This is a genomic window from Lysobacter sp. A421 (genome assembly GCF_054052145.1).
The window spans coordinates 632186-689708 of the sequence record NZ_JBSVRL010000002.1 but is presented as its reverse complement, the minus strand read 5'-3'; the positions used below and the strand labels follow the sequence as shown (position 1 = coordinate 689708).

Here is a 57523-nt window from a genome sequence, read left to right as displayed (position 1 = left end):
ACAACGTCCGCCGGCAGATCGAGCGCAATACCGGGGTGTTGTTCCAGGACGGCGCGCTGTTCTCGTCGCTGACCGTCGGCGAGAACGTGCAGGTGCCGTTGAAGGAATACCACCGCGACCTGCCCGAATCGCTGCTGTACGAGCTCGCGCTGTTGAAGGTGAAGCTGTCCGGGCTGCCCGCCGATGCCATTGACAAGCTGCCGTCGCAATTGTCCGGCGGCATGCGAAAACGCGCCGGGGTCGCGCGTGCATTGGCGCTGGATCCGCCACTGTTGTTCCTGGACGAGCCGACCGCCGGCCTGGACCCGATTGGCGCGGCCGCGTTCGACCACCTGATCCGCACCTTGCAGCAGGCGCTCGGGCTGACCGTGTTCCTGATCACGCACGACCTCGATACCCTCTACGCTATCTGTGACCGGATCGCGGTGCTGGCGGACCGCAAGGTGATTGCCTGTGCGCCGCTGGCCGAGATCGAACGGCTCGACCACCCCTGGGTGCGCGAGTATTTCCATGGTCCACGCGCACGCGCCGCCCAGACAGCGCGCGGCAACCCGGACCGGCTCAAAGAGGCAACTGATTGATGGAAACCAAGGCCAACTACGTCCTGATTGGCGCCTTCACGATCATCGCCACCCTGTCGCTGCTGCTGTTCGCATTGTGGGCGGCGAAATACTCCTCCGAGAAAACCTGGCAGGAGTATCTGGTGATATTCAACGAGCCGGTGACCGGCCTGAGTGAAGGCAGCAGCGTGCAGTACAACGGCATCTCGGTAGGCACGGTGGAGAAGCTGAGCCTGGCACCCGACGACCCGCGCCGGGTCCGCGCGCTGCTGCGGGTGCAGGCCAATGCGCCGGTCAAGACCGACACCCGGGCCAAGATGTCGATGACCAGCCTCACCGGCAGCCCGATCATCCAGCTCACCGGCGGTGACCCGGCCAGCGCGCGGCTGGCGGACGTGGACAAGAGCGATTTCCCGGTCATCCAGACCGAAGCGTCCGCGCTGCAGAACATTGCCGACACCGCCAACCGGCTGGTCGCCCGGCTCGACCAGGTCCTGAGCGAAGAGAACGTGGCGCGGGTGTCCAACTCCCTGGAGAACATCGAGGCCATGACCGGCTCGATTGCCGCCCAGCGCGAGGACCTTGGCGCGCTGATCGTCAACGCACGCGAGGCCAGTGAACAGCTGCAGGCGACCCTGGCCAGCACCAACCAGGTGGTGTTGGACGTGGACCGCGAGCTGGTACAGAAACTCCCGCAGCTGGTCGACAAGCTGGACGGCACCCTGACCCGGCTGGACTCGGCCGCAACCAGCGCCGACGGCATCCTCGGCGAGAACCGCAACGCGATCAACAGTTTTGCCAACGACGGGCTGGCCCAACTGGGACCGACCCTGGGCGAACTGCGCTCACTGGTGGGCGACCTGCGCCGGATGAGTGACCGCCTGGACAACAATCCGACCCGCTACCTGCTCGGCCGCGATGGTCCGAAGGAGTTTGAGCCAGAATGAAACCGACCTGCCCACCGGCTACCGAAGCCCACCGTCCCGACAATCCCCGCCAGTGGCACGGCATCGCGCGCGTGCTCGCCGTTACCGCGCTGGCGATCGCGCTCGCGAGCTGCTCGATCCTCGGTGCCGGCACCCGCGAAGCCTCCACCATCTATACGCTTGACCCGCACGTGACGCCCCAGGCCGATTGGCCCAGCGCGGACTGGCAACTCTCGTTGACGCCTGCCAACGCCTCGCGCAGCACCGACAACCTGCGCATCACCGTGCGCCCGACGGCCAACGAACTGCAGATCTACAAGGGCGCACGCTGGGCCAAGGTTCCCACCGAGATGGTCGAGGACGCCCTGCTGCAGACGCTGGAGGATTCGGGCAAACTGCGCGCCATCGCCCGCCAGGGCGCCGGGGTCAATGCGGACTACAAGCTCGTGCTGGACCTGCGTCGGTTCGATTCGGACTATGCCGGCGGTGCCAATCCAGCCGCGACGATCGAGCTCAATGCCAAGCTGCTGCATGCCCCCGACCAGAAAATCGTCGCCGCCCGTACGTTCGCGCAAGCGCAACCAGCGGCCAGCGCGGACATCGGCGACGTAGTCAACGCATTCGAGCAATCCCTGCAGACCGTCACCGGCGAGCTCGCCGGCTGGATCCTGACCAGCGGCAACCAGCATGAGCGCGAAGGGCATTAGCGACGATTTGAACAATTGCCAATATCCCCGGACAATCGCCGTCATTCCCGCAGCAAACCGTCATTCCCCTAGCAAACCGTCATTCCCCCAGCAAACCGTCATCCCGCGGGCAGACCGTCATCCCACAGCAAACCGTCATCCCCGCCTTCGCGGGAGTGACGATTAAATAAATTGACCAGAGCTTGCCCCAGGGAACGTCTGAATAACTGTCGCCCTCCCCGCGCAGCCGATTAAATCGAGAGACCAATCTAATGACCCATAAAACCTGGCTCGTCACCGGCGGCGCCGGCTTCATCGGCGGCAACTTCGTGCTTGACGCGGTGGCCGCCGGCATCAAGATCGTCAATCTCGACCTGCTGACCTACGCCGGCAACCCGGACACGCTCAAGTCGCTGGACGGCAATGCCGGCCATGTCTTCGTGCAGGGCGACATCGGGGACCGGGCACTGGTCGCAACGCTACTGGCCGAGCACCAACCCGACGCGGTGATCAACTTCGCCGCCGAGAGCCACGTCGACCGTTCCATCGACGGTCCCGCCGAGTTCGTGCAGACCAACGTCGTCGGCACCCTCGGCCTGCTCGAGTGCGCCCGCGACTACTGGCGCGACCTCCCCGACGACCGCAAGTCCGCGTTCCGCTTCCTGCACGTGTCCACCGACGAGGTCTATGGCTCGCTCGGCGAGGAAGGCAAGTTCACCGAGACCACCGCATACGCGCCCAACTCCCCCTACTCTGCCTCCAAGGCCGCGTCCGACCATCTGGTCCGCGCCTTCCACCACACCTACGGGCTGCCGGTGGTGACCACCAACTGCTCCAACAATTACGGCCCCTACCAGTTCCCCGAGAAACTGATCCCGCTGGTCATCGCCAAGGCCGTCGCCGGCGAACCGTTGCCGATCTATGGCGACGGCAAGAACGTGCGTGACTGGCTGTACGTCAAGGACCACTGCAGCGCGATCGTGCGGGTGCTGGAGGCCGGTCGCGTGGGCGAGACCTACAACGTCGGCGGCAACGCCGAGTACCAGAACATCGACGTGGTCCAGACCATCTGCCGCCTGCTCGACGAGCGCCGTCCGCGCGCCGATGGCCAGCCGCGCGCCAGCCAGATCACCTACGTCCGCGACCGCCCCGGGCACGATCGGCGCTACGCCATCGATGCGACCAAGATCGAATCCGAGCTGGGCTGGCAGCCGGCGCTGAGCTTCGAGGAAGGCATCGCACACACCGTCGACTGGTACCTCGACAACACCGACTGGACGCAACGGATCCTCGATGGCGACTACCGCCTCCAACGCCTCGGACAGGAGGACTGACGATGACACGCAAGGGCATTATCCTGGCCGGCGGCTCCGGCACCCGGCTGTACCCGATCACCCAGTGCATCAGCAAGCAACTGCTGCCGGTGTACGACAAGCCGATGATCTACTACCCGCTGAGCGCGTTGATGCTGGCCGGGATCCGCGAGATATTGATCATCAACACCCCGCACGAGCAGGCATTGTTCCAGCGCCTGCTGGGCGACGGCTCGCAGTGGGGCCTGGACATCCAGTACGCCGTGCAGCCCAGCCCCGACGGCCTCGCCCAGGCGTTTACCATCGGCCGGGACTTCATCGACGGTCAACCCAGCTGTCTGGTATTGGGCGACAACATCTTCTACGGCCACGGCCTGACCGACACCCTGCGTCGCGCCAACGCCCGCACCGATGGCGCCACCGTCTTCGGCTATCACGTCAGTGATCCCGAGCGCTATGGCGTGGCGGAACTGGACGCCCAGGGCAAGGTCCTCAGCATCGAAGAAAAGCCCGCCAAGCCGCGTTCCAATTACGCGATCACCGGGCTGTACTTCTATGACGCCACGGTATGCGACCGCGCCGCGTCGCTGAAGCCGTCGCCGCGCGGCGAGCTGGAGATCACCGATCTCAACCGCCTCTATCTGGATGACGGTGCACTGCACATGGAAGCCCTGGGACGGGGCTCGGCCTGGCTTGATACCGGTACCCACCAGTCGCTGCTGCAGGCCTCGACCTTCATTGAGACCATCGAAGCCCGCCAGGGACTGCGGATCTGCTGCCCCGAGGAGATTTCTTGGCAGAACGGCTGGATCGATGACCAGCAACTGCTCAAGCTGGCCGAACCACTGCTAAAGAACGGCTATGGCCAGTACCTCGCCGCATTGATCGGACGCGAGACGCTGGCATGAACGTCATTGAGACCAACCTGCCCGGCTGCCTGATCATCGAGCCGAAGGTATTCGGTGATGCACGCGGGTTCTTCATGGAGACCTGGAGTCGCGAGCGCTATGCCTCCCACGGCATCGGGCCGGATTTCGTCCAGTCCAACCTGTCACGCTCCGCACGCGGCGTGCTGCGCGGGCTGCATTACCAGTTGCCCAACCCGCAGGGGAAGTTGCTGAGCGTGCAGGAAGGGGAAGTCTTCGACGTGGCGGTGGATATCCGCCGCGGCTCGCCGAACTTCGGCCAATGGACCTCGGTCATCCTGTCGGCCGAGAACAAACGCCAGTTCTGGGTCCCGGAAGGTTTCGCCCACGGCTTCGTCGCCACCAGCGACTTCGCCCTGTTCTCGTACCTGTGCACCGCGCCCTACGATGCCAGCGCTGATGCCAATGTTGCCTGGAACGATCCGGACATCGGCATCGACTGGCCCGTCGATGCGCCGTCGTTGTCCGCCAAGGACACCACCGCCTCCCGGCTCAAGGACGTGGCGGAATCCCGTCTCCCGGAGTATCCCGGCGCCACGGCCTGATTGCTTCAAGGGTCAACGTCCGAGGGAATCTTAACCAGTGCCGTCATTCCCGCGAAAGCGGGAATCCATGGACGTTACGCGCTTAACATCAAAGTCCATGGATCCCCGCTTTCGCGAGGATGACGAGCAAAAGCCGAGTCGTTCAGACCTCTCTTAAGCATCTGAACTTCCCATGGACTCCCGGCTTCGCGGGAATGACGGGTTGTTCAAACCGTTTCTGACAAGTCCAGTACTTCGGCTGCCGTCCCAACCCACACGGCGGAATCGCCATCGCCTTCGACCTCATCGTCACCACCGCGACCATCATTCGGGAGGCGCCCGAAGCGCGATGCGCGGGCGCGGGGCACATCGGCGGCGATGGTGCGAGCCCAGCTCCGCGCCGCTGACGAACCGTCGTCCAGCAACACCTCGGTCATCGCCCCGGTTTGCAGCAGCATCCAACGCGCCGTCGCCAGCCAGTCGGGTGTCCACACGCAGATACCGGCGGCGCGCAGCTCGGTTTGCTCGCTGGCCGGGATCGAATGCAGCAGGTGCAAGTCGATCGCGCAGTCCTGCCTCGCCAGCGAGGCGAGCAGCGCAAGGAATCCGGCTCGAACCTCCTCCGGCGAGGAGCCGCAAACGGCAACCAGTCGATAGCGCGCTCGTGCTCGCAAGGCCACGTCCGGGTCGGTACCGGGTGCCGGATGGGAACGACGCAATACCTCATCCCATCGTTGAAGAAATTTGTCCCGGTTCGCAACCTGGTAGGCCTTCATTCCCCGCGTTAGATCTGTACCCGCGCTGACGCCCTCCAAGTGGACCACCACGGCATCGGGCTCGTAGACGATCCGTAAACCCATGGCGCGCACCCGCATGGCGAGGTCGGTGTCCTCGTAGTACGCCGGCGCGTACCGGGCATCCAGACCTCCCAGCTCCTCGAAGAGCCCGCGCGACAGCGCCACCGCGGCACCGGAGCAGTAATCCGCCGATCGGCGATAGCGATAACGTGGGTCGGAAGGGTCCCCGCCGCGTCCGTAGTTCCAGCCACTGGCATCACAGAACACGATGCCGCCGGCCTCCTGCAACCTGCCATCGGGGTATTGCAGGCAGGCACCCACCATCCCGACATCCGGCAGTTCCAGGGTGTCGACCAGACGATCCAGCCACCCAGCGGTGACCAACGTGTCGTTGTTGAGCAACACGATCACGCGACCACGGGCCAGCGCCGCGCCGGCATTGCACGAGTGCACGAACCCGAGGTTGGTGTCGTTGCGCCGGTACACCACGCCCGGAAAATCCCTCACCTTGACCATCCCGCCATCGGTCGAGGCATCGTCTACCACGATGATTTCGAACGAGCACCCTGCACCCGCGCTCGCCAGCGAGGCCAGACAGGCAACCGTCATCCCGGGATGGTTGAACACCGGGATGACGATGGAGACTTCGGGTGCCGATGTCGGCACCAATGACCCACGCTCGCCATCACTGGCCACGGCGGGCGGCTCAAGCCGATGCCCACGTCGCTCGACAAGACTTCGTACAAGACGAATCAAGACGTGCAGCGGACGCCGCGGATGCAGCGCAAGCGTCGCTCGCAGATCAGCCGCCAGGAGGCGCAAGCGTTGCGATGCAGCCACGGACACCCCTTTCAGAAGCAATGGATCCGGTCATGCTACCGGCAGGCTTCGTTACAAGGATTCTACCGAACCGTCGTCGCGAAGGATCGAGCGCCCGCGGCCGATACCAAAGTAGGCAATGCCTGCCTTCTCGACGACCGCCGGGTCATACAGGTTGCGGCCGTCAAACAGCACCGCGTCCCGCAGCGAGGTCGCCAACGCCGGGAACTCGGGGCTGCGGAATTCCCGCCATTCGGTGACCACCACCAGCGCGTCGACGCCCTCGACGGCTTCGTCTGCCGATGCACAAAGCACCAGATCGCCACGGTCGCCAAAAATCCGCTGCGCTTCACTACTCGCTTCCGGATCGTAGGCGCGGACCTGCGCGCCGGCATCCCACAACAGCTCCAGCAATCGTCGGCTTGACGCTGCTCGCATGTCATCGGTATTGGGCTTGAAGGCCAGCCCCCAGACGGCGAACGTCTTGCCTGCGAGCTGTCCACCGCGGTAATGCCTCTGGATCAACTCGAAGAGATGTTCTTTCTGGCGTTCGTTGACGGACTCCACCGCGTCCAGCAGTTGTGGATGGTAGCCATGCTGGCCAGCCGTCCGCGCCAGCGCCTGCACGTCCTTGGGAAAACAGGAGCCGCCATAGCCGGCACCGGGATAGATGAAATGCCAACCGATCCGGGGATCGGAGCCGATTCCCTGGCGCACCATCTCGACGTCCGCGCCCACCTTCTCGGCGATGTTGGCGATCTCGTTCATGAAACTGATCTTGGTGGCCAACATCGCATTGGCGGCGTATTTGGTCAGCTCCGCCGACGCCACGTCCATCACCACGAACCGGTCGTGGTTGCGAACGAAAGGCGCATAAAGTTCGCGCAGCTTCTCCACCGCCCCGGCGTCATCCGCACCGATCACGATTCGATCGGGACGCATGCAATCGTTGACCGCATCGCCCTCCTTCAGGAACTCGGGGTTGGAAGCTACCTGGACCTCGATTTCGACGCTGCGAACTGCCAGCTCCGCAGTGATCGCCTCGCGGACCCTGCCCGCAGTGCCTACCGGGACCGTGGACTTGTTCACGATGACCGTCGGCAACACCAGATGCCGGCCGATGGTTCGCGCCACCTCCAGCACATGCTTCAGGTCGGCACTGCCGTCCTCGTCGGGTGGCGTGCCCACTGCGATGAAAATGATCTCGGCGGTAGCGATGGCACTGGTCGCATCAACCGTGAAATGAAGCCGTCTGGCCTCATGGTTGCTCGCTACCAGCGGTTCCAGACCGGGCTCGTAGATGGGGATACGGCCCTGGTTCAGCCCTTCGATTTTGCCCGTATCGATATCGACGCAGGTCACGTCATGGCCGACCTCGGCCAGACAGGTACCGGTGACCAACCCGACATAACCGGTGCCAAAAATCGCTACCTTCATCTTTTTCCTGCTTTGGGTGCTTGCGAGCGCGCAAGTTTACCCTCGTTCAGATGATCGGGCAGCCAGTCTTCACCTGCAGCTCTTCCCTGCTGACATCCGGCGCCAACTCCACCAGTTTCAGGCCGTCGTCAGTGACGTCCATCACCGCGAGATCGGTGATGATCCGGCTGACCACGCCGACGCCGGTCAGCGGCAGCGTGCATTCGGACAGGATCTTCGGCTCGCCGCGCTTGGTGGTGTGCTCCATCAGCACAACCACGCGCTTGACGCCAGCCACCAGGTCCATCGCGCCGCCCATGCCCTTGACCATCTTGCCAGGCACCATCCAGTTGGCCAGGTCGCCCTTGTCGGTGACCTCCATGCCGCCCAGGATCGCCAGGTCGATGTGGCCGCCGCGGATCATCGCAAAGCTGTCATGGCTGCCGAAATAGCTGGCGCCGGAACGCGCGGTGACGGTTTGCTTGCCGGCGTTGATCAGGTCGGCGTCGATCTCCTCGGCGGTCGGGAAGGGACCGATGCCGAGCAGGCCGTTTTCCGACTGCAGCCAGACATCGACGCCGTCGGGAATGTAGTTGGCGACCAGGGTCGGCAGCCCAATGCCGAGATTGACGTACGCGCCATCGGTGAGTTCCTGCGCGGCGCGCTGCGCCATCTGCTCGCGGGACCAGGCCATTACTTGTCTCCTTCGCGCACGGTGCGCTGCTCGATCCGCTTCTCGGGGGTCGGGTTGTGGACGATACGGTCGACGTAGATACCGGGCAGGTGCACGTGGTCGGGGTCGATCGCGCCGAGTTCGACGATCTCCTCGACTTCGACGATGCAGACTGCGCCGGCCATCGCCACCGCAGGGTTGAAGTTGCGCGCGGTCTTGCGGAACACCAGGTTGCCGGACGGGTCGGCTTTCCAGGCCTTGACCAGCGAGACATCGGCCTTGAGTGCGGTCTCCATCACGTAGTGCTTGCCGTCGAACTCGCGGGTCTCCTTGCCCTCGGCGACCACGGTGCCGTAGCCGGTCGCGGTGAAGAACGCCGGGATGCCGGCGCCACCTGCGCGCAGGCGCTCGGCCAGCGTGCCCTGGGGGTTGAATTCAAGTTCGAGTTCGCCTGCCAGAAACTGGCGTTCGAACTCCTTGTTCTCGCCGACGTAGGACGAAACCATCTTGCGGATCTGCCGGGTGCCCAGCAGCAGGCCGAGGCCGAAACCATCGACACCGGCGTTGTTGGAAATCGCGGTCAAGCCAGTGATACCGGAATCGCGCAGCGCCTCGATCAGCGCCTCGGGGATGCCACACAGGCCAAAGCCACCCACGGCGAGGGTCTGGCCATCGGCGACCACGCCGTCCAGCGCGGCCTTGGCATCGGGGAATATCTTGGTCGATACGGTACTGGCCTGGGCCATGGGACGACTCCTGGTACGGGATGACGCCAGTCTACCGCGAGCATTGCGCCTCGCCGAAGTGGCCGTTCGGACAGCCCGCTACGAGCCGCCCGCTATGAACGCCCGTACACATCCTCCAGCCGGACGATGTCGTCCTCACCCAGGTAGCCGCCCGATTGCACCTCGATCAGCTCGACCGGCTCGGTTCCGCGGTTGCGCAACCGGTGCACGCTGCCAAGCGGAATAAAGGTGCTCTCGTTCTCGCGCAGCTCGAACACCCGCTCGTCGCAGGTCACCTCGGCGACGCCGGACACGACCACCCAGTGCTCGGCACGGTGCTTGTGCTTCTGCAGGCTCAGCGCCGCACCGGGCTTGACCACGATGCGCTTGACCTGGAAGCGATCGCCCACCCCGATCGAGTCGTAACTGCCCCACGGCCGATACACCTTGCGATGGAACAGGTGCTCGCTGCGGCCGGCCGCCTTGAGTTGCTCGACCACGGTCTTGACGTCCTGCACCCGGTCCTTGCGCGCCACCAGGGTCGCATCGGGCGTGTCGATGATGATCAGGTCCTCGACCCCGATGGTGGCGATCAGACGCCGCTCCGCTGCCCGTATCAGACTGTTGCTGGTATCCACCGAGATCACGTCGCCCTCCGCGCGGTTGCCATTGGCATCGTGCTCGGCGACCGCCCACAAGGATGACCACGAGCCAATGTCGCTCCAGCCGCAACTTACCGGCACCACGGCGGCACGGTCGGTGTTTTCCATCACCGCGTAATCGATCGAATCGGCCGGACTGGCGGCGAACGGCGCTTCGTCGATGCGGATGAAGTCCAGGTCCGAGCTGGAGGTTGCCCAGGCCGCGCGCGTCGCCGCCAGGATGGCCGGTGCGTGCTGGCCCAGTTCGTCCAGGTAACGCTGCGCGCGGAACAGGAACATGCCCGAGTTCCATGCATAACTGCCCTCGGACACATAGCGCTCAGCCGTCTCCTGGTCGGGCTTCTCGACAAAACGCTCGATTCTGAAACCGCCCTCGCCCAATGCCTCGCCGCGCTTGATGTAGCCGTAGCCGGTTTCGGCGTAATCGGGGGTGATGCCGAAAGCCACCAGCCAGTCCTGTTTCGCCAGCTCAAGCGCGCCGGCGACGGCGACCCGGAACGCCGCCTCGTCCTCGATCAGGTGATCGGCCGGCATCACCAGCAAGGTCGCGTCGGGATCGGTCGCCAACACGTGCAGCGCCGCCAAGGCGATCGCCGGAGCGGTATTGCGCGCGACCGGCTCCAGCACGATGCCGCCGCTGGCGACCTCGATGGCCTGCAGCTGCTCGCCCACCATGAAGCGATGCAACTCACTGCACACCGTGACCGGTGGCTGCACCCCGGGCAGACCGTTCGCGCGCAGGATCGTCTCCTGGTACAGCGAGCGCTCACCGATCAGCGACAGGAACTGCTTGGGCTGGTTCTGCCGCGACAACGGCCATAGCCGGGTGCCGCTGCCACCACTGAGTACGACTGGATGCAGCATGCTGGTTTTCCCGAAAAAGTGTCGCCTGAAAGGATAGCCGAACTGGCCATCCCGGCTACTGCGAGCAGCGCCCCGCTCGGCTAGAATGGGCAGCTTCCGGGCCTGCATGCCGTTCCCAAGCGGCTGGCCCCGTATCAATCAAGGAACCCCCACAACGATGAAAATCCTTGTCGGCTACAAGCGAGTGGTGGACTTCAACGTCCGCATCCAGGTCAAACCGGACGGCTCCGGCGTGGTCACCGACGGCGTCAAGCTGTCGGCCAACCCGTTCGACGAGATCGCCCTGGAAGAAGCCTTGCGCCTGCGCGACAAGGGCATCGCGACCGAAGTCATCGTCGCCACCATCGCCCCGGCCGATGCCCAGGCGCACTTGCGCAACGGCCTGGCGATGGGCGCAAACCGCGCGATCCACGTGGTGGTCGACGCCGGCCAGAACATCCAGTCGCTGACCGCTGCGCGCGCCTTCGTCAAGTTGATCGAGAAAGAGCAGCCGGACCTGGTGATCTTGGGCAAGCAGGCGATCGACGACGACGCCAACCAGACCGGCCAGATGCTGGCCACGTTGTGGGGTCGCCCGCAGGCGACGTTTGCCTCCAAGCTGGAGGTGGCGGATGGCAAGGCCACTGTGACCCGTGAAGTGGATGCCGGCCTGGAGACCCTGGAAGTCGACCTGCCGGCCGTCATCACCACCGACCTGCGCCTGAATGAGCCGCGCTTCATCAAGCTGCCCGACATCATGAAGGCCAAGAGCAAGCCGATGGAGACGATCCCGTTCGCCGACCTCGGCGTCGACACTGGCGACACCCTCAAGACCACCCACTACGCCCCACCGCCGAAACGCAGCAAGGGCGTAATGGTCAAGGACGCCGCCGAACTGGTGGCCGCACTCAAATCCAAAGGGCTGCTGTAGGGCGGGTTTTAACCCGCCACACCGCAACGTCAAACGGCGGGTTACAACCCGCCCTACAGAGGAAATCTCGATGCCCAAAGTCCTGATCATCGCCGAACACCTGGACGGCAAGCTCAACGCCTCCACCGCCAAGTGCGTCACTGCCGCGCAAGCGCTGTCGCCGCAAAGTATCGACATCGTCGTGCTCGCCGCCGACCCGGCCGCAGTCGCTGCCGAAGCCGCGCAGATCGACGGCGTCGCCAAGGTCCTGACCGTCGCCAACGACGCCAACGCCCACGCGATCGCCCAGGTGTTGGCCCCCCAGATCGCCAAGCTGGCAGACGGCTACAGCCACGTGTTCGGCCCGAGCACCACCTTCGGCAAGGATCTGATGCCCTGCGTCGCCGCCCTGCTCGGCGTGGCCCAGGTGTCGGATATCATGGCGATCGAATCCAGCCACGTGTTCAAGCGCCCGATCTACGCCGGCAACGCCATCATCACCGTCGAAGCACCGGCCGAGCACCCCGTCGTCGCCACCGTGCGCACCGCCTCCTGGCAGGAAGCGGCAACCGGCGGCAATGCAAGCATCGAATCCGCATCGGCCGACGTCGAGCTGCCGACCCACACCCGCTATGTCGGCCTTGCCGCCGGCGAATCCGACCGCCCCGACCTGCAGAGCGCCAAGCGCGTGGTTTCCGGTGGTCGCGGCGTCGGCTCGGAGGAAAACTTCAAGATCATCTACGACTTCGCCGACAAGCTCGGCGCCGCAGTCGGTGCCTCGCGCGCGGCGGTTGATGCTGGCTATTGCCCCAACGAGATGCAGGTCGGCCAGACCGGCAAGATCATCGCACCGGAGCTTTATATCGCCATCGGTATCAGCGGCGCTATCCAGCACCTGACCGGCATCAAGGATGCGGGTACCATCGTGGCGATCAACAAGGACGGCGACGCGCCGATCTTCGAGATTGCGGATATCGGCCTGGTGGGGGATCTGTTCAAGATTCTGCCGGAATTGGAAACGGCGTTGAGCTGATGCCTCCACGAGAGTCGACGACTCTTCATAACTCTAGGCCATTGAATGCGCGTTCTTTTCTGGGGTACCTACGACACCGGCAAACCGCGTAATCGCATTCTGCGCAAGGGCATCCTGGCCGCCGGTCTGGATCTCCAGGAGATCCAGACCCCTGTCTGGGAAGGCATCGAGGACAAGTCGCAGGTTCGCGGCTTGGCTTCCCGGCTCACTTTGCTGGTCCGCTGGCTGAGCGCCTATCCGGGACTCGTCTGGCGTCTGTGGCGCGCTCCCAAGCCCGACTTGTACCTCATTGGCTACCCGGGCCTTCTCGATATTTTCGTTATCGCACCAATCGCGAGATTGCGGGGGATCCCGATCGCCTGGGATGTGTTCCTGTCGGCTTACGACACGATTTGCGAGGATCGCCGGCTGCTCCGGCCGAAAACACTCCCGGCCCGGTTTCTGCATTGGATCGAGGGGTTGGCATTGCGACGTGCCGATATCCTGTTCATGGATACCCGTGCCCATGCACGCCGCCTGGAACAATTGTTTGGACTCGTTGCGGGACAATGTGATTTTGTCTGGGTCGGCGCGGAACTGGAGCACTTTGACCATCCCAGCACCCCCAGCTTGCCGACATCAGAGACACCTGAATTTCGCGTTCTTTTCTATGGCCAGTTCATTCCGCTGCACGGCGTAGAGACAATTATCGAGGCAGCACGGTTGCTCCGCCACGAACCCATCGATTGGCAACTGATCGGGCGCGGTCAAGAGGCAGAGCACATCCGGCAGATGCTGGCAGATGATCCGCTACAAAGGGTCCAATGGGTCGACTGGGTGGCTTATGACCAACTGAAATGCTGGCTGGCCGGCGCTGACTTGTGCCTTGGCATATTCGGGACATCGGACAAGGCGGCCAGCGTGATTCCGAACAAGGTGTTCCAGATCATCGCGGCCGGGCGCCCGATCGTCACGCGCGATTCGCCCGCCATCCGCGAACTTCTCTCCCCGGCCCCCCCTTGCAGCTACCTTGTCCCGGGAGGGGATGCCGCCGCACTGGCAGCTGCGATACTCGCACACAGTCGCGACCATGGCGCCGGGCGCTTGGTTGCATGCCACGCTGGGCGTTCCGAAGAGATCGATGCTCCGGCCATCGGACGGCAATTTGTTGAAATGATACGACGCAGAAAGGTAGCCGGATAAACAATGAAGAACCTCTTGATACAAGACGCGTTTCTGGGCCCCGCAGTGCCGGCGCTGGGCTGGGTTCCGGCCCCTCGCTACCTGTTGCGTCGTTCGCGCATCAACCACGCCCTGCGAGGCATTCAGCCATGCCGGTTGCTGGAAATTGGATGCGGCCCGGGGATGCTGCTGCGGGAGTTGACCTCCCGCGGGTTCGAGTGTTCCGCCCTCGAAACCTCGGACCAGGCCCGCGCAGCGGCAATGCGGATCTCGGAGTCGCTCGGCGATGACGGGATCCGTTTCCATTCCACTCCGGATGACGCGTGGACCGGCCAGTTTCCGCTGATCATGGCGTTCGAGGTGCTCGAGCACATCGAAGACGATGCCGGTGCACTCGCCCAGTGGGCCTCCTGGCTGGCACCGGGCGGCCATCTGATCCTTTCGGTACCAGCCCACCAGAAGCGCTGGAATGCGCGGGACGTCTGGGCGGGTCACGTAAAGCGATACGAAAGGGCGCAGCTCCGGGCCGTGGTGGAAGGGGCCGGCCTTGAGGTGGAGTCCATCGAATGTTATGGATTTCCCCTGGCCAACGCGCTGGAGATCCTCGGGGAAGGCCGGTACCAAGTGGATCCACGTGTCGCCGAAGCGCCCGCCTCGGTCGAGTCCAGAGACGACAACACCGCCAACAGCGGGGTCGATCGCTCGTCCGACGCGAAATGGTTCCCGCTACTGAAAAGCTGGCCCGGAAAGGCGGCCCTGATGGCTGCACTCGTCGCGCAACGGCCATTCCTGGGGACCGAGATGGGCAACGGTTACCTGCTAAAGGCGTCCAAGTGCCGATGAAGCGCTGGTTACACCTGGTCGGCATGGCGGTTGCCGTCGCCGCCCTCGCCTACTTCGCGGTCCATGCCTACCGCGCGCTCGAAGGACAGGACCTGAGCGCCTTGTTGCAGCCGCGGGTGATGCTCGCAGGCGCCCTGCTGACTGCGTTCTATACCTTGCTGGTTCCGCTCACGGCGGTTGCCTGGTCATGGTTGCTCCATGGACTCGGTCAGCCAGCCCGTTTCGCGACGACCGGGCCGATACTGGCCACCACCCAGATAGGAAAGTATCTGCCGGGGAACGTCGCCCATCACCTCGGCCGGGTGGTCGTCGCCCGCAGCTACGGACTGGATACGGGCAAGACCCTCGTGTCCATGGCCTACGAAACCCTGTTGGTGGTGGTCGCCTGCGCCCATGTCGGCGCGCTGACGTTGCTGTGGAGTCCCCCGGCGGCGATCGCGGACTGGCCGCTGGCACAGTATCGGGGCCCACTGGTGATTGGCGTATCCGCTGGTGCCCTGGCCCTCATGCTGGCGGCGCCGCGGATTGCGGGCCTGATCACGCGGTTGCGCTCCGGAAGCGCCGAGCCAGCCGGCTTCCTCTCGCATGTGCATCCGGGTTGGCTCACCTCGTTTTGCTGCTATCTGGTGTATGCGCTGAACTTCGCATTGGTTGGGGTTGGGCTGTGGGTGGTTGCGAACACACTTTCCCCAGCTCCCGTCGGTGTAGCCAACCTTGTATTGCTCGTCGGGGCATTCGCCAGCAGCTGGATCCTGGGGTTCTTGGCGCCCGGTGCCCCCGCCGGGCTCGGCATCCGCGAAGCGGTCCTGCTGGTGTGGCTCGGCAACGCCTTTGGCCCCACCGTCTCGGTGGCATTGATCGTGATGCTGCGCATCGCTACCACGCTGGGCGACCTGTTGAACTTCGCCTGGGGCAGCGCGCAGCTCACCCGGGCCAAACAACGTGATGACCGCGCACGGTCAAACTAGACGGGGTAGGCTCCACCGCCTCAACGCGATACCGCACATCACCATCAACTCGGGGCAACCCCACCATATGAAACTCATCATCCAAATCCCCTGCCTGAACGAGTCCGGCACCCTCGCCATCGCCTTGGCTGCATTGCCACGGCAGGTGCCTGGCTTCGACACCGTCGAATGGCTGATCATCGATGACGGCTCCACTGACAACACCGGTGCACTTGCGAAGGAGCTCGGGGTCGACCATGTGATCAGGCATCCGGTCAATCGTGGCTTGGCGACAGCATTCATGACCGGCCTCGACGCATGCCTACGCCTGGGCGCCGATGTGATCGTCAATACCGATGCGGACAATCAGTATGAAGGCGCCGACATCCCTCTGTTGACCGCGCCCGTGGTCGCCGGCAGCGCAGATATGGTGATCGGCTCGCGGCCTATCGACGATACCGAGCACTTCTCATGGATCAAGAAGAAACTGCAGCGCATGGGGAGCTGGGCGGTTCGCGTGGCCAGCAAAACCGATGTCGCCGATGCGCCCAGCGGATTCCGTGCGTTCTCGCGCGAAACCGCGATGCGGCTCAACGTGTTCAATGCTTACACCTACACGCTGGAAACGATCATCCAGGCAGGCGTGAGCAACCTGCGCATCATGTCCGTACCGATCCGTACCAACGGCGACCTTCGCCCGTCGCGGTTGGTGAAAAGTATCCCCAGTTACGTCCAACGCTCACTGGTCACCATCCTACGAATCTTTGTAATCTATCGGCCGATGGCGTTCTTCTTCTGGCCTGGCTTGTTGCTTACGTCGCTGGGCGGACTCACCGCACTACGATTCCTATACTTCTATTTCGCCACCGGTGACGGTAGTGGCCATGTGCAATCGCTGGTCTTGGGCACTCTGTGTATTCTTCTGGGTGCGATGATGTTCATGGTCGCACTGCTCGCTGACATCATTACCGCCAATCGCAAGCTGCTGGAGCGCATATCGTTACGGGTGCAACGCATTGAGCACGACGGCCGCTGATCGAAGGCGTTCCGACTTTCACGGTTACGCACGCTTTTGAGCCCCACGGGACGCTTCTGTGGAGTCGATGACCGCGCCGCGCTGAGCCAATACCGATGTCGCCCATTGCGCCTCGATCTTGAAACCGCCATGGGTATCACGTCATTGGGGTTTCCGCCGACGCTGAAGGAACCACGCCAAAAGCAGCATAGCGATTGCTCCTCCGCTTATTCCCAAACCCAGTTTCCAGCGAGGCGGGGAATAGCTAAAACGGATTGTCGATTCGCCTTTATCGACCGCAACGGCGGGCATGACCCCGAACACGCGCTCAATTATCTGCGGCTCCCCATCAAGTGTTGCGGTCCATCCGGGCTGGTATTGCATAGGCACAACAACGTACCCGTCGTTCATCGCCGCGACGGTTAACGTGAAGTCATGGGGAACGTAGTTTTCCAACGATACGATGGCCGTGTCTGCCGTCGGTACGGGGTCAGCCAAATTGCCAGTCCAGTAAGGGCCCTCCAAACATCCTCGATTATGGGCGATAGTGATATGCCCATTGTCCGATACTATCTCCATCGCGTCCGTTGGCGGTCCATAAAGGACGTATTCCAACGTCCCGTCCAGTACAGCGTCACCCAACGAGAGTCCGGAGCCTCCTCTCATGATCCAGGCTGTAAGTCGTTTGTCTTTGGGCCCGGGTTTATAATCAAGTTGCAGAGAATAATGCCCTGCAGGGAGCACGATGTCCTGCTCAAACTCAAATTCTACAAATCTATTGTCCACAACTTCACTGGCTGGGCGACTCAGCTCCAATAGTGATTGGCCCTTTCCAACGGGGGCCACAATCAGAGTCACATCACCATCCAGCCCAACAGCTGCATATGTAGCCAAGCGTACCGCAACTGCGGAGAGGGTGACTTTCGAAGAAAAGGCGACGATCTGAGTCAATTGTTGACCATCGAACGCTGGCATGGCGTAGCGCTGATGTCCCGGCGCGCGCAGCACCTCGTGGCTCTCGGTGCTCGGATAGATTGCGTAGCAGTTGGCAACGGCATCCATTTTTGGATCTGATAAGTTAAATGAACTGATCCGTAAAGACGTCGACGTTGGAGATGAAAACGGGTTTACGGCCATCGACGCAAGCAAATCTCGCATCGCTGGCGATCGCAGGGAATGTCCGTACCAATCCCCCAGACCAAGGGTGCCGGTGGTTCCAGATATCATAAAATACGACGCGTCCTGCACAATATATTGAAATCTACCAATACGTGCCGAAAGATCCTTTAGATCGTCACCCGTAGCGTAGTAGTACTCAGCAGGCGTGGGGCCGTTGAAGTGTCGAAATTGGTACAGAAGATCAACACCCTGCACGCCGCATATCAGTAATCCCGAAGTCAGGATGAACGCCTTCTTGTTTATGCGCCTCAATAGCCAATCGAGCCCTGCTGCCGCGAGCAGGATGATGCCAATATCCAACAACAGAATCGCGCGACTCCACGGATTGCTGGAGAGAACCGGCAATTGACGACCCCATTCCACAGGCAACACGCCGAAGACCAGCGCTCCGCCGACAAAAATAAAGATGATGGCGACCAATGCCATCCGGCGCGTGCGGGGAATTAGCAGTGCTACCAACCCGCAGGCCGAGAGCAGCAACGCGAGCGTCCCCACGAACATATTCGCCTCAACACGAGGAGATGCTGATGCCCACGGTCTGCTCAACAGTTTGGCGTCACTTAACCCGAATGGCGTGCCCCCATGCCGGTACCCGAGATAGATATCCTGGAGCATGGTCCAGATCCCTAGCAAATGGACCGCAACCAGGCACAAACCAAGCGCCAACCCGATAGCCACGCCGGACGTTGCCAAAACCATGTTCCTCGGCCCGGATCCGGAAGAGACAACCGCGGCATAGACCAGCGCGGCGCCGATTCCGATTGCAACAACAAAAGGAAAGCCGCCCAAGAACATCAATGCCATCGTCACCGCAACGCCTGCGAGTGCCCCAAGTGACCGTTTCGTCACGAAGATGTCCACAGCCAGCAGCAACCAAGGGATCCAAATCGCCGTCAATGTGTGCGGCCAAAACAACCAGGCGGTAATGAAACCGCACATCATGTAACTGATGCCGGAAAACAAACCGGCGATCTCGTGACAGCGGCGAGCAACAAAGAGATGCATCCCCAATCCAGCGAAAATCAGGCTCGATAACACCGCCAGATAAAAGCCGAATGCCGGGTCGGGCGTCAGCAGGAACAACAAGAATGCAGGCGTCAGAAGCGACCGAGTCGGTTCGAACAGGGCACCATGCCCTCCTGCCGGCAGTGGATTCCACAGCGGCAAGATTCCGGACGTGATCTGCTTCTTCGCCTCCGTCCATTCCGGTACGAGCGAATCGAGGATATCCGATCGTTCCCGATTGCGAACAGCTACTATGTCGTCCTCCGGTTGCCAGCCGGGATAGGACGCTAACAGATCGAATGGGCCGGTAGTTTCGCCTTTCAGCGGATTTGCACCGAGCACAATGACGCCGATAATCGCATAGAGGAAGGCCAGAAACACAAGCCGCGCCGGGGAACGATATTTCCCGAACCTATTATCAAAATCCATACCGTTCTCCGTAAAAGAGGATCTCCGGGGTCATTGCGAGCGCTGCCTGAAATGGTCCTCCGAAGCAAACACAAGTCAGGATGTTGCGCGCGGTGGATAGGCCAGCGTAAACGGTGGCCCGCTCAATGTGAAATTGGGGCTGTAATATGGATCCTGCTCCAGCAACTCGCCCCACCGGTCTTTCATGAACGACTCCTCGGCACGAAAACGAGTTCGCTTCTCCGGCGTATTTTCGTAGCCGCGAGACGCCGACTCATAGTGATATAACTCGGCGAATGGCGTCCACACGTTTCGATAGCCCGCTTCGCGTATGCGCAGGCATAGATCGACGTCATTGAATGCCACTTTCAGATCCTCGTCGAGTCCGCCTACCTGTTCAAACACTTCTGCCCGCACCACAGCACAAGCAGCAGTGACTACGCTTAGCGATTGAGCAAGTCCCGCGCGGTGTTTGTCACCCGGGTATCCACGGTGGTTGCCCACATAACAATGTCCTGCAACACCCCCAATCCCCAGTATCACTCCCGCATGTTGGATCGTGTTATTGGGGTAGTACAGCATCGCCCCTACCATCCCGATCTCGGGACGCATGACATGGCCAACCATTTCGTCAAGCCAATCTTCGGAGATCACTTCGACGTCGTTGTTCAATAGCCCCAGCACCGTGCCGCGGGCGTGGCGAGCCCCAAAATTATTAATTGCGGAATAGTTGAACGCATGTGGGTACTCGACCACGCGCGCGACTCCGTCACGCTGGATATCCTTGAAGTACCTGAACGTTTCGGATTCTTTGGATCCGTTGTCCAGAACCAGGATCTCGTAATTTGGATAGCGGGTTCGGTCCACTATCGAATCGATGCACTGCTTGAGCAGGTCGACGCGATCACGGGTAGGAATCAACAGGCTGACCAGCGGCGCCGGAGAAGGCAAAGCGTGAGCAATGTGATAATAGCCGCTATACCCCGCCATTTCCTGGACTTGTGCATTGGTCCCCGTGCGGTCGAAGTGGTCTTGGATGGCCCGCATTGCTGCGTGATGGGCGTACGATTTCTCACTCGGCGCCAGCGCTGTGGAGCCTTCGATCATGCGCCAGTGGTATAGCACCTTGGGAACATGGCCAATCTGTTTCGGCCGAAGCCGTTCGCTGACTCGCAGAGTCAGGTCCCAGTCCTGGGCTCCCTCGTATCCAGTGCGGAAACCCCCAACCTCCTCGACCAGCGCACGCTCGTAGACTCCGAGATGACACACGCAGTTTTGCGAGAGGAACAGCTCTGGGTTCCAGTCCGACTTGAAATACGGATCGGAACGCCGGCCGTCTTCATCGATCTTGTCTTCATCGGTGAACATCATTCGCCAGCCGGGGTTTTGCTGCAGCGCTTTTGCGCACTCCAGTAGTGCGAATGGATGAAGCTCGTCGTCGTGGTCCAGTAATGCAACGTAGCTGCCGGTCGCCAAAGTAAGCGCGGAGTTGGAAGCCTCCGAGATATGGCCGTTATTTTCACGGAAAACGACATGAATTCGTGGATCCGCGTCTGCATACTCCTGCAATACCTGACGGACATGGGGATGGGTGGACGCGTCATCTGCGATACACAGCTCCCATTGGTCGTATACCTGCGCCTGTACGCTCTCGATGCATCGGCGCAACCAACGCTCCGCGGTGTTGTAGACCGGCATCACAACCGAAATCCGTGGTCCCTCCCGAAGTGCCGTGCACTCGGAGCGGGCTCGCGCCAGGCGCGGCTCGCTCATCGCATCGTAGAACTCCAGCCAGACGTCGTAATCGGACATGTCCGACGCCTGTGGTGCCACGTAATCATTGTATAGCCGGTCAGCCATACGTCGCGGCCCACCGAGAAGCAGGTCCATCACGGTGCGCTTCGTGACGCCCAGCCTGCGACGGATTCCAACGGCCCGCTCAAAGACGCCCGCAAGAAGCCTCCCAGCCGCCTCAAGCCGCCCTATGCGGCGCAGCGTCACTGACGCAATGGAAAACTCACAAGGTGTCACTGTGGGATCAAAACGAATCGCGCTGGCGTCGGACACCATCCGCACTACAAGGTTGCGCGCATTCAGATGCGTTCCGGACGACGCAGCGAACCTCAACGGAACGCGCTCCGCCTCCAATACGAAGCCGCGCTTGTAGTCGGGATAGAAGCACGCGTGGTGCAATCGCCCAGCGTATACATGGGCATCTATGTCCAACAGGTACCAACCGCCCTCGAGTGGCTTTCCACCGGCCCAGGTCGCTTCGAAGAAAGGATCGGTACCCGTCGCAAGCCATCTCGCCGGCTCGTGGCTCATGTCAGTGGCCACTGGCTCCAGTTGGGCACTCGCCTTGAGCGCCAGCGTAATCCTTTTCGTCACAACTTCACCATAGCAGTACTTGCACCAAGTTCACCAGTATCGATTATTGTAAACTGCGCCGAGAGATTGGTCGCTGGGAACGGTCGAACGAGTAGCCTTTAGTTTGATAACACGCGATCGGGGTCGATCGTGAACGGCTCTCCTGTCAGGGACAGGTTGGGACTATAGGCAGGATCGAACTGCAGGACATCTCGCCACCGTTCCTGCATGTAAGCGACTTCGCCGGCAAAACGGGCCGTCTTCTCGGGAGTGTCCTCGGCGCCTCGACTTGCCGACTCATGGTGATAGAGCAGAGCATGCGGCGTCCATAGGTTGCGCAACCCGGCTTCTCCAACCCGCAGGCAAAAATCGATGTCGTTGAACGCTACGGCAAGGCGGGGGTCGAGCCCTCCAACAGCGTTATAGTGCGTGCGTTTTACGGCAAGGCACGCGGCGGTTACAGCCGAAAAAGATTGGGTAAACAGTGCACGGCCATACTGTCCTTGATAATTTTCGTCCTCGCGGCTGTATGCGTGCGCTGCAACCCCTTTGACCCCAAGAATAACTCCAGCATGCTGCAGCGTATGATCGGGGTATAAAAGCCGAGCGCCGACAACGCCGATTCCCGGCCGAATCGCGTTCGAAACCATCTCTGCCAACCAGTCGCGACCGATAACCTCGATATCGTTATTCATCAGAACAACCACGTCGCCGTCGCAGTCGGCGACAGCACGATTGTTGATCGAGGAATAGTTGAACGGGGCCTGGTCACGTACCACTTTCACGTGCGAGTCTCGAGCGATCTCTTGCAGATAGCGAGCCGTCGACTCCTCCTCCGATCGGTTATCGACTATCGTGATCCGATACTCAACTCCGTCGGTGCGCTCCAGCACGCTTCGTATACACGTGGACAGGAGATCCACCCGATCTTTCGTTGGGATCACGATGTCCGCACGGATCCGCTTCGGCACCTTCCTCCGAATTCGCACATGTGCGGTGCGCCGATCGGCCACTAGTACGTCATCTGTACCAAGTGCCCACCGTGCCACCTCTGCCGCCATTGACCCTCGTACATTCTCGCCGTCCACACGCAACGGAGCGTAGACCGGACCGGGAGCATGCATATGATGACGTACGATCCGTGGCACACGTGCTATACGCCGCGCCGCCCCGGAATCCTTGACGCGCAGGCACGCACCATACAGCCAAGCGCTGGTCTGAATTTCGTCGCGGCACTGGAGAGCATATCCGCGTTCTAGAACGACTGACCAGCCAGGGTAGTCCTGCCCTGCCAACAGCTCCGGATCCCAATCAGGCTTGAAGTACGGAGAGTGCCGGACCCCTTCCCGGTCTACAAAGTCCTCATCACCATAGGCAAGCACGCAATCTGTACAAGTAGAAAGGTGCGCCGCATAAGCAGACAGTGCTTCTTTAGGGAGGGTCTGGTCTGGCGGCAACCAGAGCACGTAGCTGCCTTCAGCCTCATCCACGCCCGGAAAGGGCTGCTTGCCGTCCGCGTCTTCGAACGACGCAGTTCGCCACTTAAGCGTTTCCGGTACTTGTGGCACGGCAGACCTGGGAACCAGCAACTGGAAGCCGTCAAAAGTTTGCGATACCAAGCTAGCGAGACGGGCTTCGAGGCCGTCTCCTGGCAGCAATACAACGGTGAACAGGTATCGAGTTGAGGAGCGCTCATCCCTACAGCGCACCACCGGATCGTCGATGACTACTAACTCGGCGTTGGCAATCCAATCATTGTAAGCCTCGTCTTCCTGTACGCCCGACGATGCGGCATAGCGGCTCCACAGCTTTTCAAGTAACGCCGGGTCGCTCTCGAGCGCATCTACGCCAAACTGCCTCAATAGGTGCAGTGACTCTTTCACCCTGCGCTTACGCGTGACATCGAGTTCGCTGCGTAGCATGAACCAATGGGCTTCTCGTGTTCCTATTGCACGCAATTCAACCGGACCAAGCGTGAATGAACAAGGCGCAGTGCTCGGATCGAAGCGCAGAGCACGCGCCGGCCGATCGAGTCTTACTATGCCGTCAAAACGTGTATGTGATGGCCTATAACGCACTCGACATGCGCCGGCTTCGCCGTATCCCTCGCCAAAGTCCGGATACAGCAATGGTCCGACCAAGCGCCCTGAAAGCACATGGCACTCTGCACGAAACCAATACCATCCCGGCGGCAACGGTGCAGGGGGTATGAGAACAAACTGGGGGTCGTCACCAGTCGCTACCCAGCAGCCACCGTCCTCCACAAGTTGCGCGGCCGGCGCAATACTCCAGCCTGGGTTCGACGTGTTCGTTTGGGGCACACCAAATGTCAACGCTTCCACCATGGGCGAGCGAGCCGCTCCTTCAGGCCGTTGGAGATTTCTTTCACCGCTGTGATGGTTTCTGCGAGAGATTCTTGCTGCTGTTGCAAGTTGCTCAACGCACCATGGACCTGCACGAAGGCGTCCCGCGACTCCGCTTCAATCGATGCCCGTAGATTCGCGGCATCAAGATTGAACTGGGCATTACAGTTTAGTGCATGCCGCAGATCCGCAAGTAGGACCTCACTGCGTTCGATAGCACCCGATATGATATGCATTCGCTCATGCGTGGCTGCGAGCCCTGCCCGTCCTTCTTCGACTGCGACCTGTTGCACGGTAGTAGTTTCGAGAATTCCGAGTGTCCGTTGCTGGATAGCATCAACGTTGGTCGCGACCGCAGCCATTGTGGTTGCCCAGTGCGCCTCCTCGCTCTGGCGCTCCAAGATATCGTCGATCGTCACGCTCAGGCTGCCAAGCGCCAGCTGGCTGGCTTCATCGACCACCGGCACTTCGTAAATGATTCCAATCTCGATACCGCGAGCAGCCTCAAACACATGGGCCGAGAGCCCCGAAAAATCAAACTCAATATAAGGATCCCCGTCAAGGCTGATCCAACGTAGCGAGTTCGGTTCGGTCGCATGCAAAAGCCTGCCGCGAACAGCACGTACCCGTGATGTGAAGTCGTCGACCGCCAAGAGCACTTCACCTGTGCCATCCAGCAAAGTGATATTCGAAATTCCAAAAATCCCGGGGATCTCGGCCGGGTCCACCCGCACGATTGGTTGTAATCTCTCGTCCGGCAGCGGAAAACGCAGCAACGTCGGCCCTGGCTCAGCGGACCGACTCCGACATGTCTGGATCGCCTCGCGATACTCCTCATCTGGGTGGCGAAAATAAACCCGACAATTCTGCAGAGTCGCCGACTGGCTGCCGGCATGGGCGACGATGGGGTCAATCACCAACGCCTCGAGGAACGACTGAATCGAAGCATCTCTTTCACGCATCGCTTCGATGAAAGTCACAACCGCTGGATTGGGCTCATCTCCGACGAGCAGCACCCCGAGGCCATTGCTATGAGTGAAGTCGACCCCGGGATAATGCTGTTTGGCTTCCGCGAAAAACTGCCACACGCCAAAGTCCCGCTCGCGCACTGCGGTATCGTGGAACAGCACCACCGCGCGCCGGCTTAGTTTTGGCAACCACGTCTCAAAGTCATGGCGCACCGCATCGTAAGTATGCAAGCCATCAATGTGGAGCAGATCGACCGAACCGTCAGCGAACTCCGATACGGCATCATCAAACAAGCTTCGGTGCAAGCGTGAGAATCGCCCGTACCGGGGATCGTGGTAGGCACTGAGAGTTGCGTAGACGCCTTCTCCGTAGAGTTGTGCGTGTGCATCCCCTTCCCAAGAGTCCACCGCCACGCATTGGCATTCGATATCGAGATATTCGACTGCCTGGCAAAACGCGAGATAGGAATTCCCCGAATGAGTTCCCAGTTCAACTAGCCTGCGTGGGCGCAGGAGATCAACAATCAGATACGCAAACGGGATATGGCCAATCCATGAATATGGAGGCGTCACGTGGGGCCGCAAGGCCACCACGGGATGGGTGTCTAGATTGAATGTAGTACTCATGGCATCTTCTTCAATTCGATGTTGGACATCGGCAAGCCTAGAATTCCGATCGTCCAGGATTCGCAGCGTGAGCGGAGCAGTAGCGCTTCATGGACCCAGTGCTGAATCGAATGATCTTCTTTTCCCCCATCAGCGACGCCGATGGTGAAGAAGTAATCGCCCGTCTTCAGCCGCGGCATCTCGAACGCGAATACTGCCCGGGCGCTCTCACCGGGCTGCAATGTCATCGAAATTTCGCGGGTAGACAAAAAGGTATTGTCGCCAAACAGCAACTGACCCAACTGATCTTTGAGGTAGAAGCCAACGATCGGCCGGCTCACCTCGGCATCGGCCACGATATCTACTTCGATACGAACCGACTCGCCACCGACGACCCATGACAACTCCCGCCCGTCTTCATCGAGCAAACGAACGCTGTTCATTCGTGCGCGGTGCTCGCCAAACCCGCGAAGTTCTGGATCAAGCAGCGACACTTCAATGTCATTGCGAAGATTGGAGTGATTGACCCAGTCACGTCGTGCGTCATGGCGCTCGGGAGATGGCAGGACCTCCTGTCCGCCCGCTACTTTTTCTATGCGACCGTCTTGACGCGAAGCGATAAACGACTCGAGATAGGCGTGCACCACACCACGGGATGGCCCCGCCGCGCTCACCTGCCCACCGTCCAGCCACAGCGCACGATCACACAACCCGGTTACCGATGCCTCGTCATGGCTTACAAACAGCAACGTGCCGCGTTCCTTGAACTCGCGCAGGAAACGCATGCACTTTTGAGTAAAGAATGCGTCGCCAACAGCAAGTGCTTCGTCGATGATGAGTACGTCCGCATCGACATGAACCATCACCGCGAAGGCCAGTCTCATTACCATGCCGCTGGAGTAGCTTCGGATCGGCTGATCGATGAAATGTCCGATATCGGCGAAAGCCAGAATGCTATCCAGACGCGCCTCGATTTCGGCACTGGTAAGCCCGTGGATGGCCGCGTTCATGAATACGTTCTCACGGCCGGTGAACTCGGAGTTGAAACCGCTGCCCAACTCCAGCAACGCGGCAATCCTGCCCCTCACCTCGATCCGGCCTTCGGTCGGAGCGAGTGTGCCAGCGATCAGCTGCAACAGCGTCGACTTGCCAGAGCCGTTGCGCCCGATGATGCCGAGCGTTTCACCCCGCCGTATCTGAAGATCGACCCCGCGAAGCGCCCAAAATTCGTCGTAGAACTTTCGCGAATCACCTACCAGGCTCTGCAGTAATCGGTGGGAAGGACGTTCGTATACGTGGTAACACTTGCCCAGCCCGACCGCATCCACGACCAGGTCATCGCCCCCGCCCATCTCGCTCGCCGTTTCAGAGGACATCCGCAAACCCCCGCCTCGTCTTCTGGAACACTGCGAAACCAGCATAAGCAAACACCAGCGAGCCGGCCATATACAGGGCCAGACCGGTCCAGTCCGGGGTACGCCCCCAGAACGCGACCTCGCGCGCCTGGTCGATGATAAAAGTCAGCGGATTCAGACGGAATATTATCTGGTAACGCTCAGGCAGGGTCTCCACGGGAATGATGGCCGATGACAGAAACAGCATCGCCGTGGCGAGCACGCCGGTTACATGCACGATGTCGCGCAGGAACACACTCAATGAAGACAACAGCCAGACCGTGCCCAGTGTCGCGAACATCAAGGGCACCAGCACGATCGGCCAGAGCAGGATTGTGAGATGCAATTCGCCCCGTAGCAGCAAATTGAGCAGGACGAAGACGAATGTATTCATAATCGCGTGGAAGAACGCCGACAGGACGATCGTCCAGGGCAGGATATCCAGCGGAAAGACGATTTTCTTGACAAGGTTGGGCTGGCCGGCGATCAGGGTAGGTGCCCGCGTAAGGCACTCGGCGAAGAACCCATGGACGATCAATCCCATGAACAAGAGCATCGCAAAATCCGCGGTGTTGCCTGTAGTACCTGGCCAGCGCGCCCTGAGGATGTAGCCGAATGCAACGGTGTAGATCACAAGCATCAGGAACGGGCTGATCAACGACCATAGCAGGCCGAAACTGGCGCCCCGGTATCGGCCAAGCACATCGCGGCGCGTCATTTCGATCGTCAATGACCGATGGCGCAACCACGCGCCGAAAGGGCCAGCCAGCGACAGCGCCCGCGGAATCTGTGAACTCGAATACATTTCAGTCCGCCAATGCAACGTCGAGGTCGGCACGCAGGTCATCGACATTCTCGACCCCCACACTCAGCCGCACCAGATTATCGCTAACCCCAAGCTCAGCCCGCCGCTCCACCGGCACGCTCGCATGCGTCATGATCGCCGGATGGTTCACCAGGCTCTCCACGCCGCCCAGTGACTCGGCCAATGCAAACAACTCCGTCCGCTCGCAGAACCGCTTCGCCGCCTCTACCCCGCCCTTGAGGTAGATCGACACCATGCCGCCGAAGCCATCCATCTGCTGCTTGGCCAGCTCATGCTGCGGGTGCGACTTGAGTCCCGGATAAAGCACCTTCTCGATCGCCGGGTGGCCTTCCAACCATTCCGCCAGCACCTGTGCGTTCTCGCAATGCGCCTTCATCCGAAGATGCAGGGTCTTCAGACCACGCAACGCCAGGAAGCTGTCGAACGGGCCTTGCACCGCGCCGATGGAGTTCTGCAGGAACGCCATCTGCTCGGCCAGTTCGGCGTCGTCGCCAACCACCGCGATGCCGCCGACCATGTCGGAGTGGCCGTTGAGGTACTTGGTCGCTGAGTGCATGACGATGTGCGCGCCCAGCTCGATCGGCCGTTGCAGGATCGGCGAGCTGAACGTGTTGTCCACGACCACTATCAATCCGCGTTTGCGGGCGATCGCAGTGATCTGGGCGACGTCGACCAGCTTCAGCAGCGGGTTGGTCGGGGTCTCGATCCAGACCATTTTGGTCTCGGGGCGGATCGCGGCCTCGAACGCGGCGGCATCGCTGAGGTCGATCCAGCTGAAATCGAGGCCGGCGGTGCGGCGGCGAACGCGTTCGAACAGGCGGTAGGTGCCGCCGTAGACGTCGTCCATCGCGATCACGTGGCTGCCGGAATCCAGCAGTTCCAGGATGGTCGAGGTCGCGGCCATGCCGGAGGCGAACGCAAACCCGCGGGTGCCCGACTCCAGCGCGGCAACGCAGCGCTCGTAGGCGAAGCGGGTCGGGTTGTGGCTGCGGGTGTACTCGAAGCCCTGGTGCACGCCCGGGCTGGACTGCACGTAGGTCGAAGTCTGGTAGATCGGCGTCATCACCGCGCCGGTGCTGGGGTCGGGGGACTGGCCGGCATGGATGGCCAGGGTGCCCAGGCCATGCTTGCGGCCGGGGCCGCCGGAGGTGTTTTCGCTCATGGTGGGGTGCTCGTTGGACGGTGATACGCGACCAGCAAGTTTAGCATTGGCCGGGGCAGCCCAAAGCTGAACCTGTCCGGGCTCACTCCACCCGCCGCCGCAAGTGGTTCAGCAGGTCGATCCGGGTGATCAGGCCGAGGAAATGCTCGCCATCGGCAATGATCGCCACGTGGCCGCGATCGAACACCGGCAGCAGGGACTCGATCGGCGCGCGCATGTCGATCGTGTCGAGCTTGCTGACCATCGCGGTGGAGACGGGGTCACGGAAGCGGGTCTCGTCGCCGTAGACGTGCAGCAGGGCGTCGGACTCGTCGATGATGCCGACCAGTTGGTCGTCGGCCATCACCGGCAGCTGGCTGACGTCGTACAGCTTCATGCGCTGGTAGGCGGTGACCAGCAAATCGTCGGGGCCGACCACCACGGTGTCGCGCTGGGAGAACGGACGCACGATCAGGTCGCGCAGGTCGCCGTGCTGCTCGCGCTCCAGGAAGCCGTTGTCGAGCATCCAGTAGTCGTTGTACATCTTCGACAGGTACTTGTTGCCGGTATCGCAGACCAGCACCAATACCCGTTTCGGAGTGGTCTGCTCCTGGCAGTACTTCAGCGCGGCAGCCAACTGGGTGCCGGTGGATGAGCCGGCCAGGATGCCTTCGTTCTCCAGCAGCATGCGCGCGGTCAGGAAGCTTTCCTTGTCGCTGATCGCATACGCCTTGGTGACCCGGCTGAAGTCGGAGATGGACGGCAGGAAGTCCTCGCCGATGCCCTCGACCATCCAGCTGGCGGACTTGTCGCTCAGGGTGCCTTCGTTGATGTACTCGGCAAGGATCGAGCCGACCGGATCGGCCAGGATCAACTCGGTGTGCGGGGATTTTTCGGCGAAGCAGCGCGACAGGCCGGTCATGGTGCCGGAGCTGCCGCAGCCGAACACCACCGCGTCCAGGCCGCCGACCTCCGCCATCTGGGCCAGGATCTCCGGCCCGGTGCCGTGCTCGTGCGCGGCCGGGTTGTCGGGGTTGCCGAACTGGTTGATGAAGTAGGCGCCCGGGGTCTCGCGCGCGAGCCGCTCGGCCAGGTCCTGGTAGTAATCCGGGTGGCCCTTGGCCACGTCGGAGCGTGTCAGCACGACCTGCGCACCCATCGCCTTGAGGTTGAAGATTTTTTCCCGGCTCATCTTGTCGGGCACGACCAGGATCAGCTTGTAGCCGCGCTGCCGGGCCACCAGCGCCAGGCCCAGGCCGGTATTGCCGGCGGTGCCTTCCACCAGGATGTCACCGGGCTTGATATCGCCGCGGGCCTGCGCGGCGTCGATCATCTGCAGGCCGATGCGGTCCTTGATGGAGCCGCCCGGGTTCTGCGATTCAAGCTTGAAGTACAGCTCGCAGACGCCGGTGTCGAGATTCTGGGCCTTGACGATCGGGGTGTTGCCGACCAGGTCGAGTACGGAGGTGGAGATGGACATGCGGGAAAAGAACCCTGGCGCCGTCGGATGCGGCAGATACCAGTGATTCTAAGGGATGCGGGCGATGGCGACCGACGAGGATGGCCACCATCGCCCACGGCCCGATACAACCTTGTTGCTTATTGGGAGGCGTACATCCGACTGAGCCGATCTTTGGCCGCAAGCTTCTCCCGCTTCATCTGGGTCAGAGTGACGTCATCGACCGCCGATACGCCCAGTTCGGCGTCCATCACCTTTTTGTCGAGCTTCTTGTGGCGCTGGTAGAGCTGCTTGAATTCGGGGTTGGCGTTGATCAATGCCTCTATTTCCGGCTGCGCTTGGTCATCGAACATTGAAGCCTCCTTCATCGTCACATGAACAAACGCCCCGGCCGGGTGGCCGAGGCGTCATGGGGTGTCGTCATGGGGTGGCGCGGGATCACACAGACGGCGGCGGCTCTGTACGCCGTTGCGCTGTCTGGATCGGGAATCTGCTTCATCTGCGGGGCCCATCGCAGGCGGGGAAGCCGCTGCCTGGATAACTGACCCTACTCCAGCCCCGGAAGCTCGGCAAGGGTCATTTGGAGGTGCAACGGCGGCACTGATTGCTGAATGCGGCCATTGGCATGCCGCGGCACCCGGAAACCGTGCTACCGCACGCCTTCACCTAACCAAGTGATTGATGAATAACGATATTTTGACAATATCGCGGAAGGCTATGCAGTGCGGAAGCGGTCTCAGTTATGCACCGTCATCCCCGCGAAGGCGGGGATCCATGGACTTTGACTGTCAGGCCTTAACGTCCATGGATTCCCGCCTTCGCGGGAATGACGATGTGGGGCGGAATGACGATGGAGGCGGAATGACGATGGAGGCGGAATGACGATGGAGGCGGGAATGACGATGGAGGCGGGAATGACGATGGAGGCGGGAACGACGATGGAGGCGGGAACGACGATGTGGGCGGAGATGACGATGTGAGAGGCGGGAGCCTCAAGACATCAGGCCTTCCCTATTGGTCGTCTTCCGGCTGTTCGTCCATCAGTTCCGCTTCCTGGCGAGCCAGTTCGGCTTCGCGCGCTCGGGCGGCCTTGAGTCGGGCTGCCTGGGCGCCGGCCACGTCTTTCAACGCGGATTCGACGTCCGCCATGGCGTCGGCGTCGCTGACGGTTTGCTGGCGCAGGCGGGCGGCTTCCTCGGCCTGGATCTGGGTCATGACGCGCAGGCGCTCGGCCTCGGCACGGGCCTGGGCCGCATCGCGACGGCTGGCCTCGACCAACAGCTCGCTGCGCTCACGATCGAGTTCGCGGACCTGCTGCTCCATCGCCGCGGTACGCGCCGCCACCTCGGCAATCCGCACCCGTCGCTCGGCGACGTAACGGGCGCCGTCGGCCTGGCTGCTGCGGGCGTTGGCGAGCGTTTCGATGGCCTGTCGCGCCTGCAGCCGCTCGTATGCCGCCAACGAGGCGGTGCCCGGATCGGCATCGAGACTGGCCAACTGCTGGTTCAACTGGGCGATCTGGCTGTCCTGGGCGTGGGCCGGCGCGATGGCCAGGCCGGCGGCGAGCGCAAGGGCGGTAAACAGCACGGATGTCTGGAGTTTCATTGGCCACGGCCTCCTTCAACACGTTGCCGCAAGCGATCGACTTCGGCCTGGCGCTGGGCCAGCTCGGTCTTGGCCAAGGCCTCGCGGCTCAGCGCGTACGCCAGGTCCGCGTCGGACTGCGACGCCAGGGCCAGTGCGCGGGCGACATCGTGCTTGCCCTCGGCCATGGCACGCTGGGCCCGGGACAATCCGTCGCGGGCTAGCGCCAACTGCTCATCGGCGTACTGGTCGGCGTCGGCGCCGGCCGCGCGCACCACCGCTTGCTGGGCGCTATTGAGTTCGGCGCTCGGCGGAGGCAAGGTCGCGCATGCGCCAAGTGCGCAAGCGAGAACTGTGCCCAGTAGCAGGGGACGGATTTGTGCGAAGCTGGGATGCATATGGGGGCCGTGGCAATAGTCTGTCGCGGGTCATTGTGATCAGGCCTGCGCGTGGGATGCAACAATACGCCAGGTAAACGGGGAGTGCGTGCATGGACATCGGCTATTTTCTGAAGCTGATGACGGAGAAGAATGCGTCGGATATGTTCTTGAGCACCGGCGCGCCGGTGTACATCAAGATCGAAGGACGGCTTCATCCGTTGGGCAATACCGGCTTGCCGTCGGGGCTGGTCAAGAAGATCGCCTACTCGCTGATGGGCGAGGGCCAGGTGCCCCAGTTCGAGCGCGAGCTGGAGCTGAACATGGCCTATGCGCTGCCCGACACGGGCCGTTTCCGCATCAACGTGTTCAAGCAGCGTGGCGAGGTCGGCATGGTGATCCGCGCGATCCGCAGCGTGATTCCGTCGATCGAGGAGCTGCAGCTGCCGCAGGTGCTCAAGAACATCATCCTGGAGCCACGTGGGCTGGTGCTGATCGTAGGTTCCACCGGCTCGGGCAAGTCGACCACGCTGGCGTCGATGATCGACCACCGCAACAGCAACGTCTCCGGCCATATCCTCACCATCGAGGATCCGATCGAGTACCTGCATCGGCACAAGCGCTCACTGGTCAACCAGCGCGAGGTGGGTCTGGATACCCATGATTTCCAGAGCGCACTGAAAAACGCGATGCGCGAGGCGCCCGATGTGATCCTGATCGGCGAGATCCTCGACCAGACCACCATGGAGGCGGCGATCTCCTTCGCGGAGACGGGGCATCTATGCTTGGCCACGCTGCACTCCAACAACGCCGACCAGACGATCGAGCGCATCCTCAACTTCTTCCCCGAGGGCGCGCACAAGAACGTGCTGATGAACCTGTCCCTGAACCTCAAGGCCGTGGTTTCCCAGCGGTTGGTGATCGGCACCGATGGGCGCCGACTGCCCGCGGCCGAGGTGCTGATCAACACGCCGCACATCCGCGACCTGATGCGTCGCGGCCAGGTCCACGAGATCAAGCAGGCGATGGAGGAGTCGTTGGAGGCCGGCATGGAGAGCTTCGACCAGTGCCTGTTCCGGCTGCAGAAGTCGGGCCTGATCGACCTGGAGGAAGCGTTGCAGGCCGCCGATTCACGCGACGGCCTGGCACTGAAGTTCCGCCTGTCGGAAGGCGCCGGCGAGGAACACGACCCGTACGCCGAGGTGTTTTCCAGCTAGGGGGGGCGGCGTAGCTGCCTATCTCCGGTACCTGGTGGGCGTCCTCTACAACCGTCATCCCCGCGAAGGCGGGGATCCATGGACTTTGACCGTCAAGCCTTAACGTCCATGGATTCCCGCCTTCGCGGGAATGACGGGAACGGGAGCGGAGTGACGGTCGCTCGGCGAGCGCCGGCTCAGTTCGGCTGCGGGGCGTCGGGCTGCAATTCCGGGCGCGCCCGGTCGAATGCGGACAACGCCAGGCAGGCCTTGTCGATCCGGGCGATGGTCGGGAACTGGCTGACATCCACACCGAACCGCCGTGCGTTGTAGACCTGCGGGATCAGGCAGCAATCGGCCATGCCGGGGATGTCGCCTTCGCAGAACTCACCTGTGGCTGGATGGTCATTCAACATGGCCTCGATCGCGGAAAATCCGTCGACGACCCAATGCCTTACCCACTCGTCGCGCTCGGGTGGTGGCACGTTCCAGGTCCGGTCGAAGTACTGCAGTACCCGCAGGTTGTTGAGCGGATGGATATCGCAGGCCACCGCGTGGGCGATCGCGCGCACGCGCTGGCGGTCGCGGCTGCCGGCGGGCAACAGGCCCGGTGCCGGCCAGGTCTCATCGAGGTATTCAAGGATGGCGACCGACTGGCGCAGGACCCGGTCACCGTGCATCAGCACCGGCACCAGCTCCTGCGGGTTGAGCTGGCGATAGCTGTCCGTGTGTTGCTGGCCGCCATCGCGAACCAGATGCACCGGCACGGTTTCGTATACCAGGCCCTTGAGGTTCAGCCCGATACGCACGCGGTAGGCGGCGCTGGAGCGCCAGTAGGAATACAGCTGTAGTTGATCCGCCATCGCTTCCCCACCTCGCATCGTCGACATCCCTGCTGCTGCGCCCTGGTTGAGCCTGCGCTGCTTGATTGCGCGCGCCGACCGCCTGACGGCCTGCGCGTTGCGCACCGGCCGAAAGAACCGGCGCGCCGACCGCCGGTCAGCCGTTGTAGCGCTCGATACGTTGATCGATCGCACCAAAGATACTGTCACCGTTGGCATCCAGCATCTCGATGCGAACCGTATCACCGAAGCTCATGAATGGCGTAGTCGGCTTGCCATCGCGCAGGGTCTCCACCGTGCGCAGCTCGGCAAAGCACGATGCACCCAGGCTGGTGTCCTCGTTGGCGATGGTGCCCGAGCCGACAATCGCACCGGCGCAAAGTGGCCGGGTCCGGGCCGCATGGGCGACCAGCTCGCCGAAGTTGAACTGCATGTCGACACCGGCCAACGGCGCACCAAACCACTTGCCGTTGACGTGGGTCAGCATCGGCAGATGCAGCTTGCTGTCGCGCCAGTTGTCGCCCAGCTCGTCGGGGGTCACCAGCACCGGGCTCAGCGTCGAGCGCGGCTTGGATTGCAGGAAGCCGAAGCCCTTGGCCAGCTCACCCGGGATCAGGTTGCGCAGCGAGACGTCATTGATCAGGCCGATCAACTGGATGTGCCCAGCCGCCTGCTCCGGCGTCACCGCCATCGGCACGTCGTCGGTGACCACCACCAGTTCGGCTTCCAGGTCGATGCCGTGCTCCTCGCTGGGAACCCGCACCGGATCGCGCGGGCCGAGGAAGCCGGCGCTCACGCCTTGGTACATCAGCGGGTCGGTGTAGAAGCTCTCGGGCACCTCCGCTCCACGCGCCCGGCGCACGCGCTCCACGTGCGGCAGGTAGGCGCTGCCATCGACGAACTCGTAGGCGCGCGGCATCGGCGCCGCCAACTGGGCCGTGTCCAACTCGAACGCGGCCTCTGCATTGCCGGCGTTCAACGCCTCCGACAGCGCGCTCAGGCGCGGGGCGATGTTGCTCCAGTCTTCAAGGGCGCGCTGCAGGGTATCGGCAATTCCGGTCGCACGAACCGCGTGCTTGAGATCGCGCGAAACCACCACCAGGGTGCCGTCACGACCGCCTTCTTTCAGCGAACCAAGCTTCATCGGGATCTCCTTGAGTGCAGCGCCTGCGCGCGATGGTTTCAATTGTAACCGCCTTCACCGGGCAACAAAAAACCCGCCGGCGAAGGCGGGTTCTTTGTTGGTATGGCAGCCCCGGATGGATTCGAACCACCGAATGTCTGCGTCAGAGGCAGATGCCTTACCGCTTGGCGACGGGGCTATGAAGCAGATTGTAACGCTAAAAATTAGCGCTTGGAGAACTGGGTCGCACGGCGGGCCTTGTGCAGACCAACCTTCTTGCGCTCGACTTCGCGTGCGTCGCGGGTCATGAAACCGGCCTTGCGCAGCTCGGACTTCAACGACTCGTCGTACTCGACCAGCGCACGGGAGATGCCCAGGCGGATCGCGCCGGCCTGGCCGGTGGTGCCGCCGCCGGCAACGGTGACGTTGACGTCGAACTTGTCGATCGACTGGGTCAGCTCGAGCGGCTGGCGCACGATCATGCGCGCCGTCTCACGACCGAAGAACTCCTCGATCGTGCGCTTGTTGATGGTGATGTTGCCCTCGCCCTTGCGCAGGTACACGCGGGCGGTGGAGGACTTGCGGCGGCCGGTGCCGTAATTCTGCTGGATTGCCATATCGGTGCCCTTAGATATCCAGCGGCTGCGGCTGCTGGGCGGTGTGCGGATGCTCGGGGCCTGCATAGACCTTGAGCTTGCGGTACATGGCGCGGCCGAGGGGATTCTTCGGCAGCATGCCCTTGACTGCGATCTCGATGACGCGCTCGGGATGGCGCTCAAGCGCCTGGGCGAGGGTCTCGGTCTTCAGGTTGCCGATGTAGCCGGTGAACCGGTGGTACTTCTTGTCGGCCAGTTTGTTGCCGGTGACCACGATCTTCTCGGCGTTGATGACTACCAGGTAGTCGCCGGTATCGACGTGCGGGGTGTACACCGGCTTGTGCTTGCCGCGCAGGCGGTGGGCCAGTTCGGCGGACAGGCGGCCGAGGGTCTTGCCGGCGGCGTCGACCAGGTACCAGTCGCGCTGGACGGTCTCGTTCTTGGCGGTAAAGGTCTTCATGGCTATATCTATAGGTACCTGGTCGGGCTGATTCCGGCGGTCGACTGCGTAGGCGGTCAACGACAGGTCCGGAATTTCGCCACGCGTTGGAGTGCGGAATTCTCGCCTCGCACCTAAGTGCGGAACGAAAGAGGCGGAATGATAGCGGGACCGGCGGCGCACCGCAAGTCGCCGGACCGCCCATGTTAGCATCACCGTCATGCTCGCTGCCAACCGTCCGCCTGCCGTCGACCCGTTGGTAGCGTTGGCCGACCGTTGCGTGCAATGCGGGCTGTGCCTGCCGGTTTGCCCGACTTATGCACGCGATCGACTGGAGGCGGAATCCCCGCGCGGCCGCATCGCACTGGTACGCGCCTGGGCGCTGGAAACCATCGAGCCGGGCGCGACCGGCGACGACCACCTTGACCACTGCCTGGCGTGCCGCGCCTGCGAGGCGGTGTGCCCGGCGGGCGTGGAGTATGGCGCGTTGCTGGTCACCGCGCGCGGACGCCAGCGCCAGCGACGCGGCGCCAACCTGTTGCAGCGCCTGCTGGAAGCACTTACCGCACGGCCGCGCCTACTGACCGGCCTGCTCGGCATGTATCGGCGCATCCATCGCCTGCTTCCGACCGGACTGCGGGTATTGCCACGTCCGCCACGCCCCAATCCAACCACCACCAATCCACCCACCGCGGCGTCCGTCGCCTCGCCGATCGATGACCCAGCTGGCACGCAACCAGTACGGCCTGTGCCTGACCGACATGCGGCTGCCGGATGGCTCGAGCCTAGATCTGATCGCGGAGATCGCCAACACCCCGGCGCCCACGCTCCTGTCGCCGTGTTCGTCGGCTGTGTTGCCAATGCGTATGAAGCGGATGTCCGTGCCGCGCTGGGCCGACTATGCGCGGCGCTGTCGATCGACCTGGTGACGCCTGCGGGGCAGACATGCTGCGGCGCGATCCATGCCCACGCCGGCAACCTCGCCCAGGCGTCGCGACTGTCGGCCATCAACCACACCGCCTTCGCCGGCTACCGGCAGGTACTGACCCTGGCCAGCGGCTGCCACGAATCGGTGGCCGGCGCGCTGGACGGGACGGCCGTGGATGCGCTGGCTTTCCTGGACGGGCACCGGGAACGGCTGACGTTTGCCGGGCGCCACGAACGCATCGGCCTGCACCTGCCCTGCACCCAGCGCAACGTGGTCGGCACCGTGCCCGCGCTGCGACGCTTGCTGGCCCGGGTGCCGGGGCTGGTGGTGGTCGAGCTCGACGCCGGCTACGGCTGTTGCGGCGCGGCCGGCAGCCAGATGCTGACCGACCCCGACCGCGCCGAGTCGTACCGCCAGCCGCTGCTGGCCCAATTGGCCGCCAGTGGCGCCACGCGCCTGCTCAGCGCCAACATCGGTTGCCGGCTGCACCTGGCCGGCGGCACCGCGCTGGAGGTGCAGCATCCGTTGGCGTTCCTGGCCGATGCGTTGGTTGTGCCGGGCGATGTCACGACCTCAAACATTAGCGTGATATCGCGCAACAAACGCTCATCCGTCATTCCCGCGCAGGGGGAATCCATCGCGCTGACAACCTCGCCCTGGAAATGAAACATCGTCATCCCCGCGCAGGCGGGGATCCATGGACTTTGCACTTCAATGGGCTAACGTCCATGGATTCCCGCCTGCGCGGGAATGACGGGCAAAAAGCCCCCACAGCTCGCTCGACTGGAATCGACCGCATGAACGCACGCCGCCTGACCGCCATTGATCGCTTTATCGACGACACCCAGCGCGCGCTGGAAACCGTGTTCGGTGCACCGCCGGCGATGCGGCCCAACCCGGGTGCCGGCGAACCGGAAGTCGTGCTGGACGATGCCCAGCGTCGCCATGCCGCCGGGCTGATGCGGGTCAACCACGTCGGCGAGGTCTGCGCGCAGGCACTGTATTGCGGCCAGGCGGCCGTGGCCCGCGATCCGGCCACGCGGGCGCACCTGCTGGAAGCGGCGCAGGAAGAAACCGACCATCTGGCCTGGTGCGGCGACCGCCTGCGCGAACTCGACGACCGCCCCAGCCTGCTCAACCCGCTGTGGTACGGCGGCAGCTACGCCATTGGCGTACTGGCCGGCTTGCGCGGCGATGGCTGGAACCTGGGCTTCGTGGTGGAAACCGAGCGCCAGGTCGAGGCGCATATCGACGAGCACCTGCAATCGCTGCCGCCTGAAGACGCCCGCAGCCGCGCCATCCTGGAGGTGATGAAGGCCGACGAAGCCCGTCACGCCGACAACGCCGAAGCCGCCGGCGCGCGAATCCTGCCGCCGCCGATCCCGAGCATCATGGCCGCAGCATCCAAGGTGATGAAGACGATCGCTTATCGGGTTTGAGATGGTTTTGCGCGGCGCCTTAGTTCTCCGGGCGCCGACGCGGCGTCCTGTCCGGACATTGCGGAGAGTGCGCCATGGATGGCGCACGGCGGTGAGTGTGGCCATGGATGGCCACCCGAACCGAGTAGCAATGCCCGGACAGGGCGGCGCTCCCGCCGAAGCCGAGAACCTCCACCCGCCGTTGCCCTTGGCGTTGCCGTTGCCTTCACCACAAGCACCCGAAAAAAGGGCGGAATCTGGCCGCCCTTCCCGAAGCGCACCTCACACCCGATCAGTCGACCAGGTTGCGGCCGTGGTACAGCTCCTCGATCTCGCGCTTGAGCCGCGCCTCGATCTTCATGCGCTCCTTGAATGACAGGTTGCGCGCCTTCTCCTCGAACAGGTACTGATCAAGGTCGAAGTCCTTCAGATGCATCTTGGTGTGGAAGATATTTTCCTGATAAACGTTCACGTCGAGCATCTCGTAGCGCGACTTGATGTTCTTGGCCAGGTAGTCCTGGATCGAATTGATCCGGTGGTCGATGTAGTGCTTCTTGCCCTTGATGTCGCGGGTGAAGCCGCGCACCCGGTAGTCCATCACCACGATGTCCGACTCCAGGCTCTCGATCAGGTAGTTCAACGCCTTCAGCGGCGAGATCACCCCACAGGTCGCCACGTCGATGTCGGCACGGAAGGTCGCGATGCCGTTGTCGGGATGCGTCTCCGGATACGTGTGCACGGTGATGTGCGACTTGTCCATGTGCGCGACCACCGCCTCGGAGATCACGCCCTTGGCATCGGACTTGTCGACCACCGGCTCCTCGGAGATCAGGATCGTCACCGACGCGCCCTGCGGGTCGTAGTCCTGACGCGCGATGTTGAGGATGTTGGCACCGATGATGTCCGCCACATCCGTCAGGATCTGGGTCAGGCGATCGGCGTTGTATTCCTCGTCGATGTACTCGATGTAGCGCTGCCGCTCCTCCTCGGAGGCGGCAAAGCTGACGTCATAGATGTTGAACGAGAGCGCTTTGGTGAGGTTGTTGAAACCCTGCAACCTCAGGCGCGGCAACGGCTTGACCACTATGCATGACCCGGACACGACAGGAACGGCGGATTATGCGGCAATTGTCTCCGCGTTGAAACGCAGCCGGCCCGGCAGCCAGCCCCGATTCACCCGGCCGAGCTGCCAATTTGCGTCAAGGTTTGCTACTTAGCGCCAGTTCATCCTAAGCTCCGGTTGATAATCTGAACCCAACTGACATGTCAGCCAACCCGGTAGACCCTGTGACTGCATTGCGCCGAACCCATAGCCCGTTGACTCCCGATGGCGCGACCATCGAACGCTTCCTCGCCCACTGCCACCGCCGACGCTATCCGTCACGAACGGATGTATTCCGTCCCGGCGACCCGGCCAGCACGCTGTATTACATCGTCTCCGGCTCGGTCAGCATCATCACCGAGGAAGACGACGACCGCGAGTTGGTGCTGGGGTACTTCGGTCCCGGCGAGTTCGTTGGTGAGCTGGGATTGTTCGTCGAGAGCGATCGGCGCGAAGTGATCCTGCGCACCCGCACGCCCTGCGAGCTGGCGGAAATCGGCCACGAGCGCGTCTACGACCTGCTGCTGTCACGACTGGCTCCCGACGCACCAAAACTGCTGTACGCGATCGCATCGCAGATCTCCCAGCGCTTGCTCGATACCAGCAGGAAGGCCGGCAGCCTGGCATTCCTCGACGTCACCGACCGCATCGTCCGCGCCCTGCACGACCTGGCGAAGGAACCCGAGGCGATGACGCACCCCGACGGCACCCAGCTACGCGTGTCCCGCCAGGAGCTTTCGCGCCTGGTGGGTTGCTCGCGCGAGATGGCCGGCCGGGTGCTGAAGAAGCTGCAGATCGACGGCAAGTTGCATGCACGCGGCAAGACCGTGGTCCTGTACGGCACGCGCTGACGCCGGTCTTACGGCAACGCCGCGTCGCGCGGCGGAACCGGATCGCCGCCGCGGTCCGCGCAACCCCAGTTGAGGATCGGCGTACCGGCCGTTAGCACCTGGCGGAACATCGCCACCCGGCTCTGCTTGGGGTTCACCACGACGGGGCTTTGCGCGGCCTTGAGCAGCGGCAGGTCGGCGCTGCTGTCGGAATAGGCGATCGCGACGGGCGCGGTAAACCCCGCCTCGCGCAGCATCGTCATCTTCATTTCCGAATGGCAATGGCGCTTGGCACCGATTCCTCCCAGCCGCGGACCGACCAGGGTGCCGACCACCGGCAGGTCCTGGTGGGCGACGAAGGCGAGGATCGCGCGGGCCAGCTCCGGCGGCGCGCCCGTGGCAATCACCACCTGGTCGCCCGCCGTGCGGTGCGCCTGCAACACGTCCAGCGCGACCGGCAACAGCCGCGCCTGCAGTTGCGCGGCATGGATCTGGACGTAGCGATCGATTTCGATGTCGAGGTCGCGACGCCGGTGCAGGCCGACCGTTCCGGCCCAGACAAAGCCGGAAATCCCGACCCGGCGCGTTGGCAGCAGCGCGACCATCGGCCCGAACACTGGTGCGATCAGCGCCGCCAAGGCGATCCGCCACCAGTCGCGCATGATCAGCCAGCGGAACAGATGGCCGCCGGAATCCCCGTCGTAAAGCGTGTGGTCGAAATCGAACACCACCAGTGGCGCGTCCTCGCGGCCGCCGGGAGTCGCGGCGTGCGGCGCGGGACGGGCGAGGGTCACGGCGCGAACATCCGTTGCAGGGCCGCACCCGGGTCGCGCTCGCGCATGAACGACTCGCCGATCAGGAAGGTGTGGATGCCGGCGCCGCGCAACCGCGCCACGTCGTCGCGGCTGGCGATGCCGCTCTCGGTGACCATGGTCCGGTCCGGCGGCACCATGTCCTTCAGTTGCAGCGAGGTGTCCAGCGACACCTCGAACGTGCGCAGGTCCCGGTTGTTGACGCCAATCAACTCGCAATCGGCCTGCAGCGCGCGCTCAAGCTCGTCGATGTCGTGGACTTCGACCAGCACGTCCATATCCAGCTCGTGGGCGAGGTTGGCCATCTCCACCAGCGGCCCGTCCTCCAGCGCGGCGACAATCAGCAGGATGCAGTCGGCACCGATCATGCGCGCCTCATAGACCTGGTACGGGTCGACGATGAAGTCCTTGCGCAGCACCGGCAGGGCGCAGGCGTCGCGCGCTTCGCCGAGGTAGCGGTTGCTGCCCTGGAAGAAATCGACGTCGGTGAGGACGGACAAACAGGCAGCACCGCCTGCTTCGTAGCTGCGGGCAATCGCAGCGGGATCAAAATCCTTGCGGATCAGGCCTTTGGACGGGCTGGCTTTCTTGACCTCGGCGATCACCGCTGCCTCCCCCGCCTCGTGCTTGCGCCGTATCGCATCGACGAAGCCTCGCGTCGGCGGCTGGTTGGCGGCGCGCGCGCGGACGCTGTCGAGCGCGCGGATCTGGCTGCGCTGGAGGATCTCTTCATGCTTGCGGGCGAGGATTTTTTGCAGGATGTCGGTCATTGCGTGTTGCTGGCTCCGGTGCTGCTGTCACGCCTGCGTGGGTGGGAGGCCGCGCGGACGTCCATGGATTCCCGCCTTCGCGGGAATGACGGTGTGGGGGTGGGAATGGCGATGCGGTCTTATTGTCCCGCGAGTTCGCGAGTGGTGGTCACGAACTCGTCCAACTTGGCGCGCGCGGCGCCGGACGCGATCGCCTGACGTGCGAGTGCAATGCCGTCGCCGATGCTCTCGGCGACGCCGGCGACATACAGCGCCGCGCCGGCGTTCAGGGCGACGATCTCACGCGGCAGGCCATCGACGTTGTCCAGCGCCTGCAACAACATGTCCTTCGACTCGGTCGGGTTGGCGACCTGCAGGTTGCGGCTGGCCGCCATCGCGATGCCGTAATCCTCGGGGTGCACCTCGTACTCGCGCACCTCACCGTCGCGCAATTCGCCCACCAGCGAGCCGGCGCCGAGTGACAGTTCGTCCATGCCGTCGCGACCCCACACCACCAATGCCCGCTTCGCACCCATTTTCTTCAGCACCCGGACCTGGATGCCGACCAGGTCGGGGTGGAACACGCCCATCAGGATGTTCGGTGCATTGGCCGGATTGGTCAGCGGGCCGAGGATGTTGAACAACGTACGCACGCCCATCTCGCGACGCACCGGCGCGACCACCTTCATTGCCGGGTGGTGCAGCGGCGCGTACATGAAGCCGATGCCGGTGCGCTCGATGCATTGCGCCACCTGCGCGGGCTGCAACTCGATCGCCGCGCCCAGCGCTTCAAACGCATCCGCGCTGCCGGACTTGGACGACACGCTGCGGCCCCCGTGCTTGGCCACCCGGCCACCGGCGGCGGCGATCACGAAGCTGCTGGCGGTGGAGATGTTGAAGGTGTTGGCACCGTCGCCGCCGGTGCCGACGATGTCGATCAGGCGGGTGCGGTCGGCGACCTCGACCGGCAGCGCGAACTCACGCATTACCTGCGCGGCGCCGGCGATCTCACCGACGGTTTCCTTCTTCACCCGCAGCCCGGTGATGATCGCCGCGGTCATCAGTGGAGACACTTCGCCGCGCATGATCGCGCGCATCAGATCGACCATCTCGTCATGGAAGATTTCGCGATGCTCGATCACGCGCTGCAGGGCTTCTTGCGGGGTAATCGGCATGACTCTCAACGCTCCAGGAAATTCTTCAACAACGCGTGTCCGTGTTCGGTCAGGATCGACTCGGGATGGAACTGCACGCCCTCGACCGGATGCTCACGGTGGCGCAAGCCCATGATTTCATCGAAGCTGCCGTCCGCTTGATCGGTCCAGGCGGTGATCTCAAGACAGGCCGGCAGTGTCTCGCGCGAGACCACCAGTGAGTGATATCGGGTGGCTTCATAGGCATCCGGCAGGCCGGCGAACACGCCCTTGCCCTCGTGCCGGATGCGCGAGGTCTTGCCGTGCATGATCGTCTTGGCCCGCACCACGTCGCCGCCGTAACACTGGCCCAGTGACTGGTGGCCCAGGCACACACCCAGGATCGGCGTACCCGGGCCGAGCTGGCGGATCAGATCGACCGACACCCCGGCCTCGTTGGGGGTGCAGGGGCCCGGCGAGATCACGATGCGCTCCGGCGCCAGCGCCGCGATCTGCGGCACCGACAGCTCGTCGTTGCGGATCACCTTGACCTCGGCCCCCAGCGTTTGCAGGTACTGCACGATGTTCCAGGTGAAGCTGTCGTAGTTGTCGATCATCAGCAGCACGTCAAAGCCCTCGCGCCGCTTCGGCTACAGCGCGGAACAATGCCCGGCCCTTGCTCATGGTTTCTTCCCATTCCTTCTGCGGATCCGAGTCGTACACGATGCCGGCGCCGGCCTGCACGTGCAGTTTGCCGTCCTGAATCACCGCGGTGCGGATCGCGATGGCGGTGTCGGCGTCGCCGTGCCAGCCCAGGTAGCCGATGGAGCCGGCGTAGACATTGCGCTTGATCGGCTCCAGCTCGCGGATCACTTCCAGCGCGCGGATCTTCGGTGCGCCGGAGACGGTGCCGGCCGGGAAGGTCGCGCGCAGCACATCGGCGTAGCTCAGGCCCGGCTTCAACGTGCCGGTGACCTCGCTGACGATGTGCATGACGTGGCTGTAGCGCTCGATCACGAACTGCTCGCCGACCTCGACCGTGCCCGGCTGGCTGACCTTGCCGACATCGTTGCGGCCCAGGTCGATCAGCATCAGGTGCTCGGCGCGCTCCTTCGGGTCGGCCAACAGCTCGGCCTCCAGTGCGTCGTCCTCGGCCGGCGTGGCGCCACGCGGGCGGGTGCCGGCGATCGGGCGCACGGTGACCATGCCCTGCCCGGCAGCGTCGTACTGCAACCGCACCAGGATCTCCGGTGAGGAGCCGACCACCTGCATGTCACCCACATCCAGGAAGTACATATACGGCGACGGGTTCAGCGCCCTCAATGCCCGGTAGACGTCCACCGGTCGGGCCTTGAATGGCACGCTCAGGCGCTGGCTCAGCACCACCTGGAAGATGTCGCCGTCGCGGATGTATTGCTTGGATTTCTCGACCGCCTTGATGAAGCCGTCGCGGGTGAAGCCGGAGACGAAATCGGCCTCGTCCAGGCCATTGGGGTCCAGGGTTTCCGGGTACGCCGCGCCGCTGCTGCGCAAGCGGTGGACCAACTGGTCCAGCCGGCGGTTGGCACGTGCGCACGCCTGTGGCTCGCCCGGGTCGGCGTGGACGATCAGGTACAGCCGGCCCTTGAGGTTGTCGAACACCGCGACCTCCTCGCTAAGCATCAGCAGGATGTCGGGGGTGCCCAGCTCGTCCACCGGGCCATCGTCCACGGGAGCGCCGTCGGGCATCTGGGCGGCACCGGGCTGCGAACCGGCCAGGCGTGGCTCGATGTACTGGATGCATTCGAAGCCGAACCAGCCGACCAGACCGCCGGTGAAACCCGGCAGGCCGTCGATCTTCGGCACCGTGTATTGGGTACGCAGGCGCTCGACCTCGGCGAACGGATCGGCGACCTCGCGCGCCTCGACCAGCTCGCCGTGCTCGGTGACGTACAGGGTGTGGCCGGCGAACGCGTACACGCGGGTCGCCGGCAGGCCGATGATCGAGTAACGACCGAAGCGTTCGCCGCCCTCGACCGATTCGAACAGGTAGGTGTGCGGGCCGTCGGCGAGTTTCAGGTACACCGACAGCGGGGTGTCGAGGTCGGAAAACACCTCGCGCACCACCGGGATGCGGGTGTAGCCGTCGGCAGCATGCCGGGCGAACTGGTCAGAAGATTTATCGGGCGTGGACGGGTCGTGCGAAGTCATGGGGCATTTCCTGGAGATGCGACGGGACGGGGACGATGGCGGCACGCCACCATCGCCAACCGGTGTCGGCATTGCAGGAAATCGGGTTTGCCCGGAAATTCATGGGCGTACTTTAGCTGCTTCGTCGCAACTACGCGACGGGCGAGTCGCCGGCGCGTCCGGCATCACTCACGCCGGAAGCAGGCCAGGCGCAAGCTCAGTCGGCTCCGGCGCATCCTCACCTGTCGCCGACGACAGCGGGTTCCCGGGCGGGCGCAGCAACGGACAGCCGGGTGGCAGGTGCATGCGGATGCGACCGGGCACGCAGTGGATCCGGAAGCGGGTCGATTCCACCGGCTCGCCATCCAGGTTCAGGGTCAGCGGGGCGGACGTCTCGATCTGCACCCAGGGCAATTGCCGGCGCACCGCAATGCGGTCCAGCGCGGCCTCCTTGCCTTCCGCCAACAGCGCGGCCACAGTGCTGCCGACCTCACCTTCCAGCTCCGGCACGATGGTCAGGTCGAGCAGGCTGTCATCGATCACCGCGTCCGGACATAGCGCCTGTCCGCCGCCCGCCTGGCGACCGTTGCCGACCCCCAGCGCAATGAAGCCGCCTTCCCAGTTGAACTCGTCGCCCGCCACGGTGGTTGCATGGATCCGGGCCGGAATCGCCTCGATCCGGCCGAGCTTGGTGATGCCGGTCACCACGTAGGCCAGGCCACCAAGGATCTTCTTCAAGCCCTCGTCGGTCTCCACCGTGACCTGGGTGCCGAAGCCGCCGCTGACCAGGTTGGCGCACCAGTGGGTCTGCTCGTTACTGTCGACCCGGAGCAGGTCGATCGCCTGCGCGGCGGTGGCGCGTACCAGCTCCAGCGCGGCCTCGGCCTCGACCGGGATCTGCGCCACGGTGGCGAAATCGTTCGCGGTTCCCAGTGGCACCAGCCCAAGAGTGGGCAGGTTTTCGGCGGCTTCGTCGCGATGTGCCAGCGTGGTTGCCACTGCACTGAGCGTGCCATCGCCGCCAGCCGCCACGATCGTGTCGACGCCGTCGGCAATGGCCTCGGCCACGTAACGCTCGGCGTCGCCGCTTTCCCAGGTCACCCGCACACTGAGCGCGACGCCGCGTTCGCGCATTGTCATGACTGCCGCGCGCAACGCCTCATCGCCCGCGGACTTGCCGTTGAGGATCAGGCGCCAACGCAGCCCGGACTCGACCGGTTTCGACTCAATGTTCGTGGGTACGTTCATGGAGGGGGCTAGTGTGCTGTCCTGAAAAAAACGTTCACCTGTCATCCCCGCGAACAACTGTCATCCCCGCGAACAACTGTCATCTCTGCGAACAGCTGTCATCCCCGCGAAGGCGGGGATCCATGGACTTTGCATTCGACCGGCTTAACGTCCATGGATGACCAGCCCTTTGGGCTGTGGTGGAGCGCTTCCCGCCTTCGCGGGAATGACGGGCCAGACGAGAATGACGGGCCAAAAATATTGCGGGAGACCACGCTACCAATGCGGTGGTGAAGGTGGCGGTTTGTTCAGCGACGTGCGTCGGCTAGCGCGGCCGATGCCGGCCTAGATGACCCCCAGCGCGAGCATGGCGTCGGCGACCCTCGTGAAAGCGGCGATATTGGCGCCGGCCACATAGTTGCCGGGTTTGCCATAGGCATCGGCCGTCGTGGCACAGGTGGTGTGGATGCCGACCATGATCTCCTCGAGGCGGCGTTCGGTGTGCCCGAAACTCCACGAGTCGCGGCTGGCGTTCTGCTGCATCTCCAGGGCCGAGGTCGCCACTCCCCCGGCGTTGGCGGCCTTGCCCGGGCCGAAGAGCACCCCGGCTTCCTGGAAGAGGGCCGTGGCACCGGCAGTGCACGGCATGTTCGCGCCCTCGGCAACCGCCAGGATGCCGGATTCGACCAGGCGCTTGGCATCCTTGGTCTCGAGTTCATTCTGCGTGGCGCAGGGCAGCGCCACGGTGGCGTCGACGGCCCAGACGCAGCCGCCCTCGACGTACGTGGCCTTGCCGCCACGCCGGTCGGCGTAGGCGCTGATCCGGCCGCGCTCGACCTCCTTGATCTGGCGCAGCAGGTCCACGTCGATGCCGGCCTCGTCGACGATACAGCCGCCGGAATCGGAGGCGGCGACGACCGTGGCCCCAAGGCTCTGCGCCTTGGCGATGGCGTTGATGGCGACGTTGCCCGACCCGGAGACGACCACCCGCTGGCCGTCCAGACTGGCACCACGGGTCTTGAGCATTTCCTGGACGAACAGCACCGTCCCGTAGCCCGTGGCTTCCGGGCGCAGCAGTGACCCGCCCCAACCCATGCCCTTTCCAGTGAGCACGCCTGATTCGTAGCGGTTGGTGATGCGTTTGTACTGGCCGAAGAGGAAGCCGATCTCGCGACCGCCGACTCCGATGTCGCCGGCGGGGACATCGGTGTACTCCCCGATGTGGCGGTACAACTCGGTCATGAACGATTGGCAGAAGCGCATGACTTCCCCTTCGGACCGGCCGCGCGGATCGAAGTCGGAGCCGCCCTTGCCGCCGCCGATGGGCATGCCGGTCAGCGCGTTCTTGAAGACCTGTTCAAAGCCCAGGAACTTCACGGTGCCCAGGTAGACCGAGGGGTGGAATCGCAGACCCCCCTTATACGGGCCAAGCGCCGAGTTGAATTCCACGCGGAAACCGCGGTTGATCTGCACCTTGCCGGCGTCGTCGGTCCACGGCACCCGGAAGATGATCTGCCGCTCGGGTTCGCACATGCGCTCCAGGATGGCCGCGTTGACGTATTCAGGGTGTTTGCCGATGACGGCATTGAGGCTTTGGAAGACCTCGGTCACGGCTTGGTGGAATTCTGATTCACCCTGGTTGCGATGGAAAACGTCTTCGCGGATATCGAGCAGATGCTGATCCAAACGGTACTCCTCAAAAACTGAAGAAGTGGGCGCGACGGCACCCAAGCGGGTGGTGAGCGTCGGCGCTCCGAGAAGAACGCGGTGAAGGTGGCGCTCTGTTCAGCGACGTGCGTCGGCTACCGCGGCCTTCATCCGACCGATTACCTCGGCGTAGTCGCTGGCGTTGAAGATCGCCGAGCCGGCCACGAACGTGTCGGCGCCGGCGGCGGCGATATCGGCGATGTTGTCGGGCTTGACCCCGCCGTCGACTTCAAGCCGGATCGGCCGGCCGCTGGCATCGATCCTCGCGCGCACCTGGCGCAGCTTGGCCAGCGTGGACGGGATGAACGACTGGCCGCCAAACCCCGGGTTGACCGACATCAGCAGCACCATGTCCACGTCCTCCAGCACCCAGTCCAGCACGTCCAGCGAGGTCGCCGGGTTCAACACCACCCCGGCCTGGCAACCATGCGACTTGATCAACTGGATGGTGCGATGGACGTGGCGCACGGCCTCGGGATGGAAGCTGATCATGCTCGCCCCGGCCTGGGCGAAGTCCGGCACGATGCGGTCGACCGGCTCGACCATCAGATGGACGTCGATCGGCGCGGTCACGCCGTGCTTGCGCAGTGCCTGGCAGACCATCGGCCCGATGGTCAGGTTGGGCACGTAGTGGTTGTCCATCACGTCAAAATGGACCCAGTCGGCACCGGCGGCGATGACGTTGTCGACCTCCTCGCCCAGGCGTGCGAAATCGGCGGAAAGGATCGACGGGGAAATGATGGTCGGTTGCATGGCGGGGCTCGATGGGCGGGGCTCGACGACAAGCGCTGGCGGCTTGCGCCGGCTATTTTCGCTTGCGCAGGGTCTTGATGCGGTCATAGGCGCCGTTGATCTGGCGCGCCTTGTGCTCGGCCTGCTGGCGCAACTCGCTGGCAGCACCCTGCAGACGATCGGGATGGTACTGGGAGATCAGGCGGCGATAGGCGCGGTCGATTTCCACATCCGATGCCTGCGCCGTCAGTCCGAGCGCGGCGTAGGGGTCGTCGCGCCGCAACCGGAACCAGTCGACATCAAAGGCGTGCCCGATCAAAAGCCCGATCAGTCCGCCCAGCAAGGGGTTGAACCGCACCAGGGCGGCGCCGGCGAAGACGCCCAGCAGTTTTCCGTACCAACGTTTCATCAAGCCCCGGGGCGTACTTGTGGTCAGACAGGTCAGTGTACCTGCACGCATGCGCGAGCCGGCGTACACTGCTCGACCCTGTCGCGCCCCGTGCGCGAAAGCCAGCGGTGCCCCGCGGCAGGTTCTGCAACGCTGCGCGTACCACCGAGGGGCTCCAATTGTCCACGACACTGCTGCGACGATCGCTTTCCGAATCCCACCTTCCGGGCCTGCCATTGCGCCACCGCGGCAAGGTTCGCGACGTGTTCGACCTGCCGGCCGAACGTTTGCCGGCGGGCACCCCACCGGGTGATTACCTGTTGATGGTCGCCACCGACCGGTTGAGTGCCTTCGACGTCGTGCTGCCCGACCCGATCCCCGGCAAGGGCGAGATGCTGTGCCAGATCAGTAATTTCTGGTTCGACAAGACCGCCCACATCGTGCGCAACCACCTGACCGGCATCGACGTGGCGGCGGTGTTGCCGGCCGGCGTCGACGCCAGCATCTACCAGAAGCGCGCGGTGGTGGCCAAACGCCTGAAGCCGGTGCCCATCGAGTGCATCGCCCGCGGCTACGTGATCGGCAGCGGCTGGAAGGACTACCAGCGTACCGGCCGGATCAGCGGCATCGCCCTGCCCGATGGCTTGCCACAAGCCGGCAAGCTGGCCGAGCCGATCTTCACCCCGTCGACCAAGGCCAAGGTCGGCGAGCACGATGAGAACATCGATTTCGACACGGCGGTGCGCCTGTGCGGTGCCGAGTTGGCCGAGGCGGTACGCGACGCGACGCTGCGGCTGTACCGGTTTGCCGCCGACTACGCGGCCGAGCGCGGCATCCTGCTGGCCGATACCAAGTTCGAGTTCGGTACCGACGCGGATGGTCATTTGTACGTGATGGACGAGATGCTGACCCCGGACTCGTCGCGCTACTGGCCGGCTGACGAATACCAGCCGGGCACCAGCCCACCCAGCTACGACAAGCAGATCGTGCGCGATTACCTGGAAACCGTGGACTGGGACAAGACGGCGCCCGGCCCTTCGCTGCCGGCCGAGGTAATTGACCGCACCCGGGCACGTTACGCTGACGCCTTGCAGAGGCTGGCGGGAATCAACATCGACTGACTGGACAGGCAGGCCCACCATGGCTACGACGCAACGCCCGATTGATCGCTGGTTCGCCCATTATTCCGGCGACCACCGCAACGCCACCAACCAGTGGATCCACGTGGTTTGCGTGCCGGCCATTGCGTGGAGCGTGGTCGCGCTGTTGTGGTGCATCCCGGCGCCCGGCAGCTGGTTCCGGGACGGCTTCTGGGCCGGGATGGCCATATTCGCCGCAACCCTGTTCTATTACCGCCAGTCGCGACCGCTTGGATTGGGGATGCTGGCGATGTTCGTGCTGATGGCGTTTGTCAGCCGCTGGATCTTCGATGCCTATGGGGTCATGACCCTGTTGTGGACGGGTGTCGGTGTGTTCGTGGTGGCCTGGATCGGCCAGTTCATCGGCCATAAGTACGAGGGACGCAAACCCAGCTTCCTGACCGACTTGACCTATCTGCTGATTGGCCCTGCCTGGGTGCTGTCCAAGCTCTACCGCAAGCTGGGCTGGACGTACTGACACAACCGGGCGGCACTGTCGCTACACCTTCGGGGCGCCCACGGCCGTCATCTCCGGTTGGCAAACTGCTGACCGTACTCCTGCTTTGCCCTCCGACCCGCACCCACGGGCCGACCAACTGGAAACCTTTGCATGTCTCCGCGCGATATCGTTTTGATCCTGCTGGTCTGCGTGGCCTGGGCGGGCAACTTTCTGACCTCCGCCTTTGCGCTGCAGGAGATCCCTCCGTTCCTGTACACCGCGTTGCGTTTCATTGCACTGGGGTTGCCGCTGGTGTTCTGGATCAAGCGGCCACCGCCGGGCCAGTGGACACGGCTGATCGCGATCTGCATCTGCGTGGGCGTGTTGCACTTCGGGCTCAGCTTCCTGGCGCTGAAACTGGCCGGGGACCTGTCATCGCCGGCGATCGTGGTCCAGAGCTATATCCCGATGACCGCGCTGCTGGCGTGGGTGGTGCTGGGCGAGCGGTTTGCCTGGCGCACCGGGCTGGCCATCGTGGTCAGCTTCGGCGGCGTGCTGGTGCTCGGGCTGGATCCGTCGGTACTGGAGCAGTGGGAGGCGGTGGTGCTGATGTTGTTCGCGGCAGCGTTCCTGGCCATCGGCACGGTCCTGATGCGGGGCTTGCGCGGCGTGGATGCCTTCAGCATGCAAGGTTGGACGGCCGCCATTTCGGTAGTGCCGTTGCTGGCGATCAGCGTCTGGCTGGAGCCGGGCGGGATCGCGTCGCTGGCAACGGTGAGCTGGGTCGGCTGGGTCGGCGTGGCCTATGCGGCCTTCATCTCGTCGCTGCTCGGCCACGGCCTGTACTACATGCTGGTCCAGCGTTATCCGGTGGCCCAGGTCACGCCGTGGATGTTGCTGGTGCCGGTGATCGCCGTGGGACTGGGTATCGCGTTTTACGGTGACCAGCCGGGCCCGCGGCTTTTCATCGGCGGAGCGATGGTGCTCGGCGGCGTGCTTGGGGTCGCCATCCGTGCGCTGAAGAAGTCGCGGACGATGCCGCAGGCGCGCGATATCTAGCGCATCGACGCCCTGCGACGGGCTGGCCCGCCGTCGCTGCGGTTATGGCTGGAACATCGCCGCAACCGGTTGAAACCGCCGCGGCGCGTACCCCAGGTCACGTCGCGCCGGCTCGATATCGAACACCAGGTCGCTCCGCATGCGGCCGACTGCGGCGGCGCCCAGACCACTGCCCAGGCCACCGGCCTGGGCCAGCCGCAGCGCCAGGGTGAACACCGGCGCCGGCAACTCCAGCAATCGCGCAGGAGGCTGCAACGCCGCCAGCACCCGCGCAACCATCTCGCGATAGGGAAGGGTTTCCCCGCCGGGCAAGGCATAGGCGTGGCCATGACTGGCGGGCTGATCCAGGCAGGCGACGGCAGCGGCCGCCAGGTCGTCCACGTGCACCGGCTGGCGCAGCCCATCGGCCCCGCGGGGAAGTGGGAACCGGCCCCAGCGTTGTCCCAGTGAGGCAATCCGGGTCAGGCTGGCATCGCGCCCGGCGCCGTAGACCAGCGTCGGCCGCAATATCGTGGCGGCGGTCCCGCGCGCGGCAGCGATGTCGAATACCTGTTGCTCGGCCTGTGCCAGGCGGTTGGCCAGGTCCCGCTCGCCCGGCTCAACCGAGTCCTGCTTGGACTCCACGCTGGTGGAGCCGAACGCGATCACCCGGTTGGCCCGGACCCCGGTGTTGCGATACCAGCGGGCAAACCCATCCAGTGGCCCGCAGCTGAAAATCACGTCGACCCGGGCAGGCAATGGCGGAGGAGCGTCCAGTTCACCCAGCAACCAGCGCACGCCATCCTCGCCGCTGCGAGGATGGCGCGAGACGGCGAGCACCCGCCAGGTTTCGGCCGGCAGGCACGACAGCACCGCGCGGCCGATCTGGCCGCTGCCGCCAAATATCAGTGCCTCATCCATGGACTTTTCCTGCACCGCTTGTGGCGCACCAGCATAACCGCGGGTACTGGCTCGGCATCCAGCGCGGCGAATCCGGACGGCAAATCGCGCCGTATCAGTTGGCGCATGTCAGTTAGAATCGGCGGTCACGTATCGCGTCGCAGTCGCGGCGACCGCATACACATCTACTGGAGTCACATTGCTGCCACTCGTGCTAGCCCTGCCATTCGCTTTCGCCGCCTGGGTGATATTGGCCCGTGGTGCAAGCCGGCGGACCACGGCGTGGCTGGCTGGCGGTCCGCCGCTGCTGGGCATGCTGGCGTTGGTCGCGATGGCGCCGCAGGTGTTGGCCGGCGAGGTGGTGCGCTTCAGCGTGCCGTGGATCCCGCAACTGGGGCTGGCGCTGTCGTTGCGGCTGGACGGCCTGGCGTGGATGTTCGCCGCGATGGTGCTGGGGGTCGGCGGGCTGGTGGTGATGTATTCGCATTACTACCTGGGGTCGCAGGAGAAGGCGCGCCGGTTCTACGCATTCCTGCTGCTGTTCATGGGCTCGATGCTGGGCATGGTGATCGCCGGCAACCTGTTGCTGCTGATGGTGTTCTGGGAGCTGACCTCGATCACTTCATTCTTGTTGATCGGCTTCTGGAACCACCGCGAGGACGCCCGCGAAGGCGCGAAGATGGCACTGGCCATCACCGCCGGCGGCGGCTTGGCATTGCTGGCCGGGGTGATCATGATCGGCCACATCGTGGGCAGCTACGAGCTGGACGCGGTGCTGCTGGCCGGCGATACCATCCGTGCCCACGCGCTGTATCCGTGGGTGTTGGCATTGGTGCTGGGCGGGGTATTCACCAAGAGCGCGCAGTTCCCGTTCCAGTTCTGGTTGCCGCATGCGATGGCCGCGCCGACCCCGGTGTCGGCCTACCTGCATTCGGCGACGATGGTGAAGGCCGGGGTGTTCCTGCTGGCGCGCCTGCATCCGGTGCTGGCCGGCACCGACCTGTTCTTCTACGTGGTCAGCTCGGTGGGCGCGATCACGATGCTGGTGGGCGCGTGGAACGCGATCTTCCAGAACGACCTGAAAGGCCTGCTGGCGTACTCGACCATCTCCCACCTCGGCCTGATCACCTTGCTGTTCGGGCTGTCGACGCCCTTCGCGGTGGTCGCCGGGCTGTTCCACATCCTCAACCACGCCACTTTCAAGGCCTCGCTGTTCATGGCCTCGGGGATCATCGACCACGAGACCGGAACCCGCGACATGCGGCGGCTGGGCAACCTGCGTCGCTACCTGCCCTACACCAGCGCGCTGGCGATCGTGGCGAGCCTGGCAATGGCGGGGATCCCGTTGCTCAACGGCTTCCTGTCCAAGGAGATGTTCTTCGCCCAGGCGCTGGAGCTCCCGGGCCCGGATGCGACCCGACTGGCGGTCAGCCTGGCCGCGCTCGCGTTCGCGGTGTTCGGCGTCGCCTACAGCCTGCGTTTCGTGCATGAGACCTTCTTCGGCGCCGGGCCACGTGCTGTCGACCGGGATATCCACGAGCCGCCCCGCTTCATGCAGGTGCCGGTTGCGATCCTGGCCGTGACCTGCGTGGCGGTCGGCATCGCGCCGCAGTGGACGGTCGGCCCGCTGCTGGCGGCGGCCGCCCACGGCGTGCTCGGCGACCAGGTGCCCGACTACAGCCTGGCGGTCTGGCACGGCCTCAACCTGCCGCTGGCGATGAGCCTGGCCGGGGTGGTCGGCGGCGTGCTGCTGTACTTCGGCCTGCGCCGGCTGATCGACCTGCACGCCAACGTGCGCAATTCCCTGGGCCGACGGCTGTTCCATTTCAACGTGGACGCCTTGTTCCACCTGGCGCGGCGTTTCACCCACATGCTGGCCAACGACAGTGTGCAACGCAGCATGCTGGCGCTGGTGCTGGTGTCGATTGCCGCCGGCGCGGCTCCGTTCGTGGCGGCGTGGGGCGATCCGCAACCGCTGCCCGTCGACCGGATCACCCAGTCGATGCCGCTGGTGGCCTGGGTGTTGTGGTTGCTGATGGTCGGCTGCGCGGTGACCGCCGTGGCACTGTACCGCCACCGGCTGCTGGCGTTGATCGCAATGAGCGGGGTCGGCCTGTCGGTAAGCCTGACCTTCGTCGCGCTGTCCGCGCCGGACCTGGCGCTGACCCAGTTGCTGGTCGAAACGGTCACCCTGTCGCTGATGCTGCTGGGCCTGCACTACCTGCCCAAGGACTCGCCGTCCGAGCGCTCCAGGCTGCGGCGCGGCCGGGACGGACTGATCGCGGTGGTGGCCGGCGGCGGTGTCGGCGCACTGGCCTGGGCCATGATGACCCGGCCAGCCGACACGATCGCCGGGGAGATGCTGGCGCGGTCGTTGCCCGAGGCGTTCGGCGCCAACGTGGTCAACGTGATCCTGGTCGATTTCCGCGGCTTCGATACCTTTGGCGAGATCACCGTGTTCGCGATCGCCGGGCTGGTCGTGCATGCCCTGCTGCGGCGCGCGCGGATCGCACCGGAGAAAATAATGCCGGGCGAGCCGGTCAAGCTGCCGGTCCCGGCCGACCTGGCCCAGGTATTGTTCCCACTGACCCTGGTGGTATCGATCTTCCTGTTCCTGCGCGGCCACAACGCACCCGGTGGCGGCTTCATCGCCGGCCTGACCCTGGCGGTGCCCGTGCTGGTGCAGTACGTGATCCAGGGCGCCAACTCGGTGGAATCACGCTTCGGGTTTGACTACATCCGCTGCATCGGTATTGGCTTGCTTGTGGCCGCGCTCAGCGGCGCCGCCTCGATGGCACTGGGGTATCCGTTCCTGACCAGCGGCCATCACGACCTGGTGCTGCCGTGGCTGGGCACGATCGGCCTGGCCAGTGCGAGCGCATTCGATGTCGGCGTCTATCTGGTGGTATTCGGCAGCACGATGCTGATCCTGTCGATGATGGGCACCCTGAAGCCGTCCAAGAAGATGCTCTCCCGTCGTGGCACGGTCGACCTGGCGACCCGCTCGGCTGCCACCGGGGAGGTGGCATGATGGAATTGGCGATCGCCAGCGCAATTGGCATTCTCGTGGCCGCCGCGGTGTACCTGATCCTGCGCGCGCGCAGTTTCGACGTGATCCTCGGCCTGACCCTGCTGTCGTATGCGACCAACCTGCTGATCTTTTCCGGCGGCCGACCGGTGGTTGGCGCTCCGCCGGTGATCCGGGACGGGGTTGCCGCCACGCTGGAGCATTACACCGACCCGTTGCCCCAGGCGCTGGTGCTGACCGCAATCGTGATCGCCTTCGCGATGACCGCGGTAATCATCGTGCTGGCGATGCGCAGCCGCGCCGACAACAACACCGACCACGTCAATGGTCGTGAGCCCGAGCCGCCGACCGGCCGCGAGGGCCCGCCATGAACCACCTGGCGATCCTGCCGGTACTGATCCCGCTGTTGGGCGCGGCGCTCTCGCTGTTCGTCGAGCATCGGCGGGTCGGCACCACCGTGCAGCGTTCGGTGTCGTGGGTGTCGATGCTGGCGACCCTGGCCGTGGCAATCGCCCTGGTGGCGCACTCCGCCGACGGCGAGATCCTTGTCTATCTGCTGGGCGACTGGCCCTCGCGGCTGGGCATCGCGTTGATGGTCGACCGCCTGTCGGCGCTGATGGTGCTGGTCACCGGCCTGCTCGCGGTTGCCTGCCTGTTGCACGCCTGCTCGGGCTGGGACCGGCGGGCGCCGCATTTCCACGCCCTGTTCCAGTTCCAGCTGATGGGCCTCAATGGCGCATTCCTCACCGGCGACATCTTCAACCTGTTCGTGTTTTTCGAGGTCATGCTGATCGCGTCCTATGGCCTGCTGCTCAGCGGCGGGCGCGGGGTGCGGATGGCTGCCGGGTTGCATTACGTCGCCTTCAACGTCGCCGCCTCGACCCTGTTCCTGATTGCCCTGGGGTTGCTGTACGGCCTGCTGGGCACGCTCAACATGGCCGAGTTGGCGGGCAAGATCGCCCAGGTGCCGGCGCACGACCAGACCCTGCTGAAGGCCACCATCGGCCTGCTGCTGGTGGTGTTCTGCGCCAAGGCCGCGCTGCTGCCGCTGTACCTGTGGCTGCCCGAGACCTACACCCGCGCGCCGGCGGCGGTGGCGGCCTTGTTCGTGGTGATGACCAAGGTCGGCATC

General features: G+C 63.6%; 53 protein-coding genes and 1 tRNA gene (2 of these 54 cut by a window edge). 22 read left to right on the top strand and 32 right to left on the bottom strand.

Features of this window, described 5'->3' with window-relative positions:
• The 6 genes from ACW7G6_RS08565 to rfbC form a co-directional block, all read left to right on the top strand.
• On the top strand, window positions 1-581 hold the 3' portion of the coding sequence (locus tag ACW7G6_RS08565) for an ABC transporter ATP-binding protein (protein ID WP_456998144.1). Its footprint begins 244 nt before the window's first position; only the last 581 of its 825 coding nucleotides appear in the window; its start codon lies beyond the left edge, outside the window; its stop codon occupies window positions 579-581.
• Window positions 581-1507 carry an MlaD family protein gene (locus ACW7G6_RS08560; RefSeq protein ID WP_456998030.1) on the top strand — a complete coding sequence of 309 codons (927 nt, stop codon included), beginning with the start codon at window positions 581-583 and terminating at the stop codon, window positions 1505-1507. The genes ACW7G6_RS08565 and ACW7G6_RS08560 overlap by 1 nt, the downstream gene beginning before the upstream one ends.
• Complete coding sequence (locus ACW7G6_RS08555) at window positions 1504-2193, top strand: ABC-type transport auxiliary lipoprotein family protein (RefSeq protein WP_456998029.1); 690 nt, start codon at window positions 1504-1506, stop codon at window positions 2191-2193. The genes ACW7G6_RS08560 and ACW7G6_RS08555 overlap by 4 nt, the downstream gene beginning before the upstream one ends.
• 251 nt (window positions 2194-2444) lie before the next feature.
• Window positions 2445-3506, top strand: coding sequence for a dTDP-glucose 4,6-dehydratase (rfbB, locus tag ACW7G6_RS08550; RefSeq protein WP_456998028.1), 1062 nt, complete (start codon window positions 2445-2447; stop codon window positions 3504-3506).
• Between the two features lie 2 nt (window positions 3507-3508).
• Window positions 3509-4393, top strand: coding sequence for a glucose-1-phosphate thymidylyltransferase RfbA (rfbA, locus tag ACW7G6_RS08545; protein ID WP_456998027.1), 885 nt, complete (start codon window positions 3509-3511; stop codon window positions 4391-4393).
• Entirely contained in the window at window positions 4390-4956 is a 567-nt protein-coding gene (rfbC, locus tag ACW7G6_RS08540) for a dTDP-4-dehydrorhamnose 3,5-epimerase (RefSeq protein WP_456998026.1), read from the top strand. Before rfbA ends, rfbC begins: the two co-directional genes overlap by 4 nt.
• A 206-nt stretch (window positions 4957-5162) precedes the next feature.
• Here rfbC and ACW7G6_RS08535 read toward each other — a convergent pair whose 3' ends face one another.
• From ACW7G6_RS08535 to ACW7G6_RS08515, 5 genes are all read right to left on the bottom strand, one after another.
• Window positions 5163-6488 carry a glycosyltransferase family 2 protein gene (locus tag ACW7G6_RS08535; RefSeq protein WP_456998025.1) on the bottom strand — a complete coding sequence of 442 codons (1326 nt, stop codon included), beginning with the start codon at window positions 6486-6488 and terminating at the stop codon, window positions 5163-5165.
• Between the two features lie 135 nt (window positions 6489-6623).
• A complete protein-coding gene (locus ACW7G6_RS08530; protein ID WP_456998024.1) occupies window positions 6624-7988 on the bottom strand; it encodes a UDP-glucose dehydrogenase family protein in 1365 nt (454 codons plus the stop codon).
• 46 nt (window positions 7989-8034) lie between these two features.
• Window positions 8035-8661 (bottom strand): CoA transferase subunit B, encoded by a 627-nt coding sequence (locus ACW7G6_RS08525; protein ID WP_456998023.1) that lies wholly within the window; start codon window positions 8659-8661, stop codon window positions 8035-8037.
• Window positions 8661-9386 (bottom strand): CoA transferase subunit A, encoded by a 726-nt coding sequence (locus ACW7G6_RS08520; RefSeq protein ID WP_456998022.1) that lies wholly within the window; start codon window positions 9384-9386, stop codon window positions 8661-8663. Before ACW7G6_RS08520 ends, ACW7G6_RS08525 begins: the two co-directional genes overlap by 1 nt.
• Window positions 9387-9478: 92 nt before the next feature.
• Window positions 9479-10891: a mannose-1-phosphate guanylyltransferase/mannose-6-phosphate isomerase gene (locus ACW7G6_RS08515; protein ID WP_456998021.1), complete on the bottom strand. Its 1413-nt coding sequence runs from the start codon at window positions 10889-10891 to the stop codon at window positions 9479-9481.
• A 157-nt stretch (window positions 10892-11048) separates the two neighbouring features.
• Here ACW7G6_RS08515 and ACW7G6_RS08510 point away from each other — a divergent pair, with 157 nt between their 5' ends.
• The 6 genes from ACW7G6_RS08510 (at window position 11049) to ACW7G6_RS08485 (ending at window position 16800) form a co-directional block, all read left to right on the top strand.
• Window positions 11049-11801 (top strand): electron transfer flavoprotein subunit beta/FixA family protein, encoded by a 753-nt coding sequence (locus ACW7G6_RS08510; RefSeq protein ID WP_456987072.1) that lies wholly within the window; start codon window positions 11049-11051, stop codon window positions 11799-11801.
• 70 nt (window positions 11802-11871) lie between these two features.
• A complete protein-coding gene (locus ACW7G6_RS08505; RefSeq protein WP_456998020.1) occupies window positions 11872-12813 on the top strand; it encodes an electron transfer flavoprotein subunit alpha/FixB family protein in 942 nt (313 codons plus the stop codon).
• A 45-nt stretch (window positions 12814-12858) separates the two neighbouring features.
• Window positions 12859-13995 carry a glycosyltransferase gene (locus tag ACW7G6_RS08500; RefSeq protein WP_456998019.1) on the top strand — a complete coding sequence of 379 codons (1137 nt, stop codon included), beginning with the start codon at window positions 12859-12861 and terminating at the stop codon, window positions 13993-13995.
• Between the two features lie 3 nt (window positions 13996-13998).
• Window positions 13999-14817 (top strand): class I SAM-dependent methyltransferase, encoded by an 819-nt coding sequence (locus tag ACW7G6_RS08495; protein ID WP_456998018.1) that lies wholly within the window; start codon window positions 13999-14001, stop codon window positions 14815-14817.
• Window positions 14814-15785 (top strand): hypothetical protein, encoded by a 972-nt coding sequence (locus tag ACW7G6_RS08490; RefSeq protein WP_456998017.1) that lies wholly within the window; start codon window positions 14814-14816, stop codon window positions 15783-15785. Before ACW7G6_RS08495 ends, ACW7G6_RS08490 begins: the two co-directional genes overlap by 4 nt.
• Entirely contained in the window at window positions 15763-16800 is a 1038-nt protein-coding gene (locus ACW7G6_RS08485) for a glycosyltransferase family 2 protein (protein ID WP_456998143.1), read from the top strand. The genes ACW7G6_RS08490 and ACW7G6_RS08485 overlap by 23 nt, the downstream gene beginning before the upstream one ends.
• Before the next feature lie 141 nt (window positions 16801-16941).
• On the opposite strand, the gene ACW7G6_RS08480 is transcribed toward ACW7G6_RS08485, so the two are convergent.
• The 11 genes from ACW7G6_RS08480 to ACW7G6_RS08430 all read right to left on the bottom strand — a co-directional run bounded on the left by ACW7G6_RS08480 (window position 16942) and on the right by ACW7G6_RS08430 (window position 32399).
• The gene (locus ACW7G6_RS08480; protein ID WP_456998016.1) at window positions 16942-19392 is read right to left on the bottom strand and encodes a YfhO family protein; all 2451 of its coding nucleotides are present in this window, start codon (window positions 19390-19392) and stop codon (window positions 16942-16944) included.
• A gap of 75 nt (window positions 19393-19467) precedes the next feature.
• Window positions 19468-21696 (bottom strand): glycosyltransferase family 2 protein, encoded by a 2229-nt coding sequence (locus ACW7G6_RS08475; protein ID WP_456998015.1) that lies wholly within the window; start codon window positions 21694-21696, stop codon window positions 19468-19470.
• 161 nt (window positions 21697-21857) lie between these two features.
• Window positions 21858-23660: a glycosyltransferase family 2 protein gene (locus ACW7G6_RS08470; RefSeq protein ID WP_456998014.1), complete on the bottom strand. Its 1803-nt coding sequence runs from the start codon at window positions 23658-23660 to the stop codon at window positions 21858-21860.
• A gap of 407 nt (window positions 23661-24067) precedes the next feature.
• Entirely contained in the window at window positions 24068-25696 is a 1629-nt protein-coding gene (locus tag ACW7G6_RS08465) for a class I SAM-dependent methyltransferase (RefSeq protein ID WP_456998013.1), read from the bottom strand.
• Window positions 25693-27051: an ABC transporter ATP-binding protein gene (locus ACW7G6_RS08460; protein WP_456998012.1), complete on the bottom strand. Its 1359-nt coding sequence runs from the start codon at window positions 27049-27051 to the stop codon at window positions 25693-25695. The genes ACW7G6_RS08465 and ACW7G6_RS08460 overlap by 4 nt, the downstream gene beginning before the upstream one ends.
• Complete coding sequence (locus tag ACW7G6_RS08455) at window positions 27041-27787, bottom strand: ABC transporter permease (protein ID WP_456998142.1); 747 nt, start codon at window positions 27785-27787, stop codon at window positions 27041-27043. The genes ACW7G6_RS08460 and ACW7G6_RS08455 overlap by 11 nt, the downstream gene beginning before the upstream one ends.
• 88 nt (window positions 27788-27875) lie before the next feature.
• The gene (locus ACW7G6_RS08450; RefSeq protein WP_456998011.1) at window positions 27876-29057 is read right to left on the bottom strand and encodes a cystathionine gamma-synthase; all 1182 of its coding nucleotides are present in this window, start codon (window positions 29055-29057) and stop codon (window positions 27876-27878) included.
• A gap of 82 nt (window positions 29058-29139) precedes the next feature.
• Window positions 29140-30516: a pyridoxal-phosphate dependent enzyme gene (locus ACW7G6_RS08445; RefSeq protein ID WP_456998010.1), complete on the bottom strand. Its 1377-nt coding sequence runs from the start codon at window positions 30514-30516 to the stop codon at window positions 29140-29142.
• Window positions 30517-30635: 119 nt separating this feature from the next.
• Window positions 30636-30848 (bottom strand): YdcH family protein, encoded by a 213-nt coding sequence (locus ACW7G6_RS08440; protein WP_456962448.1) that lies wholly within the window; start codon window positions 30846-30848, stop codon window positions 30636-30638.
• A gap of 658 nt (window positions 30849-31506) precedes the next feature.
• Window positions 31507-32100 (bottom strand): hypothetical protein, encoded by a 594-nt coding sequence (locus ACW7G6_RS08435; RefSeq protein WP_456998009.1) that lies wholly within the window; start codon window positions 32098-32100, stop codon window positions 31507-31509.
• Window positions 32097-32399: a DUF4398 domain-containing protein gene (locus ACW7G6_RS08430; protein WP_456978252.1), complete on the bottom strand. Its 303-nt coding sequence runs from the start codon at window positions 32397-32399 to the stop codon at window positions 32097-32099. The genes ACW7G6_RS08435 and ACW7G6_RS08430 overlap by 4 nt, the downstream gene beginning before the upstream one ends.
• A 170-nt stretch (window positions 32400-32569) precedes the next feature.
• Between ACW7G6_RS08430 and ACW7G6_RS08425 the strand changes: the two genes are divergently transcribed.
• Entirely contained in the window at window positions 32570-33673 is a 1104-nt protein-coding gene (locus ACW7G6_RS08425; protein ID WP_456998008.1) for a PilT/PilU family type 4a pilus ATPase, read from the top strand.
• Between the two features lie 176 nt (window positions 33674-33849).
• On the opposite strand, the gene maiA is transcribed toward ACW7G6_RS08425, so the two are convergent.
• From maiA to rplM, 5 genes are all read right to left on the bottom strand, one after another.
• Complete coding sequence (gene maiA, locus ACW7G6_RS08420; RefSeq protein WP_456998007.1) at window positions 33850-34515, bottom strand: maleylacetoacetate isomerase; 666 nt, start codon at window positions 34513-34515, stop codon at window positions 33850-33852.
• Between the two features lie 136 nt (window positions 34516-34651).
• Window positions 34652-35638, bottom strand: a complete 987-nt coding sequence (locus ACW7G6_RS08415) for a fumarylacetoacetate hydrolase family protein (protein WP_456998006.1) — start codon at window positions 35636-35638, stop codon at window positions 34652-34654.
• A 103-nt stretch (window positions 35639-35741) separates the two neighbouring features.
• Window positions 35742-35816, bottom strand: a tRNA-Gln gene (locus ACW7G6_RS08410).
• A 25-nt stretch (window positions 35817-35841) separates the two neighbouring features.
• Window positions 35842-36234: a 30S ribosomal protein S9 gene (gene rpsI, locus ACW7G6_RS08405; RefSeq protein ID WP_456978248.1), complete on the bottom strand. Its 393-nt coding sequence runs from the start codon at window positions 36232-36234 to the stop codon at window positions 35842-35844.
• Between the two features lie 10 nt (window positions 36235-36244).
• A complete protein-coding gene (gene rplM / locus ACW7G6_RS08400; RefSeq protein ID WP_456962456.1) occupies window positions 36245-36673 on the bottom strand; it encodes a 50S ribosomal protein L13 in 429 nt (142 codons plus the stop codon).
• Window positions 36674-36872: 199 nt separating this feature from the next.
• Between rplM and ACW7G6_RS08395 the strand changes: the two genes are divergently transcribed.
• Window positions 36873-38246, top strand: coding sequence for a (Fe-S)-binding protein (locus ACW7G6_RS08395; protein ID WP_456998005.1), 1374 nt, complete (start codon window positions 36873-36875; stop codon window positions 38244-38246).
• A gap of 131 nt (window positions 38247-38377) precedes the next feature.
• Window positions 38378-39019, top strand: coding sequence for a 2-polyprenyl-3-methyl-6-methoxy-1,4-benzoquinone monooxygenase (gene coq7 / locus ACW7G6_RS08390; RefSeq protein WP_456998004.1), 642 nt, complete (start codon window positions 38378-38380; stop codon window positions 39017-39019).
• Window positions 39020-39290: 271 nt separating this feature from the next.
• Here the strand turns inward: coq7 and speD are convergent, their stop codons facing one another.
• Window positions 39291-40082 (bottom strand): adenosylmethionine decarboxylase, encoded by a 792-nt coding sequence (gene speD, locus ACW7G6_RS08385; RefSeq protein ID WP_456963025.1) that lies wholly within the window; start codon window positions 40080-40082, stop codon window positions 39291-39293.
• 179 nt (window positions 40083-40261) lie between these two features.
• On the opposite strand from speD, the gene crp reads away from it, so the two are divergent.
• The gene (gene crp, locus ACW7G6_RS08380) at window positions 40262-40951 is read left to right on the top strand and encodes a cAMP-activated global transcriptional regulator CRP (protein WP_456978244.1); all 690 of its coding nucleotides are present in this window, start codon (window positions 40262-40264) and stop codon (window positions 40949-40951) included.
• Window positions 40952-40959: 8 nt separating this feature from the next.
• Here crp and ACW7G6_RS08375 read toward each other — a convergent pair whose 3' ends face one another.
• From ACW7G6_RS08375 to ACW7G6_RS08335, 9 genes are all read right to left on the bottom strand, one after another.
• Complete coding sequence (locus tag ACW7G6_RS08375) at window positions 40960-41724, bottom strand: haloacid dehalogenase-like hydrolase (protein ID WP_456978243.1); 765 nt, start codon at window positions 41722-41724, stop codon at window positions 40960-40962.
• Window positions 41721-42512, bottom strand: a complete 792-nt coding sequence (gene trpC / locus ACW7G6_RS08370) for an indole-3-glycerol phosphate synthase TrpC (protein WP_456978242.1) — start codon at window positions 42510-42512, stop codon at window positions 41721-41723. The genes ACW7G6_RS08375 and trpC overlap by 4 nt, the downstream gene beginning before the upstream one ends.
• A 119-nt stretch (window positions 42513-42631) precedes the next feature.
• Entirely contained in the window at window positions 42632-43666 is a 1035-nt protein-coding gene (gene trpD, locus ACW7G6_RS08365) for an anthranilate phosphoribosyltransferase (RefSeq protein ID WP_456978241.1), read from the bottom strand.
• 5 nt (window positions 43667-43671) lie between these two features.
• Window positions 43672-44250, bottom strand: coding sequence for an anthranilate synthase component II (locus ACW7G6_RS08360; protein WP_456978240.1), 579 nt, complete (start codon window positions 44248-44250; stop codon window positions 43672-43674).
• A 1-nt stretch (window position 44251) separates the two neighbouring features.
• A complete protein-coding gene (gene trpE, locus ACW7G6_RS08355; protein WP_456978239.1) occupies window positions 44252-45814 on the bottom strand; it encodes an anthranilate synthase component I in 1563 nt (520 codons plus the stop codon).
• Between the two features lie 168 nt (window positions 45815-45982).
• Window positions 45983-47041 (bottom strand): lipid kinase YegS, encoded by a 1059-nt coding sequence (gene yegS / locus ACW7G6_RS08350; RefSeq protein ID WP_456998003.1) that lies wholly within the window; start codon window positions 47039-47041, stop codon window positions 45983-45985.
• Between the two features lie 324 nt (window positions 47042-47365).
• Entirely contained in the window at window positions 47366-48706 is a 1341-nt protein-coding gene (gdhA, locus tag ACW7G6_RS08345; RefSeq protein ID WP_456998002.1) for an NADP-specific glutamate dehydrogenase, read from the bottom strand.
• A gap of 99 nt (window positions 48707-48805) precedes the next feature.
• On the bottom strand, window positions 48806-49480 hold the full coding sequence (gene rpe, locus ACW7G6_RS08340; RefSeq protein WP_456978236.1) for a ribulose-phosphate 3-epimerase: 675 nt from the start codon (window positions 49478-49480) through the stop codon (window positions 48806-48808).
• Between the two features lie 52 nt (window positions 49481-49532).
• Window positions 49533-49868: a J domain-containing protein gene (locus ACW7G6_RS08335; RefSeq protein ID WP_456978235.1), complete on the bottom strand. Its 336-nt coding sequence runs from the start codon at window positions 49866-49868 to the stop codon at window positions 49533-49535.
• Window positions 49869-50026: 158 nt separating this feature from the next.
• On the opposite strand from ACW7G6_RS08335, the gene ACW7G6_RS08330 reads away from it, so the two are divergent.
• From ACW7G6_RS08330 to ACW7G6_RS08320, 3 genes are all read left to right on the top strand, one after another.
• Window positions 50027-50968, top strand: coding sequence for a phosphoribosylaminoimidazolesuccinocarboxamide synthase (locus ACW7G6_RS08330; RefSeq protein WP_456978234.1), 942 nt, complete (start codon window positions 50027-50029; stop codon window positions 50966-50968).
• 19 nt (window positions 50969-50987) lie between these two features.
• Window positions 50988-51464: an Mpo1 family 2-hydroxy fatty acid dioxygenase gene (locus tag ACW7G6_RS08325; RefSeq protein WP_456978233.1), complete on the top strand. Its 477-nt coding sequence runs from the start codon at window positions 50988-50990 to the stop codon at window positions 51462-51464.
• A 132-nt stretch (window positions 51465-51596) separates the two neighbouring features.
• A complete protein-coding gene (locus ACW7G6_RS08320) occupies window positions 51597-52484 on the top strand; it encodes a DMT family transporter (RefSeq protein ID WP_456978232.1) in 888 nt (295 codons plus the stop codon).
• Window positions 52485-52526: 42 nt separating this feature from the next.
• On the opposite strand, the gene ACW7G6_RS08315 is transcribed toward ACW7G6_RS08320, so the two are convergent.
• A complete protein-coding gene (locus ACW7G6_RS08315; RefSeq protein ID WP_456978231.1) occupies window positions 52527-53384 on the bottom strand; it encodes an NAD-dependent epimerase/dehydratase family protein in 858 nt (285 codons plus the stop codon).
• Window positions 53385-53565: 181 nt separating this feature from the next.
• On the opposite strand from ACW7G6_RS08315, the gene ACW7G6_RS08310 reads away from it, so the two are divergent.
• The 3 genes in view from ACW7G6_RS08310 to ACW7G6_RS08300 are tightly spaced (each overlapping or abutting the next) and all read left to right on the top strand, a layout consistent with a single transcriptional unit that may run on beyond the window.
• Entirely contained in the window at window positions 53566-56394 is a 2829-nt protein-coding gene (locus ACW7G6_RS08310; protein WP_456998141.1) for a monovalent cation/H+ antiporter subunit A, read from the top strand.
• A complete protein-coding gene (locus ACW7G6_RS08305) occupies window positions 56394-56762 on the top strand; it encodes a Na+/H+ antiporter subunit C (RefSeq protein WP_456978819.1) in 369 nt (122 codons plus the stop codon). Before ACW7G6_RS08310 ends, ACW7G6_RS08305 begins: the two co-directional genes overlap by 1 nt.
• Window positions 56759-57523, top strand: the 5' portion of a protein-coding gene (locus tag ACW7G6_RS08300) for a monovalent cation/H+ antiporter subunit D (protein WP_456978230.1). Its footprint extends 789 nt past the window's final position; only the first 765 of its 1554 coding nucleotides appear in the window; it begins with the start codon at window positions 56759-56761; the stop codon falls past the right edge of the window. The genes ACW7G6_RS08305 and ACW7G6_RS08300 overlap by 4 nt, the downstream gene beginning before the upstream one ends.

What these genes read in the sequence shown, in the direction of transcription:
- ACW7G6_RS08560 (WP_456998030.1), top strand. Translation starts at nt 581, where the DNA reads ATGGAAACCAAGGCCAACTACGTCCTGATTGGCGCCTTCACGATCATC.
- ACW7G6_RS08555 (WP_456998029.1), top strand. Translation starts at nt 1,504, where the DNA reads ATGAAACCGACCTGCCCACCGGCTACCGAAGCCCACCGTCCCGACAAT.
- rfbB (WP_456998028.1), top strand. Translation starts at nt 2,445, where the DNA reads ATGACCCATAAAACCTGGCTCGTCACCGGCGGCGCCGGCTTCATCGGC.
- rfbA (WP_456998027.1), top strand. Translation starts at nt 3,509, where the DNA reads ATGACACGCAAGGGCATTATCCTGGCCGGCGGCTCCGGCACCCGGCTG.
- rfbC (WP_456998026.1), top strand. Translation starts at nt 4,390, where the DNA reads ATGAACGTCATTGAGACCAACCTGCCCGGCTGCCTGATCATCGAGCCG.
- ACW7G6_RS08530 (WP_456998024.1), bottom strand. Translation starts at nt 7,988, where the DNA reads ATGAAGGTAGCGATTTTTGGCACCGGTTATGTCGGGTTGGTCACCGGT.
- ACW7G6_RS08525 (WP_456998023.1), bottom strand. Translation starts at nt 8,661, where the DNA reads ATGGCCTGGTCCCGCGAGCAGATGGCGCAGCGCGCCGCGCAGGAACTC.
- ACW7G6_RS08520 (WP_456998022.1), bottom strand. Translation starts at nt 9,386, where the DNA reads ATGGCCCAGGCCAGTACCGTATCGACCAAGATATTCCCCGATGCCAAG.
- ACW7G6_RS08515 (WP_456998021.1), bottom strand. Translation starts at nt 10,891, where the DNA reads ATGCTGCATCCAGTCGTACTCAGTGGTGGCAGCGGCACCCGGCTATGG.
- ACW7G6_RS08510 (WP_456987072.1), top strand. Translation starts at nt 11,049, where the DNA reads ATGAAAATCCTTGTCGGCTACAAGCGAGTGGTGGACTTCAACGTCCGC.
- ACW7G6_RS08505 (WP_456998020.1), top strand. Translation starts at nt 11,872, where the DNA reads ATGCCCAAAGTCCTGATCATCGCCGAACACCTGGACGGCAAGCTCAAC.
- ACW7G6_RS08500 (WP_456998019.1), top strand. Translation starts at nt 12,859, where the DNA reads ATGCGCGTTCTTTTCTGGGGTACCTACGACACCGGCAAACCGCGTAAT.
- ACW7G6_RS08495 (WP_456998018.1), top strand. Translation starts at nt 13,999, where the DNA reads ATGAAGAACCTCTTGATACAAGACGCGTTTCTGGGCCCCGCAGTGCCG.
- ACW7G6_RS08490 (WP_456998017.1), top strand. Translation starts at nt 14,814, where the DNA reads ATGAAGCGCTGGTTACACCTGGTCGGCATGGCGGTTGCCGTCGCCGCC.
- ACW7G6_RS08485 (WP_456998143.1), top strand. Translation starts at nt 15,763, where the DNA reads ATGACCGCGCACGGTCAAACTAGACGGGGTAGGCTCCACCGCCTCAAC.
- ACW7G6_RS08480 (WP_456998016.1), bottom strand. Translation starts at nt 19,392, where the DNA reads ATGGATTTTGATAATAGGTTCGGGAAATATCGTTCCCCGGCGCGGCTT.
- ACW7G6_RS08475 (WP_456998015.1), bottom strand. Translation starts at nt 21,696, where the DNA reads ATGAGCCACGAGCCGGCGAGATGGCTTGCGACGGGTACCGATCCTTTC.
- ACW7G6_RS08470 (WP_456998014.1), bottom strand. Translation starts at nt 23,660, where the DNA reads ATGCTACGCAGCGAACTCGATGTCACGCGTAAGCGCAGGGTGAAAGAG.
- ACW7G6_RS08465 (WP_456998013.1), bottom strand. Translation starts at nt 25,696, where the DNA reads ATGAGTACTACATTCAATCTAGACACCCATCCCGTGGTGGCCTTGCGG.
- ACW7G6_RS08460 (WP_456998012.1), bottom strand. Translation starts at nt 27,051, where the DNA reads ATGTCCTCTGAAACGGCGAGCGAGATGGGCGGGGGCGATGACCTGGTC.
- ACW7G6_RS08455 (WP_456998142.1), bottom strand. Translation starts at nt 27,787, where the DNA reads ATGACGCGCCGCGATGTGCTTGGCCGATACCGGGGCGCCAGTTTCGGC.
- ACW7G6_RS08450 (WP_456998011.1), bottom strand. Translation starts at nt 29,057, where the DNA reads ATGAGCGAAAACACCTCCGGCGGCCCCGGCCGCAAGCATGGCCTGGGC.
- ACW7G6_RS08445 (WP_456998010.1), bottom strand. Translation starts at nt 30,516, where the DNA reads ATGTCCATCTCCACCTCCGTACTCGACCTGGTCGGCAACACCCCGATC.
- ACW7G6_RS08440 (WP_456962448.1), bottom strand. Translation starts at nt 30,848, where the DNA reads ATGTTCGATGACCAAGCGCAGCCGGAAATAGAGGCATTGATCAACGCC.
- ACW7G6_RS08435 (WP_456998009.1), bottom strand. Translation starts at nt 32,100, where the DNA reads ATGAAACTCCAGACATCCGTGCTGTTTACCGCCCTTGCGCTCGCCGCC.
- ACW7G6_RS08425 (WP_456998008.1), top strand. Translation starts at nt 32,570, where the DNA reads ATGGACATCGGCTATTTTCTGAAGCTGATGACGGAGAAGAATGCGTCG.
- maiA (WP_456998007.1), bottom strand. Translation starts at nt 34,515, where the DNA reads ATGGCGGATCAACTACAGCTGTATTCCTACTGGCGCTCCAGCGCCGCC.
- ACW7G6_RS08415 (WP_456998006.1), bottom strand. Translation starts at nt 35,638, where the DNA reads ATGAAGCTTGGTTCGCTGAAAGAAGGCGGTCGTGACGGCACCCTGGTG.
- rpsI (WP_456978248.1), bottom strand. Translation starts at nt 36,234, where the DNA reads ATGGCAATCCAGCAGAATTACGGCACCGGCCGCCGCAAGTCCTCCACC.
- rplM (WP_456962456.1), bottom strand. Translation starts at nt 36,673, where the DNA reads ATGAAGACCTTTACCGCCAAGAACGAGACCGTCCAGCGCGACTGGTAC.
- ACW7G6_RS08395 (WP_456998005.1), top strand. Translation starts at nt 36,873, where the DNA reads ATGCTCGCTGCCAACCGTCCGCCTGCCGTCGACCCGTTGGTAGCGTTG.
- coq7 (WP_456998004.1), top strand. Translation starts at nt 38,378, where the DNA reads ATGAACGCACGCCGCCTGACCGCCATTGATCGCTTTATCGACGACACC.
- crp (WP_456978244.1), top strand. Translation starts at nt 40,262, where the DNA reads ATGTCAGCCAACCCGGTAGACCCTGTGACTGCATTGCGCCGAACCCAT.
- trpC (WP_456978242.1), bottom strand. Translation starts at nt 42,512, where the DNA reads ATGACCGACATCCTGCAAAAAATCCTCGCCCGCAAGCATGAAGAGATC.
- trpD (WP_456978241.1), bottom strand. Translation starts at nt 43,666, where the DNA reads ATGCCGATTACCCCGCAAGAAGCCCTGCAGCGCGTGATCGAGCATCGC.
- trpE (WP_456978239.1), bottom strand. Translation starts at nt 45,814, where the DNA reads ATGACTTCGCACGACCCGTCCACGCCCGATAAATCTTCTGACCAGTTC.
- yegS (WP_456998003.1), bottom strand. Translation starts at nt 47,041, where the DNA reads ATGAACGTACCCACGAACATTGAGTCGAAACCGGTCGAGTCCGGGCTG.
- rpe (WP_456978236.1), bottom strand. Translation starts at nt 49,480, where the DNA reads ATGCAACCGACCATCATTTCCCCGTCGATCCTTTCCGCCGATTTCGCA.
- ACW7G6_RS08335 (WP_456978235.1), bottom strand. Translation starts at nt 49,868, where the DNA reads ATGAAACGTTGGTACGGAAAACTGCTGGGCGTCTTCGCCGGCGCCGCC.
- ACW7G6_RS08325 (WP_456978233.1), top strand. Translation starts at nt 50,988, where the DNA reads ATGGCTACGACGCAACGCCCGATTGATCGCTGGTTCGCCCATTATTCC.
- ACW7G6_RS08320 (WP_456978232.1), top strand. Translation starts at nt 51,597, where the DNA reads ATGTCTCCGCGCGATATCGTTTTGATCCTGCTGGTCTGCGTGGCCTGG.
- ACW7G6_RS08315 (WP_456978231.1), bottom strand. Translation starts at nt 53,384, where the DNA reads ATGGATGAGGCACTGATATTTGGCGGCAGCGGCCAGATCGGCCGCGCG.
- ACW7G6_RS08305 (WP_456978819.1), top strand. Translation starts at nt 56,394, where the DNA reads ATGGAATTGGCGATCGCCAGCGCAATTGGCATTCTCGTGGCCGCCGCG.